Annotated in this window: 55 protein-coding genes (2 of these 55 running past the window's edge); 41 read left to right on the top strand and 14 right to left on the bottom strand. The window is 62.4% G+C overall.

Annotated elements, in window-relative coordinates; genetic code table 11:
- Positions 1-936, top strand: partial view of an alpha/beta hydrolase family protein gene (locus BUA36_RS19040; protein ID WP_072786900.1) — the 3' portion only. 342 nt of this gene lie to the left of the window's left edge; the window shows 936 of its 1,278 coding nt (coding positions 343-1,278); its start codon lies off the left edge, out of view; it ends in the stop codon at positions 934-936.
- On the opposite strand, the gene BUA36_RS19045 is transcribed toward BUA36_RS19040, so the two are convergent.
- Positions 937-1,311: a lysozyme inhibitor LprI family protein gene (locus BUA36_RS19045; protein ID WP_072786901.1), complete on the bottom strand. Its 375-nt coding sequence runs from the start codon at positions 1,309-1,311 to the stop codon at positions 937-939.
- Positions 1,312-1,417: 106 nt separating this feature from the next.
- Here BUA36_RS19045 and ubiE point away from each other — a divergent pair, with 106 nt between their 5' ends.
- From ubiE to BUA36_RS19070, 5 genes are all read left to right on the top strand, one after another.
- A complete protein-coding gene (gene ubiE, locus BUA36_RS19050; protein WP_072786902.1) occupies positions 1,418-2,152 on the top strand; it encodes a bifunctional demethylmenaquinone methyltransferase/2-methoxy-6-polyprenyl-1,4-benzoquinol methylase UbiE in 735 nt (244 codons plus the stop codon).
- 17 nt (positions 2,153-2,169) lie between these two features.
- Positions 2,170-3,075, top strand: a complete 906-nt coding sequence (locus BUA36_RS19055) for a Tim44 domain-containing protein (RefSeq protein ID WP_072786903.1) — start codon at positions 2,170-2,172, stop codon at positions 3,073-3,075.
- Positions 3,076-3,153: 78 nt separating this feature from the next.
- Positions 3,154-3,762 (top strand): ubiquinone biosynthesis accessory factor UbiJ, encoded by a 609-nt coding sequence (locus BUA36_RS19060; protein WP_072786904.1) that lies wholly within the window; start codon positions 3,154-3,156, stop codon positions 3,760-3,762.
- Positions 3,759-5,327: a ubiquinone biosynthesis regulatory protein kinase UbiB gene (gene ubiB, locus BUA36_RS19065; protein ID WP_072786905.1), complete on the top strand. Its 1,569-nt coding sequence runs from the start codon at positions 3,759-3,761 to the stop codon at positions 5,325-5,327. Before BUA36_RS19060 ends, ubiB begins: the two co-directional genes overlap by 4 nt.
- A 5-nt stretch (positions 5,328-5,332) precedes the next feature.
- Positions 5,333-5,929 carry a methyltransferase domain-containing protein gene (locus BUA36_RS19070; protein ID WP_072786906.1) on the top strand — a complete coding sequence of 199 codons (597 nt, stop codon included), beginning with the start codon at positions 5,333-5,335 and terminating at the stop codon, positions 5,927-5,929.
- On the opposite strand, the gene BUA36_RS19075 is transcribed toward BUA36_RS19070, so the two are convergent.
- Positions 5,922-6,287, bottom strand: coding sequence for a hypothetical protein (locus BUA36_RS19075; protein ID WP_139260639.1), 366 nt, complete (start codon positions 6,285-6,287; stop codon positions 5,922-5,924). The genes BUA36_RS19070 and BUA36_RS19075 overlap by 8 nt on opposite strands.
- Positions 6,288-6,306: 19 nt before the next feature.
- Positions 6,307-6,513 carry a hypothetical protein gene (locus tag BUA36_RS19080; protein ID WP_072786908.1) on the bottom strand — a complete coding sequence of 69 codons (207 nt, stop codon included), beginning with the start codon at positions 6,511-6,513 and terminating at the stop codon, positions 6,307-6,309.
- A 252-nt stretch (positions 6,514-6,765) separates the two neighbouring features.
- On the opposite strand from BUA36_RS19080, the gene BUA36_RS19085 reads away from it, so the two are divergent.
- The 13 genes from BUA36_RS19085 (at position 6,766) to BUA36_RS19145 (ending at position 20,296) form a co-directional block, all read left to right on the top strand.
- A complete protein-coding gene (locus BUA36_RS19085) occupies positions 6,766-7,050 on the top strand; it encodes an FmdB family zinc ribbon protein (RefSeq protein WP_072786909.1) in 285 nt (94 codons plus the stop codon).
- 27 nt (positions 7,051-7,077) lie between these two features.
- Positions 7,078-7,704 carry a DUF502 domain-containing protein gene (locus tag BUA36_RS19090; RefSeq protein WP_072786910.1) on the top strand — a complete coding sequence of 209 codons (627 nt, stop codon included), beginning with the start codon at positions 7,078-7,080 and terminating at the stop codon, positions 7,702-7,704.
- Between the two features lie 37 nt (positions 7,705-7,741).
- Complete coding sequence (aspS, locus tag BUA36_RS19095; RefSeq protein ID WP_202413686.1) at positions 7,742-9,541, top strand: aspartate--tRNA ligase; 1,800 nt, start codon at positions 7,742-7,744, stop codon at positions 9,539-9,541.
- Between the two features lie 49 nt (positions 9,542-9,590).
- Positions 9,591-10,040 (top strand): dihydroneopterin triphosphate diphosphatase, encoded by a 450-nt coding sequence (gene nudB, locus BUA36_RS19100; protein ID WP_072786912.1) that lies wholly within the window; start codon positions 9,591-9,593, stop codon positions 10,038-10,040.
- Positions 10,041-10,208: 168 nt separating this feature from the next.
- Positions 10,209-11,024, top strand: a complete 816-nt coding sequence (locus BUA36_RS19105) for an endonuclease/exonuclease/phosphatase family protein (protein ID WP_072786913.1) — start codon at positions 10,209-10,211, stop codon at positions 11,022-11,024.
- Between the two features lie 9 nt (positions 11,025-11,033).
- Positions 11,034-12,197, top strand: a complete 1,164-nt coding sequence (clsB, locus tag BUA36_RS19110; RefSeq protein ID WP_072786914.1) for a cardiolipin synthase ClsB — start codon at positions 11,034-11,036, stop codon at positions 12,195-12,197.
- Positions 12,194-12,565 carry an RNA-binding S4 domain-containing protein gene (locus tag BUA36_RS19115; protein ID WP_072786915.1) on the top strand — a complete coding sequence of 124 codons (372 nt, stop codon included), beginning with the start codon at positions 12,194-12,196 and terminating at the stop codon, positions 12,563-12,565. Before clsB ends, BUA36_RS19115 begins: the two co-directional genes overlap by 4 nt.
- A 206-nt stretch (positions 12,566-12,771) precedes the next feature.
- Complete coding sequence (locus BUA36_RS19120) at positions 12,772-13,395, top strand: TetR/AcrR family transcriptional regulator (RefSeq protein ID WP_072786916.1); 624 nt, start codon at positions 12,772-12,774, stop codon at positions 13,393-13,395.
- Between the two features lie 33 nt (positions 13,396-13,428).
- The gene (locus tag BUA36_RS19125; RefSeq protein ID WP_072786917.1) at positions 13,429-15,219 is read left to right on the top strand and encodes an acyl-CoA dehydrogenase C-terminal domain-containing protein; all 1,791 of its coding nucleotides are present in this window, start codon (positions 13,429-13,431) and stop codon (positions 15,217-15,219) included.
- A 30-nt stretch (positions 15,220-15,249) separates the two neighbouring features.
- Positions 15,250-17,652, top strand: coding sequence for a 3-hydroxyacyl-CoA dehydrogenase/enoyl-CoA hydratase family protein (locus tag BUA36_RS19130; protein WP_072786918.1), 2,403 nt, complete (start codon positions 15,250-15,252; stop codon positions 17,650-17,652).
- A 77-nt stretch (positions 17,653-17,729) separates the two neighbouring features.
- Positions 17,730-18,176: a PaaI family thioesterase gene (locus BUA36_RS19135; protein ID WP_229255753.1), complete on the top strand. Its 447-nt coding sequence runs from the start codon at positions 17,730-17,732 to the stop codon at positions 18,174-18,176.
- Between the two features lie 30 nt (positions 18,177-18,206).
- Positions 18,207-19,403 (top strand): acetyl-CoA C-acyltransferase, encoded by a 1,197-nt coding sequence (locus BUA36_RS19140; protein ID WP_072786920.1) that lies wholly within the window; start codon positions 18,207-18,209, stop codon positions 19,401-19,403.
- A gap of 119 nt (positions 19,404-19,522) precedes the next feature.
- On the top strand, positions 19,523-20,296 hold the full coding sequence (locus tag BUA36_RS19145; RefSeq protein ID WP_072786921.1) for an enoyl-CoA hydratase: 774 nt from the start codon (positions 19,523-19,525) through the stop codon (positions 20,294-20,296).
- A 9-nt stretch (positions 20,297-20,305) separates the two neighbouring features.
- Here BUA36_RS19145 and BUA36_RS19150 read toward each other — a convergent pair whose 3' ends face one another.
- Positions 20,306-20,728: a hypothetical protein gene (locus BUA36_RS19150; RefSeq protein WP_072786922.1), complete on the bottom strand. Its 423-nt coding sequence runs from the start codon at positions 20,726-20,728 to the stop codon at positions 20,306-20,308.
- 195 nt (positions 20,729-20,923) lie between these two features.
- Between BUA36_RS19150 and BUA36_RS19155 the strand changes: the two genes are divergently transcribed.
- From BUA36_RS19155 to BUA36_RS19165, 3 genes are all read left to right on the top strand, one after another.
- A complete protein-coding gene (locus tag BUA36_RS19155; protein WP_072786923.1) occupies positions 20,924-21,742 on the top strand; it encodes a helix-turn-helix transcriptional regulator in 819 nt (272 codons plus the stop codon).
- A gap of 69 nt (positions 21,743-21,811) precedes the next feature.
- Complete coding sequence (locus BUA36_RS19160; RefSeq protein WP_072786924.1) at positions 21,812-23,005, top strand: DUF4331 family protein; 1,194 nt, start codon at positions 21,812-21,814, stop codon at positions 23,003-23,005.
- On the top strand, positions 23,002-23,781 hold the full coding sequence (locus tag BUA36_RS19165; RefSeq protein WP_072786925.1) for a DUF4198 domain-containing protein: 780 nt from the start codon (positions 23,002-23,004) through the stop codon (positions 23,779-23,781). The genes BUA36_RS19160 and BUA36_RS19165 overlap by 4 nt, the downstream gene beginning before the upstream one ends.
- Here BUA36_RS19165 and BUA36_RS19170 read toward each other — a convergent pair.
- Positions 23,762-24,706: an alpha/beta fold hydrolase gene (locus BUA36_RS19170; protein WP_208861910.1), complete on the bottom strand. Its 945-nt coding sequence runs from the start codon at positions 24,704-24,706 to the stop codon at positions 23,762-23,764. The genes BUA36_RS19165 and BUA36_RS19170 overlap by 20 nt on opposite strands.
- A 160-nt stretch (positions 24,707-24,866) precedes the next feature.
- Here BUA36_RS19170 and BUA36_RS19175 point away from each other — a divergent pair, with 160 nt between their 5' ends.
- The gene (locus tag BUA36_RS19175; protein ID WP_072786927.1) at positions 24,867-25,655 is read left to right on the top strand and encodes a helix-turn-helix domain-containing protein; all 789 of its coding nucleotides are present in this window, start codon (positions 24,867-24,869) and stop codon (positions 25,653-25,655) included.
- A 10-nt stretch (positions 25,656-25,665) separates the two neighbouring features.
- Here BUA36_RS19175 and BUA36_RS19180 read toward each other — a convergent pair whose 3' ends face one another.
- Both BUA36_RS19180 and BUA36_RS19185 read right to left on the bottom strand, forming a co-directional pair.
- Complete coding sequence (locus tag BUA36_RS19180; RefSeq protein WP_229255754.1) at positions 25,666-26,763, bottom strand: MFS transporter; 1,098 nt, start codon at positions 26,761-26,763, stop codon at positions 25,666-25,668.
- Positions 26,764-26,983: 220 nt separating this feature from the next.
- A complete protein-coding gene (locus tag BUA36_RS19185; RefSeq protein ID WP_072786928.1) occupies positions 26,984-27,745 on the bottom strand; it encodes a substrate-binding periplasmic protein in 762 nt (253 codons plus the stop codon).
- Between the two features lie 147 nt (positions 27,746-27,892).
- Between BUA36_RS19185 and BUA36_RS19190 the strand changes: the two genes are divergently transcribed.
- The 3 genes from BUA36_RS19190 (at position 27,893) to pnuC (ending at position 31,692) form a co-directional block, all read left to right on the top strand.
- On the top strand, positions 27,893-29,833 hold the full coding sequence (locus BUA36_RS19190; protein ID WP_072786929.1) for a hybrid sensor histidine kinase/response regulator: 1,941 nt from the start codon (positions 27,893-27,895) through the stop codon (positions 29,831-29,833).
- 69 nt (positions 29,834-29,902) lie between these two features.
- Positions 29,903-31,111, top strand: coding sequence for a M48 family metalloprotease (locus BUA36_RS19195; RefSeq protein ID WP_072786930.1), 1,209 nt, complete (start codon positions 29,903-29,905; stop codon positions 31,109-31,111).
- A 14-nt stretch (positions 31,112-31,125) separates the two neighbouring features.
- A complete protein-coding gene (gene pnuC, locus BUA36_RS19200; RefSeq protein WP_072786931.1) occupies positions 31,126-31,692 on the top strand; it encodes a nicotinamide riboside transporter PnuC in 567 nt (188 codons plus the stop codon).
- A 1-nt stretch (position 31,693) separates the two neighbouring features.
- Here the strand turns inward: pnuC and BUA36_RS19205 are convergent, their stop codons facing one another.
- Positions 31,694-32,479, bottom strand: a complete 786-nt coding sequence (locus BUA36_RS19205) for a response regulator transcription factor (RefSeq protein ID WP_072786932.1) — start codon at positions 32,477-32,479, stop codon at positions 31,694-31,696.
- A 184-nt stretch (positions 32,480-32,663) separates the two neighbouring features.
- On the opposite strand from BUA36_RS19205, the gene BUA36_RS19210 reads away from it, so the two are divergent.
- The 3 genes from BUA36_RS19210 (at position 32,664) to BUA36_RS19220 (ending at position 36,715) form a co-directional block, all read left to right on the top strand.
- The gene (locus BUA36_RS19210) at positions 32,664-33,401 is read left to right on the top strand and encodes a fimbrial biogenesis chaperone (protein ID WP_084560241.1); all 738 of its coding nucleotides are present in this window, start codon (positions 32,664-32,666) and stop codon (positions 33,399-33,401) included.
- Positions 33,402-33,518: 117 nt separating this feature from the next.
- On the top strand, positions 33,519-35,711 hold the full coding sequence (locus BUA36_RS19215) for a fimbria/pilus outer membrane usher protein (RefSeq protein ID WP_371851468.1): 2,193 nt from the start codon (positions 33,519-33,521) through the stop codon (positions 35,709-35,711).
- Positions 35,708-36,715 (top strand): Csu type fimbrial protein, encoded by a 1,008-nt coding sequence (locus tag BUA36_RS19220; protein WP_072786933.1) that lies wholly within the window; start codon positions 35,708-35,710, stop codon positions 36,713-36,715. The genes BUA36_RS19215 and BUA36_RS19220 overlap by 4 nt, the downstream gene beginning before the upstream one ends.
- A 7-nt stretch (positions 36,716-36,722) precedes the next feature.
- On the opposite strand, the gene BUA36_RS19225 is transcribed toward BUA36_RS19220, so the two are convergent.
- Positions 36,723-37,037, bottom strand: coding sequence for a hypothetical protein (locus BUA36_RS19225; RefSeq protein ID WP_072786934.1), 315 nt, complete (start codon positions 37,035-37,037; stop codon positions 36,723-36,725).
- Positions 37,038-37,499: 462 nt separating this feature from the next.
- Here BUA36_RS19225 and BUA36_RS19230 point away from each other — a divergent pair, with 462 nt between their 5' ends.
- Positions 37,500-37,997, top strand: coding sequence for a winged helix-turn-helix transcriptional regulator (locus BUA36_RS19230; RefSeq protein WP_072786935.1), 498 nt, complete (start codon positions 37,500-37,502; stop codon positions 37,995-37,997).
- Between the two features lie 14 nt (positions 37,998-38,011).
- On the opposite strand, the gene BUA36_RS19235 is transcribed toward BUA36_RS19230, so the two are convergent.
- Genes BUA36_RS19235 through BUA36_RS19245 form a run of 3 tightly spaced genes read right to left on the bottom strand, consistent with a single transcriptional unit; the run spans position 38,012 to position 39,635 of the window.
- Entirely contained in the window at positions 38,012-38,782 is a 771-nt protein-coding gene (locus tag BUA36_RS19235; RefSeq protein ID WP_072786936.1) for an anti-sigma factor family protein, read from the bottom strand.
- Positions 38,779-39,279 (bottom strand): RNA polymerase sigma factor, encoded by a 501-nt coding sequence (locus tag BUA36_RS19240; protein WP_072786937.1) that lies wholly within the window; start codon positions 39,277-39,279, stop codon positions 38,779-38,781. The genes BUA36_RS19235 and BUA36_RS19240 overlap by 4 nt, the downstream gene beginning before the upstream one ends.
- Positions 39,280-39,281: 2 nt before the next feature.
- A complete protein-coding gene (locus tag BUA36_RS19245; protein ID WP_072786938.1) occupies positions 39,282-39,635 on the bottom strand; it encodes a COG4315 family predicted lipoprotein in 354 nt (117 codons plus the stop codon).
- A 324-nt stretch (positions 39,636-39,959) separates the two neighbouring features.
- On the opposite strand from BUA36_RS19245, the gene BUA36_RS19250 reads away from it, so the two are divergent.
- The 6 genes from BUA36_RS19250 to BUA36_RS19275 all read left to right on the top strand — a co-directional run bounded on the left by BUA36_RS19250 (position 39,960) and on the right by BUA36_RS19275 (position 47,933).
- Positions 39,960-42,797 (top strand): diguanylate cyclase, encoded by a 2,838-nt coding sequence (locus tag BUA36_RS19250; protein WP_072787078.1) that lies wholly within the window; start codon positions 39,960-39,962, stop codon positions 42,795-42,797.
- Positions 42,798-42,801: 4 nt separating this feature from the next.
- Complete coding sequence (locus BUA36_RS19255; protein ID WP_072786939.1) at positions 42,802-43,359, top strand: DNA-3-methyladenine glycosylase I; 558 nt, start codon at positions 42,802-42,804, stop codon at positions 43,357-43,359.
- On the top strand, positions 43,332-45,032 hold the full coding sequence (gene mnmC1, locus BUA36_RS19260) for an FAD-dependent 5-carboxymethylaminomethyl-2-thiouridine(34) oxidoreductase MnmC1 (protein WP_307188240.1): 1,701 nt from the start codon (positions 43,332-43,334) through the stop codon (positions 45,030-45,032). Before BUA36_RS19255 ends, mnmC1 begins: the two co-directional genes overlap by 28 nt.
- 102 nt (positions 45,033-45,134) lie before the next feature.
- Positions 45,135-45,857 (top strand): sensor histidine kinase, encoded by a 723-nt coding sequence (locus BUA36_RS19265; RefSeq protein ID WP_072786941.1) that lies wholly within the window; start codon positions 45,135-45,137, stop codon positions 45,855-45,857.
- A 17-nt stretch (positions 45,858-45,874) separates the two neighbouring features.
- Positions 45,875-47,593: a tetratricopeptide repeat-containing response regulator gene (locus BUA36_RS19270; protein WP_229255756.1), complete on the top strand. Its 1,719-nt coding sequence runs from the start codon at positions 45,875-45,877 to the stop codon at positions 47,591-47,593.
- A gap of 124 nt (positions 47,594-47,717) precedes the next feature.
- Entirely contained in the window at positions 47,718-47,933 is a 216-nt protein-coding gene (locus BUA36_RS19275) for a hypothetical protein (protein WP_072786943.1), read from the top strand.
- A gap of 6 nt (positions 47,934-47,939) precedes the next feature.
- Here BUA36_RS19275 and BUA36_RS19280 read toward each other — a convergent pair whose 3' ends face one another.
- Positions 47,940-48,701 carry a PhaM family polyhydroxyalkanoate granule multifunctional regulatory protein gene (locus BUA36_RS19280; protein WP_072786944.1) on the bottom strand — a complete coding sequence of 254 codons (762 nt, stop codon included), beginning with the start codon at positions 48,699-48,701 and terminating at the stop codon, positions 47,940-47,942.
- Between the two features lie 131 nt (positions 48,702-48,832).
- Between BUA36_RS19280 and BUA36_RS19285 the strand changes: the two genes are divergently transcribed.
- From BUA36_RS19285 to BUA36_RS19305, 5 genes are all read left to right on the top strand, one after another.
- A complete protein-coding gene (locus tag BUA36_RS19285; RefSeq protein ID WP_072786945.1) occupies positions 48,833-50,005 on the top strand; it encodes a DUF3108 domain-containing protein in 1,173 nt (390 codons plus the stop codon).
- Positions 50,002-50,760 (top strand): DUF3108 domain-containing protein, encoded by a 759-nt coding sequence (locus tag BUA36_RS19290; RefSeq protein WP_072786946.1) that lies wholly within the window; start codon positions 50,002-50,004, stop codon positions 50,758-50,760. Before BUA36_RS19285 ends, BUA36_RS19290 begins: the two co-directional genes overlap by 4 nt.
- 82 nt (positions 50,761-50,842) lie before the next feature.
- Positions 50,843-52,189 carry a hypothetical protein gene (locus BUA36_RS19295; RefSeq protein ID WP_072786947.1) on the top strand — a complete coding sequence of 449 codons (1,347 nt, stop codon included), beginning with the start codon at positions 50,843-50,845 and terminating at the stop codon, positions 52,187-52,189.
- Positions 52,182-52,949: a hypothetical protein gene (locus tag BUA36_RS19300; protein ID WP_072786948.1), complete on the top strand. Its 768-nt coding sequence runs from the start codon at positions 52,182-52,184 to the stop codon at positions 52,947-52,949. Before BUA36_RS19295 ends, BUA36_RS19300 begins: the two co-directional genes overlap by 8 nt.
- Before the next feature lie 3 nt (positions 52,950-52,952).
- Complete coding sequence (locus BUA36_RS19305) at positions 52,953-55,790, top strand: ATP-binding protein (RefSeq protein WP_072786949.1); 2,838 nt, start codon at positions 52,953-52,955, stop codon at positions 55,788-55,790.
- On the opposite strand, the gene BUA36_RS19310 is transcribed toward BUA36_RS19305, so the two are convergent.
- On the bottom strand, positions 55,787-56,225 hold the 3' portion of the coding sequence (locus BUA36_RS19310) for a hypothetical protein (RefSeq protein ID WP_072786950.1). The gene runs 71 nt beyond the window's last position; the window shows 439 of its 510 coding nt (coding positions 72-510); its start codon lies beyond the right edge, outside the window — the gene reads right to left on this strand; it ends in the stop codon at positions 55,787-55,789. The two genes, BUA36_RS19305 and BUA36_RS19310, sit on opposite strands and share 4 nt — an antisense overlap.

Consider the following 56,225-nt stretch of genomic DNA (forward strand, 5'->3'; position numbering starts at 1 on the left):
GGCCGCGCAGTGCGGGATGCGGCGCCGGCTGCACAAGGCGGCTATCCACTGGTTATCGTCTCGCACGGCTATCCCGGTTCGCGGCTGCAAATGTCCTACCTGACCGAAAACCTCGCATCCAAGGGCTATGTGGTGGTGGCCATCGATCATCTTGAATCTACGCGCGCGGACAAGGCAGGCTTTGCCAGTACGCTGTTGAACCGGCGTCTCGATGACTTGTTCGTGCTGGATACCGTGGCAGCATGGGCCAAACCTGGCAGCGGCAATGTCCTGGCAGGCCTGGTGGACGCTAACAACACCGCGTTGATTGGCTATTCAATGGGCGGTTATGGCGCATTGAACACGGTGGGCGCGGGCGTCAGTGCTGCGGCGGCAGCCTATGTCCCCGGCGGCAAGCTGGCGATCAACCAGCAGGGAAATCAGCAATACGAAGCGGCGCGCGATGCGCGTATCAAGGCGGTGGTGGCGTTTGCGCCGTGGGGCGGCGCACACAAGGTGTGGGATGATGCGGGTCTGGCTGGCGTGCGCACTCCGCTGCTGTTCATCAGTGGCGATCAGGATGACGTGGCGGGCTATCAGGACGGCGTGAAGCAGCTGTTCCAGAAAACCGTGCATGCGGAGCGCTATCTGCTGACTTATGCCGGCGGCCGCCACAACTCGGCGCCCAATCCGCCATCGCCAGCCCACTGGAGCAATGCCGACGATTTTTCCTCCTACTCCGAGCCGGTATGGGATAGCCGCCGCATCAACAACATCAACCAGCATTTCGTGACGGCCTTCCTGGGCATCCAGCTCAAGCAGCAGCGCTTGCAGGCCTATCTGGACCTGCCGCCACTGCAAGCCGATGGCACCATCAAGGAAGACACCGGCCTGTGGCTGGGCTTCCCCAAGCGCGCCGCGCTAGGACTGGAGTGGCGTCACCTGCCGGCGCAGTAATTATTGCAGCTTGCTGTTCTGGCAGCCAGCGCTATTGCATTCGCGTACGCGGTCCTGCAGGAACTGCGAACGCTTGATGGTGGTGCTGGTGGCGCAATCCAGATTGACATAAAAGCCGGTGGGTTCGCGCTTGGAGCAGGTGTCGTTGCGCTGCTTGATCCAGGCCAGCTGGCCGGCTTTCAGCGCTTTCTTGCCATCGGCATCCAGCTTGCTGCTGAGCACCTGATAGTTGGTGTTCAATTCCTTGTCGGCTTCCTGGTAGACCTTGTTCAGGCAGTACAGGCCGTCGAAGTCGTTTTTCGGGACGTCGCAAGCGGAGTTGGCGAAGGCTGCGCCCGAGGCGCAAAACAGCATAGCGGCAATGATTTTCTTCATATCGAACCTTTAGGGAGCATTAAACTTGCCAAGTTTGCCATGTTTCTAAACAGCCCTCAAGAGCGTCAGCTTGTATAATGCTGGCAAACTAACAGGCCTGCATACCATGACCAATACCACTCACTTCGGTTACAAAACCGTCGCGGAAGAAGATAAAGTCCGCGAAGTTGCGAAGGTTTTCCATTCTGTCGCCGCCAAGTACGACATCATGAACGACGTGATGTCGGCAGGCCTGCACCGCGTGTGGAAGGCCTTCACCATCGCCAACGCAGCGGTGCGCCCAGGCTTCAAGTGCCTGGATATCGCTGGCGGCACGGGCGATCTGGCCAAGGTGTTTGCCAAGCAGGCCGGTCCGACCGGCGAAGTCTGGCTCACCGATATCAACGAGTCCATGCTGCGCGTGGGCCGTGACCGCCTCTTGAATCGCGGCCTGTTGACCCCCACATTGTTGTGTGACGCAGAAAAGCTGCCATTCCCGGACAATTACTTCGACCGCGTCAGCGTCGCTTTTGGCCTGCGCAATATGACGCACAAGGACCAGGCGCTGAAAGAAATGCGCCGCGTGCTGAAGCCGGGCGGCAAGCTGCTGGTGCTGGAGTTCTCGAAAGTGGCCGCGCCATTGCAAAAACCATACGATCTGTATTCGTTCAAGATTCTGCCTTGGATGGGTGACAAGATCGCCAACGACGCCGAGAGCTATCGCTATCTGGCCGAATCGATCCGCATGCACCCGGACCAGGACACCCTGAAGTCGATGATGGAAGAAGCGGGCCTGGAACGTGTTACGTATTACAACCTGACGGCAGGTGTGGCCGCTTTGCACACCGGTATCAAAATGTAATGCCTGGAGAGGAAACTATGAACTTGAAAAAAATTCTGGTCGGCGCCCTGATCGCCGCCATGGCGGTATCGATGATCGCGGAAGCGCGCCCGATGGGCGGCGGCAAGTCGATCGGCCGTCAATCGCAAAACGTCAACCGTATGCCGCCGTCACAGCAAGCGCCGCAACAGGCGCCACGCCAGGCCCAGCCTGCGCCGGCGCCCGCCGCGCCACCGGTGGCCGCACCGAAGCCGAGCCCATGGAAGGGCATTCTGGGCGGCGCGCTGCTGGGCCTCGGCCTGGGCGCGCTGTTCTCGCACTTCGGCCTGGGTGGCGCGATGGCGAGCGCACTGGGTTCCATCCTGATGCTGGTGCTGCTGGCTGGCGTGGTATTCTTCATCATCCGCCTGATCCGTGGCAAGTCGCAGTCTGCGGCGCAGCCGGCTGCATTTGGCGGCAATAATGTGTACCCGATGCAGCCGCCGGCCGCTGGCAATGCGACGCCGGAAATTGGTTCGCGCCTGCAGCCAGCCGCCGCGCCAGTGCAGCCGGCGCACACCCCGTGGGGCGTGCCTGCCGACTTCGACAGCGCCAGCTTCCTGCGTGTGGCCAAGAGCAACTTCATCCGCCTGCAAGCCGCCTGGGACAAGGGCGATTCGGCCGATATCCGCGAATTCACCACGCCAGAAGTGTTTGCCGAGCTGAAAATGCAGATCACCGAGCGTGGCGCGCAAACCGACTATACGGATGTGGTCAGCATCGACGCCCAACTGCTGGGCATCGAAACCGGCGCCACCGAATACCTGGCCAGCGTGCAGTTCAGCGGCACCATCAAACCGGCGCCGGATGCGCTGGCGGAACCGTTCAACGAAGTCTGGAACCTGAGCAAGCCGATCAACGGCAATGGCGGTTGGCTGCTGGCGGGTATTCAGCAGCTGGCGTGAGAGACCGGAAGAATCCGGTAAAACTGGTAAGATCAAGGCCGCCCGTCATCGGGCGGTTTTGTTTTGAACGGCTAGAACATGATTTCACTGAAACCAGGTAGTTTTTCCGCAGCGCCCGCGAGCGCTGCCATCAACCATTTGCTGGCGCAGGAGCCGTGGGCGCGCCAGGAGCTGCAACGCCATGCCGGCAAGGTGGCGGTCATCGACGCCAGTTCGGTCGCGCTGCGTTTGCGCGTGACCGCGGACGGTTATCTGGAACCGGCGCCGGCGGACGAGGCCGCGCGCGTCACCATTCGCGTCAAACTGTCGGACCTGCCGCTGATCGCGCAAAACCGCGAGCGCGCCTTTTCGTACGTGCAGATCGAGGGCGATGCCGAATTTGCCAACGCCATTTCCAGCCTGAGCAAGTCGCTGCGCTGGGAAGCCGAGCACGATCTGGAAAAAGTCATCGGCCCGGTGGCGGCCGTGCGCGCGATGTCCGGCGCCAGGGCGGTGTTTGAGGCGGTCAAAAATGGTCATCAAAAGCTGGCGGAAAATGTCGCAGAATTCCTGCTCGAAGAAAAGCAGGTGCTGGTGCGGCCGCCCACGGTGGACGCCTTCTCGGCCGACGTCTCGCGCCTGCGTGACGACGTCGAACGCGCCGCCAAGCGCCTGGCCAAACTGGAACAGAAACTGGGATCGACATAATGCTGAAATTTTTACGCCTGCTGAAAATCCTGCGGGTATCGGTGCGTTACGGCCTCGACGAAATTGCCATCTCCGGTTTGAAGAAACCGCGCATTACCAAGCTGATCGATACGATATTTTTCTGGCGCGACCTGTCGGCGCCGCGTGGCGTGCGCCTGCGCATGGCGCTGGAAGAGCTGGGGCCGATCTTCGTCAAATTCGGCCAGGTGCTGTCGACCCGCAGCGACCTGATTCCAGCCGACCTGGTGGTCGAGCTGTCGCGCCTGCAGGACCGCGTGCCGCCGTTCGATTCCGATCTGGCCATCGCGCAGATCCGCAAATCGCTGGGCGCCCATCCGGACCAGCTGTTTGCCACGTTTGAACGCACGCCGGTGGCCTCCGCTTCGATCGCGCAGGTGCACTTTGCCACGCTCAAGGATGGCCGTCAGGTGGCAGTCAAGGTGCTACGTCCGGGCATGAAGAAAACCATCGATGACGACGTCGCGCTGATGCATGTGGCGGCCGAATGGATCGGCAATGTCTGGGCCGACAGCAAGCGCCTGAAGCCGAGAGAGGTGGTGGCCGAGTTCGACAAATACCTGCACGATGAGCTGGACCTGATGCGCGAAGCCGCCAACGCCAGCCAGCTGCGCCGCAATTTCGCCGACTCGCATCTGCTGCTGGTGCCGGAAATGCACTGGGATTACTGCTCCTCCAACGTGATCGTGATGGAGCGCATGCATGGCATTCCCGTGTCGCAGATCGACCGCCTGGAAGCGGCCGGCGTGGACCTGAAAAGGCTGTCGAGCGATGGTGTGGAAATCTTCTTCACGCAGGTGTTCCGCGACGGTTTCTTCCACGCGGATATGCACCCGGGGAACATCCTGGTGTCGGTGGAGCCAGAGACGTTTGGCCGCTACATTGCGCTGGACTTCGGCATCATGGGCACGCTGAACGATTTCGACAAGGACTACCTGTCGCAGAATTTCCTGGCCTTCTTCCGGCGCGACTACAAGCGCGTGGCCGAGGCGCATATCGAGTCGGGCTGGGCGCCGAAAGAAACCCGTGTCGATGAGCTGGAGTCGGCCGTGCGCGCCTGCTGCGAACCGATCTTCGACCGTCCGCTGAAAGATATCTCGTTTGGCCAGATTCTGCTGCGCCTGTTCCAGACCTCGCGCCGCTTCAATGTGGAAGTGCAGCCGCAACTGGTGCTGCTGCAAAAAACGCTGCTGAATATCGAAGGCCTGGGGCGCCAGCTCGACCCCGACCTTGACCTGTGGAAGACCGCCAAGCCCTATCTGGAAAACTGGATGGCCGAGCAGGTGGGCTGGAAAGGCCTGCTGCAGCGCATGAAAGCGGAAGCGCCACGCTACGCGCACATCTTCCCGCAACTGCCGCGCCTGATGCATCAGGCGCTGGAACGCCATGCGGAAAAGCCTAACGACAACACCGAGCTCATCAAGGTGCTGATCGGCGAGCAGCAGCGCACCAATCGTTTGCTGAGTCTGGTGATTTACGCGGGCGGCGCGTTTGCGCTGGGCGTGGCCGGGTTCCAGCTATACCTGCGCTGGCATCATCTGGGCTAAGCGCCATGGCCGATTTCCAGCAGCGTGATCCCTTGTCGCCAGCGTTCTGGGATGAGCGTTTCGAGCGCCGCTTTACGCCGTGGGACAAGGGCGGGGTGCCGCAGGCGCTGCGCGATTTTGCCGCCGCCAGCGGTCCGCTGGTCACGCTGATCCCCGGTTGCGGCGCGGCGTACGAGCTGACGTATCTGGCGCAGCTGGGCTGGGACGCGACGGCCATCGATTTTTCCCCGGCCGCCGTAGCGCAAGGCAAGGCGGCGGCGGGCAGCTATGCCGCGCGCGTGGTAGAGGCCGACTTCTTCCAATGGCAGCCGGCCCGGCCGCTGCAACTGATGTATGAACGCGCCTTCCTGTGCGCGATGCCGCGCGCCATGTGGCCGCAAGTGGCGGCGCGCTGGGCGCAGCTGCTGGCGCCGGGCGCGCTACTGGCAGGCTATTTCTTTTTTGACGAGGCGCCCAAGGGGCCGCCGTTCGGCATCGGCCACGCGCAGCTGGAGGCCTTGCTGCAACCGTATTTCGTGTGCATGGCCGACGAGGCCGTCAGCGATTCCATCCCGGTATTCGTCGGCAAGGAGCGCTGGATGATCTGGCGGCGGACTACTTGACGTCGACCAGCCGTATGGCGTCACTGTCGCGGCGGTAGGGCACCAGCAGCAGTAATAGTGCGCCACAGAACAGCATAGCCCAGCCGGAAGGCTCGGGCACGGCACTGGTGACCGTTACCGGCACCGGTGCAGATTGCGCGTGATCCGGCTGTCGCGCAGGAAGCAACGTGGCGTCGCCAGCCGTGACCGCAGTTGTCGCGGCGACGTTTGTGACGGCAATCGCCACGGTTGGATGGTCGTCGCGCAAGGTCACGGTGGCGCGCTGGTCGGCGTCTATGAAATCCGGCGCCCGCATTGCCGAGGCCGAGCCAACGGCCAGCAATGCAGGCAAGAGCAAGAGGGCTGTGTACCGTTTCATGGTAACCCCGCGTGGTAGGTTAATCGTCGTGTCGTGACATATGGCGCCGCTGGATACGTGGACGGTGCTTGTAGGCGTTCAGACCAACCACTACCGCAATGCACAGGATAATGGCGCGGCGATGCAAAGGTTCATCGGGCGACTGAGGCGTCAATTTGGTGGTGGCGGCAAGGACTGGCGTTGCCAAGGTGGCGGCCAAAAGGCCGGCGTACAGATATTTTTTCATGAGATTTCCCTAAGAATCAAAGAGTTGGAGCGTCGTCGGTCGGGGACAGCTAACGAGGCGGCGATTCAGGGATTGGGAAATCTACGCAGGTTGGAGCCTATTTAATCATGCTTTGAGACAATCTGCGAATAGATTTTCTCAATGAAATCGATTATGGCACACCCTGGTACAGGCGATAACCGCAGGAAACAGTCAGGTAGCCCACAAAAAGCTTTATAATTCAGGGTTTTGATGATTTTTGCGGAGTAATAGATGCCGATCTACGCTTACCGCTGCGAAGCATGCGGTTTTGCCAAGGATGTCTTGCAGAAGATTTCCGACCCGCAACTGACGGTATGCCCGTCGTGCGGCAAGGAATCGTTTAAGAAGCAATTGACTGCAGCTGGTTTCCAGCTCAAAGGGTCTGGCTGGTATGTGACCGACTTCCGTGGCGGCACGCCGCCGGCAACGGGGACGTCCACTGGCCCGAAAGCGGACAGCGCCGCACCGGCGCCTGCGCCGGCACCGGCTTCAAGCGGCGGCAAGAGCGAGACCTGACGATCCCATCCACCACGAAGGTATTCGATGCGTAAATATTTCATCACCGGCCTGCTGATCCTTGTGCCCCTGGCGATTACCGCCTGGGTGCTGAATCTGGTCATCAGCACCATGGACCAGTCCTTGTTGTTTGTGCCCAAGGCTTGGCAGCCGAGCACGCTTATCGGCTTCGATATTCCTGGCCTGGGGACGCTGCTGACGATTATCATTGTGTTCCTGACCGGGCTGCTGACCAATAACCTGGTCGGCAATTATGTGGTCAAGCTGTGGGAAAAGCTGCTGAACCGCATTCCGGTGGTGAGCTCGCTGTATTCCAGCGTCAAGCAAGTGTCGGATACGCTGTTTTCGTCGTCCGGCAATGCCTTCCGCAAGGCGGTGCTGATCCCGTATCCGCACCAGAATTCGTGGACCATTGCCTTCCTGACCGGCACCCCGGGCGGTGACGTGAGGAACCATCTGGTGGGCGACTTTGTCAGCGTGTATATCCCGACCACGCCGAACCCGACCTCGGGCTTTTTCCTGATGATGGCCAGGAAGGATGTGGTCGAACTCGACATGACTGTCGATGCGGCCTTGAAGTACATTGTTTCGATGGGTGTGGTGGCGCCGGAAGACGCGCCGAAAGTCATCCTCGAAGAAACCAAGATTAACTGAGTAACTTAACCTGAACCGAGAAATAAACATGTCCTCAATGCGTACTCACTACTGCGGCCTCACCACTGAAGCGCTGCTTGGCCAAACCGTCAGCCTGTGCGGCTGGGTACATCGTCGCCGCGACCACGGTGGCGTGATCTTCATCGACCTGCGCGACCGCGAAGGCCTGGTGCAGATCGTGTGCAATCCGGAACAGGCTGAAGTGTTCAAGGCCGCCGAAGCCGTGCGTAATGAGTTCTGCCTGCGCGTGACCGGCGTGGTCAAGGATCGTCTGGCCGGCACCGTCAACACCAACCTGAAATCGGGCAAGATCGAAGTGATCTGCTCGGAACTGGAAGTGCTGAACGCCTCCGTGGCCGTACCGTTCCAGCTGGACGACGACAACCTGTCGGAAACCACCCGCCTGACCCACCGCGTGCTGGACCTGCGTCGTCCACAGATGCAGAACAACCTGCGCCTGCGCTACAAGGTCACGATGGAAGTGCGCAAGTACCTGGACGAACTGGGCTTCATCGACATCGAAACCCCGATGCTGACCAAGTCGACCCCGGAAGGCGCGCGCGACTACCTGGTGCCATCGCGTGTGAACGCCGGTAACTTCTTCGCGCTGCCGCAATCGCCACAGCTGTTCAAGCAGCTGCTGATGGTGGCCAACTTCGACCGTTACTACCAGATCACCAAGTGCTTCCGCGACGAAGACCTGCGCGCTGACCGCCAGCCGGAATTCACCCAGATCGACTGCGAAACCTCGTTCCTGAACGAACAGGAAATCCGCGATCTGTTCGAAGACATGATCCGCAAAACGTTCAAGAACACCATGGACGTTGACCTGCCTAACCCGTTCCCGGTGATGGACTTTGCCGAAGCCATGGGCAGCTACGGTTCGGACAAGCCGGACATGCGCGTCAAGCTGCAGTTCACCGAACTGACCGAGGTCATGAAAGACGTGGACTTCAAAGTCTTCTCGGGCGCCGCCAACATGCCAAACGGCCGCGTGGTCGGTCTGCGCGTACCGAAAGGCGCCGACATGCCGCGTTCGGAAATCGACGCTTACACCCAGTTCGTCGCCATCTACGGCGCCAAGGGCCTGGCGTACATCAAGGTCAACGAGAAGGCCAAGGGCCGTGACGGTCTGCAGTCGCCGATCGTCAAAAACCTGCACGACGCCGCGCTGGCCAAGGTGCTGGAACTGACCGGCGCCGAAGACGGCGACCTGATCTTCTTCGGCGCAGACAAGGCCAAAGTCGTCAACGACGCCATCGGCGCGCTGCGCGTGAAGATCGGCCACTCGGAATTCGGCAAGGCCGCCGGCCTGTTCGACGACGTCTGGGCGCCGCTGTGGGTGATCGACTTCCCGATGTTCGAATACGACGAAGAAGCCGACCGCTGGACCGCGACCCACCACCCGTTCACTGCGCCAAAAGACGGCCACGAAGACTGGCTGGAAACCAATCCGGGCGCCTGCATCGCCAAGGCCTACGACATGGTGCTGAACGGCTGGGAGCTGGGCGGCGGTTCGATCCGTATCCACCGCGAAGAAGTGCAGTCGAAAGTGTTCCGCGCGCTCAAGATCGATGCCGACGAAGCCCGCCTGAAGTTCGGCTTCCTGCTGGACGCGCTGCAATACGGCGCGCCGCCGCACGGTGGCCTGGCGTTCGGCCTGGACCGCATCGTCACCCTGATGACCAAGTCCGATTCGATCCGCGACGTGATCGCCTTCCCGAAAACCCAGCGTGCACAGGATCTGCTGACCCATGCACCGTCGGAAGTCGACGAGAAGCAGCTGAAAGAACTGCACATCCGTCTGCGTGCAGCCGAGCCGAAAGTCGCTGGCTAATCTGTTTTGCTCAGAAAAGGCGCTGCGGCGCCTTTTCTTTTGTCCGTCTATGAAGCCTTACAAAATTCCAGAGTCGGTGCTGGTGGTGATCCACACGGCCGATTTGCAGGTGCTGCTGATTGAACGCGCCGACAAGGCGGGCTTCTGGCAGTCCGTGACCGGATCGCTGGACGCGGTTGACGAGCCCTTGCTGGAAACCGCCCGGCGCGAACTGTTCGAAGAAACCGGCATCGTCGCTGACGGCCAGCGCATCGTGCTGCGCGACTGGCAGCTGTCCAACATCTACACGATTTACGAAGTCTGGCGACACCGCTATGCGCCGGGCGTCACTGAAAACACCGAGCACGTCTTCAGCGTCGAAGTGCCGCGCGATATCGCCATCACACTGAGTCCACGCGAGCATGTCAACCACGTCTGGCTGCCGTACCTCGAAGCGGCCGACCGCTGCTTCTCGCCCTCCAACGCCGAAGCCATCCTCCAGCTCCCGCGCCAACTCTAAGCCCCTAATCCGGGGTCAGTTCTTGCAATCCAACACGGGCTCTGGCGTAGCGGCCGCTACGCCAGAGCCCGTGTTGGATTGCAAGAACTGACCCCGGATTGTTTGGGACTTTGGCTATGTGCGCCGACGCACACCGCAGGATGCGATCTCGGGAGTAGAATATTCTGCATGAAGATCCGTGTCGCTACCTACAATATCCACAAGGGCGTTTCCAGCATCCGTGCGGAACCGCGTGTGCTGGCGCTGAAACAGGCGATCGGTATGTTTGATGCCGATGTCGTTTTTTTGCAAGAAGTGCAGGGCAAACATGACCTCAAAGCCGCCAAGTACGGGGCTGAGCACCTCGGCCACAAGCATTGGCCCGCTGCGGCGCAGCATGAATTTTTTGCCGGCGAGTCGCGCCATCTGCATGCGGCCTACGGCATGAATGCGATTTACGATCATGGCCACCATGGCAACGCGCTCCTCAGCGCTTTCCCGATCGCCAGCCAGGCCAACCGCGACGTTTCCGATCACGCCTATGAGCAGCGCGGCATCCTGCATTGCGTATTGCATACGCCGCATGGGCCGGTGCATTGCTATGTGGTGCATCTGGGCCTGTTTGAAAGCGGCCGCCGGCGCCAGACGCAGGCGCTGATTTCGGCGGTGCAGGAAACTGCGCCCAATGGCGAACCGGTGGTGATTGCGGGCGACTTCAATGACTGGCGCAATACCCTCAGCGCCGAGCTGCGCAACGCGCTGGGCGTGCGCGAGGCGTTTGATGAAATCGGCGGCAATTCGGCGCTGGACGACATCTTGCGCAAGCTGCGCCGCAAGGCCAGCGTGACGCCGGCGCGCACTTTCCCGGCCGGCCTGCCATTCTTCCGCCTGGACCGCATCTACGTGCGCGGCTTCAAGGTAGAGACGGCTGAGGTGATGCATGGTAGTCTATGGGCCAAGCTCTCAGACCACGCTCCCATCGTCGCCTCGCTGACGCTGGCTTGAGCGCCAACTATGCGCCCAGTAAATTTTATCGCCGATAACGAAGTCACACTGCTCCACACCGGCACCGACTATTTCCCTGCGCTGGTCGCCGCCATCGACGCCGCGCAGTACGAGGTCTATTTCGAGACCTACATCTTTGCCGGTGACGAGACCGGCCAGCGCGTGCTGGCCGCCCTGGTGAACGCCGCCCAGCGCGGCGTGCAGGTGCGCATGATTACCGACTGGTGGGGCACCGGCCGCCGCCAGGTCAATTCCATGCATGACCACCTGGTCGCCCAGGGCGTCGAGCACCGCATGTTCAATCCCTGGTTCAAGCGCGGCGTCACCCGCACCCACCGCAAGATCTGCGTGGTGGACCGCGAGGTGGCCTATGTCGGCGGCATCAACATCAACGATGATATGTTCTGCGACTACGATCACAGCAAGGCACTGTCGGCGCCGCGCTGGGACTTTGCGGTGCAGGTGCGCGGGCCGCTGGTGGTGGATATCCAGGCGGAAGCCGTGACGCAGTGGCGTCGCCTGGGCAAGCTCGGCATCATCAAGCGTATCGGCCTGTACCGCGACATGCGCAAGGTGCAGAAGATTGCCGCGGCCCACTCGGTGCAGGCCGGCTTTGTGGTGCGCGACAACTGGCGTAACCGCCGCACCATCCAGCGCGCTTATCTGCAGGCGCTGGGCAAGGCGCGCAAGAGTGTGCTGCTGGCCAATCCTTATTTTGCGCCGGGCCGCAAGTTTCGCCAGGCGCTGGCCTCGGCCGCCCAGCGTGGCGTGGACGTGACCCTGCTGATCGGCGTTGGCGAGATCTGGCTGCAGGATGCAGTCGCGCATTCCTTCTATCCCAAGCTGCTGGCGGCCGGCGTCAAGGTGGTGGAGTATCACAAGACTCAGCTGCATGCGAAGGTGGCGGTCATTGATGATGACTGGGCCACGGTCGGCTCCAGCAATGTCGATGGCCTGAGCCTGTTCCTGAACCAGGAAGCCAACGTCGTCATCAAGGATGCGGCGTTTGCGCAAAGCCTGCGCCAGCATATTGAAGACGCGATTGTCGACGGCAAAGTGATCAGCTATGACGATTTCAAGCACGTCGGCCATGTGCGCCGCATCGGCTACGAGATTGCGTTTGTGTTTTATAAGTTATTGATGCGAGTGTTCGCAGTGGGGAAATACGCGTGAGCGAAAGTGTACGACTGGACAAATGGCTGTGGGCAGCGCGCTTCTTTAAAACCCGTTCGCTGGCCACCGACGCCATCTCGCTGGGCCGGGTGATCGTCAACGGCGACCGCGCCAAGCCGGCGCGCAACGTCAAGCTTGGCGACGTGCTGGAGATCGACAACGGCGCCGACCAGTGGGAAATCGATGTGATGGGCTTGTCCGATGTGCGTGGCCCGGCCACGGTCGCCCGCAACCTCTATGAAGAAACCGATGTGAGCGTGGCGCGCCGCGTCGCCGTGGCGGAAAACCGTCGCCTGTACCGCGAACCCGGCACCACCATCAAAGGCCGTCCAACCAAGCGCGACCGCCGGGAACTGGACAAGCTGTAACTTAATTTCCCTCCTGCATTGCTGCGTCGCAGCAATAGAACGCCACCTCTAACACAACTGTTTGACATTCACCTGCAAGTGGATAATAGTACGAGCGTTCGCAATTCTTTTCACACAGAGTAAATTTAAGTGGAGCAGAATGTTTCTTCTCCATGCTTTTAAAATTTACTTCGGGATGCAATCTTATTAATACGTCAACTAAATTTATGCGCAAAGGCGAGTTAACCCGCGCTGCAATCCTGGATGTGGCCCTCGATCTGGCCAGCCGTGATGGCCTGGAAGGTCTGACCATCGGATTGCTCGCAGATAAGATGAACATGAGCAAATCCGGCGTGTTCGCGCATTTCGGCTCGCGGGAAGACTTGCAGTTGGAAGTGCTGAAGCTGTATCACCACCGTTTCGAGCAGGAAGTGTTTTTCCCTAGCGTCAAAGAGCCGCGCGGCATTCAGCGCCTCAAGGCCATGTTTGCGCGCTGGGTCAAGCGGGTCAGCGTCGAGGTCGCCTCGGGCTGCATCTATATCAGCGGCGCGGTGGAATATGACGACCGTCCCGGTCCGATCCGCGAAGAGCTGATGGCGATGGTTGGCGCGTGGCAGGGCGCACTGCTGCGCTGCGCGAAGCAGTCCATCGAGTGCGGCGATCTGAAAGCCGACACCGATCCGCAGCAGCTGGTGTACGAGATGTACGGCCTGATCCTGGCGCTGCATCACGATGCGCGTTTCCTGCGCATCCCAGGCAGCCTGGAGCGTGCCGGCAAGGGCTTTGAACGCCTGGTCGAAACGTATCGCAATCCGCAGTCACCGGCAGCGGTGGTTGCGCAAGTTAATTAATTCAAACACTAAAGTAGTCATCAGGAGAAAACCATGGGTCAATACGTCGCGCCAATCCGGGATATGCAATTCGTTCTGCACGAACTGCTGAAAGTGGAAGATGAACTGAAGGCGCTGCCGAAACACGCGGAAATCGATGCCGACATCATCAACCAGGTACTGGAAGAGGGTGGCAAGTTCACCGCGGAAGTACTGTTCCCGCTGAACCACTCGGGCGACCGCGAAGGTTGCAAACACGACGCTGCGACCAGCACCGTGACCACTCCTAAAGGCTTCAAGGAAGCGTACAAACAATACGTCGATGGCGGCTGGGCAGCGCTGGCCTGCGATCCGGAATACGGCGGCCAGGGCCTGCCGGTGGTGATGAACAACTCGTTCTATGAGATGCTGAACTCGGCCAACCAGGCCTGGACCATGTATCCAGGCCTGTCGCACGGCGCCTACGAGTGCCTGAAAGAACACGGCACCGAGCACCAGAAAAAAGTCTACCTGCCGAAACTGGTGTCGGGCGAATGGACCGGCACCATGTGCCTGACCGAACCACATTGCGGTACCGACCTGGGCATGCTGCGCTCGAAAGCGCTGCCACAGGACGACGGCTCGTGGCTGATCACCGGTAACAAGATCTTCATCTCGGCCGGCGAACACGACATGGCAGAAAACATTCTGCACCTGGTGCTGGCCCGCGTGCCGGATGCACCGGAGGGCTCGAAAGGCATTTCGCTGTTCCTGGTACCGAAGTACCTGCCGAAAGAAGACGGTTCGGTCGGCGAACGCAATCCAATCACCTGCGGCGCCATCGAAGAAAAAATGGGCATCCACGGCAACTCGACCTGCCAGATGAATCTGGATGGCGCCCGTGGGTGGATCATCGGCCAGCCGAACAAAGGCCTGCAAGCCATGTTCGTGTTCATGAACGCGGCCCGTCTGGGCGTGGGCATGCAGTCGCTGGGCCTGACCGAAGTGGCTTACCAGAACGCGCTGATCTACGCCAAAGACCGCATCCAGATGCGTTCGCTGACCGGCCCTAAAAATCCGGACATGCCAGCGGACCCGATCATCGTGCACCCGGACGTACGTCGCATGCTGCTGACCGGTAAAGCCTACGCGGAAGGCGCACGCGCCTTCACCTCGTACGTGGCGCTGCAGATCGACCGCGAACTGAACCACCCGGACGAAGAGGTGCGAAAAGAAGCGGCTGACGAAGTTGCACTGCTGACCCCGATCATCAAGGCCTTCATCACCGACAACGCCTGGATCGCTACCTCGGAAGCGATGCAAGTGTTCGGCGGCCACGGCTACATCGCGGAGTGGGGCATGGAGCAGTACGTGCGTGACGCGCGTATCAACCTGATCTACGAAGGCACCAACACCGTGCAGTCGCTGGACCTGCTGGGCCGTAAGATCCTGGGCGACAACGGCGCCAAGCTGCGTAAATTCGGCGAGAAGATCAAGTCCTACGTGGAAGAGAACGGCCTGGACGAGAAGATGAGCGAATTCATCACTCCACTGGGCGAGCTGGGCGACAAAGTCACCAAGCTGACCATGGAAATCGGCATGAAAGCCTTCCAGAACGCCGACGAAGTGGGCGCCGCTGCCGTGCCTTACCTGCGCGTGGTGGGCCACCTGGTGTACAGCTACTTCTTCGCCCGCATGGCACAGATCGCACTGGAAAAAGAAGACAGCAGCGACACCTTCTACAAAGCCAAACTGGCAACCGCGCGCTTCTACTTCGCCCGCCTGCAGCCAGAAACCGCAACCCTGATCCGCCAGGCACGCTCGGGCTCCGCCAACCTGATGGCACTCGACGCTGACCTGTTCTAAGCGCTTTTTATTAGGATATAGAGGAAACCCATGACCAACTTCATCGTAAAAAAAGTCGCCGTGCTGGGCGCCGGCGTGATGGGCGCGCAGATTGCCGCCCATTGCATCAACGCCAAAGTGCCTGTGGTGCTGTTCGACCTGCCGGGCAAGGAAGGTACGCCGAAAAACGGCATCGTACTGAAAGCCATCGAAGGCCTGAAAAAACTGTCGCCTGCACCGCTGGGCAACAAGGAACACGCGGCGCTGATTGAAGTCGCCAACTACGAAGACGACCTGGCCAAGCTGGCCGAGTGCGACCTGATCATCGAAGCCATCGCCGAGCGCATGGACTGGAAACACGACCTGTACAAAAAGGTCGCACCGCACATTGCGCCAAACGCGATCTTCGCCTCGAACACCTCGGGCCTGTCGATCACCAAGCTGTCGGAAGGCTTTGACGCGGACCTGAAATCGCGCTACTGCGGCGTGCACTTCTTCAACCCACCGCGCTATATGCACCTGGTTGAAATCATCCCGACCGAGTTCACCAAGCCAGAAATCAGCGACCAGCTGGAAGGCTTCCTGACTTCGACCCTGGGCAAGGGCGTGGTCCGCGCCAAGGACACCCCGAACTTCATCGCCAACCGCGTTGGCGTGTTCGGCATCCTGGCCATCGTTCACGAAGCTGAAAAATTCGGCCTGTCGGTGGACGTGGTCGATGACCTGACCGGCGCCAAGCTGGGCCGCGCCAAGTCGGGTACCTTCCGTACCGCCGACGTGGTCGGTCTGGACACCATGGGTCACGTGATCAAGACCATGCAGGACTACCTGCCGAACGATCCGTTCGCAGCGGTCTACAAAACCCCGGCCGTGCTGGCCAAGCTGGTTGAAAAAGGCGCACTGGGTCAGAAGACCGGCGCTGGCTTCTACAAAAAAGTAGGCAAGGAAATTCAACGCCTGGACTTCGCTACCGGTGAATACGTAGCGGGCGGCGCCAAGGCGGCCGACATCGTGGCCCGCATCCTGAAAGAAAAGGATCCGGTCAAGAAGATGAAGGCGATGCGCGAATCGACCAACCCGCAAGCGCAATTCCTGTGGGCGATCTTCCGCGACGCATTCCACTACATCGCCGTGCATCTGGACACCGTGGCTGACAACGCGCGTGACATCGACTTCGCCATGCGCTGGGGCTTCGGCTGGAACGTCGGTCCGTTCGAAACCTGGCAAGCTTCCGGCTGGACCCAGGTGGCCCAGTGGGTCAAGGAAGACATCGACGCTGGCCACGCACTGTGTAACGCACCGCTGCCAGCCTGGGTGTTCGAAGGTCCGGTCGCTGAAAAAGGCGGCGTCCACACCCCTGAAGGTTCGTGGTCGGCAGTCTCGAAATCGTTCGTGCCACGTTCGGAACTGGCCGTGTACAAACGCCAGGAATTCCGCGCCCCGGTACTGGGTTCGGGCGAACTGGATGGCCGCAAAGCCGGCACCACCGTGCATGAAGACGACGACGTCCGCCTGTGGCACTCGGGCGACGACGTGCTGGTGATCTCGCTGAAAACCAAGATGCACGTGATCAGCCCAGGCGTCATCGCCGGCTTCAAGAAAGCCCTGGCTGAAGCCGAGAAGAACTTCAAAGGCCTGGTGATCTGGAGCGCGGATGCCGCCGATGGCGGCGCATTCTCGGCCGGCGCCGACCTGCAATCGGCACTGCCAGCCTTCATGAGCGGTGGCGCCAAAGCGGTTGATCCGATCATTCGTGAACTGCAAGACACCTTCATGGCGATGAAATATTCGAACGTGCCGGTCGTGGCTGCAGTCGCTGGCCTGGCACTGGGCGGTGGTTGCGAGATGGCACTGCACGCATCCAAGCGCGTGGCATCGATCGAGTCCTACATCGGTCTGGTGGAAGTGGGCGTGGGCCTGATTCCAGCCGGCGGCGGCCTGAAAGAAGCGGCAGTGCGTGCTTACAAGGAAGCCAAGGGCACCGACATCCTGCAATTCCTGAAAACCGGCTTCACCAACGCGGCCACCGCGAACGTGTCGAAATCGGCTTTGGAAGCGCAAGCGATGGGCTACCTGAAAGAAGACGACGTGATCGTGTTCAACCCGTACGAACTGCTGCACGTGGCGAAAACCGAAGCACGCGCCATGTTCGACAAGGGCTACCGCGCACCGCTGAAAGCACCGGTGCAAGTGACCGGCCGTTACGGCTGGGCCACCATCAAGGCGCAGCTGGTCAACATGCGTGACGGCGGCTTCATCTCGGCACACGACTTCAAGCTGGGCGACATGATCGCCGAGATCGTGAGCGGTGGTGACATCGATCAGGGCTCCTTCGTGAGCGAACAGTGGATCCTGGACGCGGAACGCCGCGCCTTCCTGGAACTGCTGAACCATCCGAAGACTCAGGAACGCATCATGGGCATGCTGCAAACCGGCAAGCCAGTGCGTAACTAATCCCGGTCATGTCGATCCTGAATCGGTGTGCCGCATCACTAGCGTTTAAAGTTTTACTTTTTGTGAGGCCGAGCATCGTGTACGAACGTATCAAGCAGCAAATGATGGACACCCTGCCGCTGGTGCGTACGCTCGGCATCAGGATCGACGAGATCGGCAGCGGCACCGCCAAGGTGTCGATGCCGGATGACCCCAAGCTGCACAATCACCTGGGCACGCCGCACGCCGGCGCCTTGTTCACGCTGGCCGAAACGGCCTCCGGCGCGGCCATGGCAGGCGGTTTCGCGGAATTGATCCTGGGCCTGCGCCCGGTCGCCAAGGAATCGCGCATCCAGTACCAGAAAGTAGCCAAGGGTGCGACGCGCGCCGAAGGCCGCGTCCCTGGCGATCTGGATGCGTTGAAGGCAGAGCTGAAACAGCAAGGCAAGGTCGCGTTCCCGGTGGAAGTCGACATTTTCGACGCCGCCGGCACGCTGGCCGCACAGGTTCAAGTGGATTGGTATTTATCTGAGAAGCGTAGCTAGTCTTCGATCAAAAATTTTTGGAAGAACAAAATGAGCAAACAAATTCAAGAAGCGTACATCGTCGCCGCGACCCGTACCCCAATCGGCAAAGCGCCGCGCGGCATGTTCAACAAAACCCGTCCGGACGACCTGCTGGTCAAGGTAATCCAGTCGGCACTGGCCCAGGCGCCAGGCCTGGACCCGGCGCTGATCACCGACGCCATCATCGGCTGCTCGTTCCCTGAAGCGGAACAGGGCTTCAATATCGCCCGTCAATCGGTGCTGCTGGCAGGCCTGCCACGCACCGTCGGCGGCGTGACCATCAACCGCTACTGCGCGTCGGGCATCACCGCCCTGGCCATGGCGGCGGACCGCATCCGCGTGGGCGAAGCCGACGTGATGCTGGCGGGTGGCGTTGAATCGATGTCGATGGTGCCGATGATGGGCCACCACCCATCGATGAACATGAATATGTTCACCGACGAAAACGTCGGCATGGCTTACGGCATGGGCCTGACCGCTGAAAAAGTGGCCGAGCAGTGGAAAGTGTCGCGCGAAGACCAGGACGCGTTCTCGGTTGAATCGCACCGCCGCGCCATCGCTGCACAGCAGGCTGGCTTCTTCAAGGATGAAACCACGCCAGTGGAAATCATCACCCGCACGCCAGACCTTGCCACCGGCGAAATCAAGGTAAAAACCCGCACCGTCGATACCGACGAAGGCGCGCGTCCGGAAACCAGCCTGGAAACCCTGGGCAAGCTGAAGCCAGTGTTTGCGGCCAAAGGCTCGGTCACCGCCGGTAACAGCTCGCAGATGTCCGACGGCGCCGGCGCGCTGCTGGTGGTTTCCGAGAAGATCCTGAAACAACACAACCTGACCCCGCTGGCCAAGTTCTCGTCGTTCGCGGTCAAAGGCGTACCACCGGAAATCATGGGCATCGGTCCCAAGTTCGCGATTCCAGAAGCGTGCAAGGCCGCTGGCATCACCCAGGACCAGCTGGACTGGATCGAACTGAACGAAGCGTTTGCTGCACAGGCGCTGGCTGTGATCCGCGACCTGGGCCTGGATACCTCGAAGGTCAACCCGATGGGCGGCGCGATTGCTCTGGGCCACCCGCTGGGCGCAACCGGCGCGATCCGCGCTGCGACCGTGGTGCACGCCCTGCGCCGCAACAGCCTGAAATACGGCATGGTCACCATGTGCGTCGGCGCAGGTATGGGCGCTGCTGGTATCATCGAACGCGTATAACAACACCCCGCACCCCGCGCAGCCGGGGTCTGACCCCGTACGGGGTCAGACCCCTTCGGCCTTGGGGGTAAAAAGGGCGCTGGGGTTGATCCCGGCGCCTTTTTCATTTGGAGACAGATATGGAAATTTTGAGCAGCAAGAACAACGGCATCCTGACGCTGGAATTCAACCGTCCGGAACGCAAGAACGCTATCACCGCCGCCATGTACCAGAGCATGGCCGTGGCCCTGACCGAAGCCGAAGGCGACACCGAGGTGCGCGCCATTCTGATCGCCGGTAAGGCCGACATCTTCACCGCCGGTAACGACCTGGAAGACTTCATGAAAAACGCTCCGACCAGCGGCGCGATTGAAGACCGTTCGGTGTACAAATTCATGATGGCACTGAGCGGCAGCACCAAGCCGATCGTCGCCGCTGTCGCCGGCAACGCGGTCGGCATCGGCACCACGCTGCTGATGCACTGCGACCTGGTGTACGCTGCCGACAACGCCAAGTTCTCGATGCCGTTCGTGCAGCTGGGCCTGTGCCCGGAATTCGGCTCCAGCCTGCTGCTGACGCAAATCGCCGGCTACCCGCGCGCTGCTGAAAAACTCATGCTGGGCGAAGCCTTCCTGGCGCAGGAAGCGCTGGAGATGGGCCTGGTATCGAAAGTGCTGCCGGTCGATGAACTGCGCGCGTTTGCCGAAGGCCAGGCCGCCAAGCTGGTAGCACTGCCAGCCAGCTCGATCCGCGTCACCAAAGAACTCATGAAAGCCGCCCGCAAAGCCCCGACGGCCGAAGCGATCGCCGCCGAAAACGTCCACTTCGGCAAAATGCTGTCCGCACCGGAAGCCAAGGAAGCCTTCATGGCCTTCTTCCAGAAGCGTAAGCCGGACTTCACGCAGTTCGTCTGATACGCATTCTTAGAGTGTCATTTTACTGGCCGAAGTAACCGCTGTGACAAAAGCTCCGGCCAGTCCAAACTCGATGGCAAACACCATCAGGAGTGCTTCGAATAACACCAGCCATCGGCGCTTGAAATAAACCAGTTGCATCTTCCACCGTAAGTGGCCTTTGCGCGTCTTGACGATTCGACTGACTACTTTGCGCATATCGGTTATCGGTGAGAATTTTTCCATGAATAGAGTGGCGTTTGCGTAAGCGGCAAAAACGGCAATTATCATGAAAGCATAAAATATAAAAGTGGGCGTCGCGTAAGACCAGTCGAATTTCGTAAAGTCAATTTTGCGCCCTAAGAAAAACGCAAGGGAGAGCATTAAAATTTGCGGCGTGAGATTACGCAAAAACTCCAAATAAGCTGCACGACCTTCCTTCATTATGTACATACCAGTTCCTTAAAAAGGCTGTTTGAAGTCACGCCTAAACGGCATGGGCTTTGTGTAAAATTTCCTTTTGGAAATATTATAACGAATCGGTCTGATTTCAGTTTGGGCGCTAGCTACGTCAGCATAACCTCTGAGGTAATGGATCGCGTAACGCCACCGCCATAGAATGGGACATCTTTCTATGCGGGGATTCCCATGTCGTCTATCCATGTTGCGCGTTCGTTGAGGACGGCGTCTGTCGCGGTCAGCGATGTCCACTGCGCGGGCGGTTGCAGGCATGACAGTGATGTGGAGTGCGCGCAGGCGACGCATATCGTGTTTCCCTATCGCGGTGTGTATGTGCGGCGGGTGGGGCAGGATGTTGCGGTGGCCGATGGCAACCAGGTGCTGTTCTTTAATGCGCAGCAGGAGTATCGGATCAGCCATCCTGTCAAGGGTGGTGATGCGTGTGTGTCACTTGCGGTCGCCCCCGCTGTGCTGGAGGAGCTGGCGCCCGCAGGGACGCTGCAGGCTGGCGTATTCCTCGCGCAGCATCAGCGCATCGATGCGCAGTCGCAGATGCTGGTGGCGCAGTTGCGGCTGGCGATGCATGATGATGCGACGGAGCCGTTGAAGGCTGAGACTTTGATGCTGTCGCTTTTGCAGCACTCGTTAGGTGGAAGAAGCAAGCCATCCAGTCAGGCCAGGCACGGACAACGCCGGCTTGTGGACCGCATCAAGCTGACATTGGCCAGCGACACGGCACGCCGCTGGACGCTCGATGACATCGCTGCGGAGACGGGCGGCTCGCCAGTCTATCTGACGCAGGTGTTCCAGCAGGTTGAGGGCATTCCGCTCTATCGCTATCAATTGCAGCTGCGCTTGCAGCGGGCGCTGGCCGTCATGGCGCAGTGCGGTGATTTGTCGGCGGTGAGTTTTGATCTGGGCTTTTCCAGCCACAGTCATTTCAGCGCAAGCTTCCGCCAGACGTACGGCTGCTCGCCATCGGCTTTCCGCAAGCTGGCAAATCACTAAAGATTTCGACAGCGGCGGCGCGCGCCATCCGCGATAGTGAACCTTCTGTTCACTTGCCGGAGAATCCCGATGTCCCGTCTCCTAAAAGCTGCCAGCGCTGCGCTGGCCTTGCTCGTACCGCTGGCCTGCGCGGCCTCCGACCATCTCGATACACCAACCGTGATTGCCGACCCGCGTCTGGATATCGGCGATCTGTATGCATGGACCTCAATCGACGGCCATCGCCTCAATCTGGTGATGACGATAGTTGGCCACAGCTTTTCCGATAAGGCCGAGTATGTGTTCCATGTCGATAGCGGCAAGGCATTCGGCAAGACTATCCGCACTGCGACGATACGCTGCCAGTTCCCATCAGCGGGCCAGACGCATTGCGAGGCCGGCGGCGATAGCGTTGACGGCGATGCCAGCCAGCCGCAGGGCCTTGAGAGCAGCAAGCGCCGTTTGCGCGTGTTTGCCAGCATGCGTGATGATCCGTTTTTCAACAACGTCAAAGGAACCCGCGCAGCGTATTCGGTAGTGATGGATGCGCTTAACCGCGGCACCCAACGCGATGCCGCCGGCTGTCCGTTGCTGAGCCGTGAGCAGTCGGAGATTCTGCTAGAGGAATGGAAGCATACCGCTGGCGGCCCGCCCACCAATTTCCTCAAGGGCTGGACGCCCGCGTCCATTGTGGTGTCGATTGACTTGCCGCTCGTGACGCAGGGCGGCAAGCTGGTCGCCGTATGGGCAAGCACGCACCAGGGCGGCCGCCAGATTGACCGTGCCGGCAGGCCACTGACCGGTAACGCCTTGCTGGGCACGATCGCCTCGGACGAGGAAAGCGATGCACTGAAGGAGCAGTACAACGCGGCGACGCCTGCGACTGGATCGCAATTTGTCGAGGAAATCAGCAAAGGACTGGCGCTGTATGACAGCTTCGATGGCACGTGTGGCAATCAGTGGCTGATACACAAGCACGCGTCGTCAACCTCCCGCTATCATGCGCTGGCAGCGCTGCTCGCTGATGATCGTTTGTGGGTCAATACCGCCGCCACGCGATGCACGCAACTGTTCGCCGTGGAACTGCTTGCGCTGAGCCGCGAGCAACGCTGGCGCAACGATTGCGGTGGACGCACGCCCAACTATAACGCGGTCAACATCTATCGCTCTCTGCTGGCGAACGGCACAACGCAAGGCGTCGACGATGGTGTGACGCGCGATGAACTGACGCATTCGGCCGATATCTTCCCCTTCCTGGCAGCACCGGACGGCGAATACAAATGAGCCCGCGCTACTTTATCGCAGCGTTGGCGATGCTATGCCAGACCACGCACGCGCACGATTTCTGGCTGCAGCCGGAGAGCTTCCACGCGGCGCCCGGCGAGCCGATGCCGTTGACGCTGCAAGTCGGCCATGGTGATGCACGGCAGCTTTCGCCGATGCCCATGCGCCGCATCACACGCTTTGTCGCGATAGCGGCTGATGGTCCGGCGACTGATCTGCGGCCATCATTGCGGCTTGAAGGCACAGCGGCGGGCACCTACATGCTGGCGCTGGAGAGTGACAACCAGGCGCACAGCTATTTGCCTGCTGCACGTTTCAACGCCCATCTGCGTAAGGAAGGGCTGACACAGGCGCTGATGGCGCGCGTCAAAAGCAACACGACTGGCAAGGATGGATCGGAACGCTATAGCCGTTGCGCCAAAGCCATTATCCAGGTGGGCCAGCAGGCGGTCGGTCGGGTGAGCGAGCCGCTCGGGCTGTCGCTGGAAATTGTGCCTGCGCTGAATCCTTACGCATCGCCCCGCGCCCTCAGCTTGCCAGTGGACGTGCTATACGCGGGCGCGCCACTCGGCGGTGCCCTCGTCAAGCTGACCAGCCTTGACGCGGACGCCGAGCCGTTTGAAGTGCGCGTCACGGACAGCAAGGGCCGCGCCGCTTTCACCATGCCGCAGTCGGGACGCTGGATGCTGGGCGTGGTCTGGACCCAGGCCCGGCCGCCTGGCAGCGACACCGACTATGAAACGGTATTCTCCAGCCTCAGCTTTGGCTTTCAGTAGACCACAACTTGCGCGCCTCGCTGGCGATGAGATCGGGGCGTTCCTCAGGCCAAAACAGCTTGCTGCTGGCGACCATCTGCAAACCTTGCGAATTGCCCAGCAGGCCCGCCAGGTAGCGTCCGCCGGCGGGCGCAAAGATGGTGTCGTCGCTACCCCACAGGATGCGGGTTGGAATGCGCGAGGCACGCAGCTTGTCGGCCACGCCCTCCAGCACATTGCGCTCCAGTGCCAGCGCGTAGGCGTGGACCAGATCCTTGCGGCGCTGCGTCGCCACCAGCGGTTGCAGGTAGCAGTCGATGGCTTCGTCGTTGGGATTGTTCGGATTCGCAAAGCACTGGCCGCCCAATCCGGTTGCCGACCGGGCCAGGGTTTTGTCGGCAACCCAGGCGGCCAGCCAGCGGTCGGCGAATACGCCCTCGTGCGCCATGTCGATCACGGTTTTGAGCGCGGCGGGCGGGCAGTCGATTTCCGAATCGCAGTTGGTCAGCAGCAGCGTGCGTACGCGCTGTGGATGGCGCGTGATCAATAGCTGCGCCACGGCGCCACCGCTGTCGTTGGCGACCAGATCGACCTGATCGATTTTCAGCATATCCAGGAAGGTTATCAGCATGGCGACCTGTGCATCGGGGCTCACGTCTTCACCGACGGCCACTTCGGTATAGCCCAGGCCAAGGAAGTCGGGGGCGATGCAACGGCGCCATGGGCTCAGCCTTTCCAGCGCGCCACGCCACTGGAAGCTGTTGAGCGGGAAGCCATGCAGGAATAGCGCTACCGGTCCCTTGCCTTGTTCAACATAGGCGATGCGGCCGAAGCGCGTGACGAGAAAGCGGCGCATGGCGTGGAAGCGGGCGGCGTCGATGGTGTCGGCCGTGCCAACCGTGCTGGCCAGTACGTGGGTGGTCAGGGCGGCCAGCGGAAGTGCCATAAAATCTCTGCGATGCATGGTGAAATCCCGTGTGAAGTGGAAAGCCACACGATTGCACCGCAGCCGTCAGACATCAATGACGCGCGCTTTCCGGAAACCATAACCTCGGAGGTTATGGTTGCGTGTTGGTAACCGCATTACAATTGCTTTCATGGACACTATGACCCCAGCAAACATCGGCGGGCTGTTGCGCGAGTGGCGACTGAGCCGTCGTCTGAGCCAACTGGATCTGGCGCTGCAGACGGACATCTCGTCGCGGCACCTGAGCTATCTGGAAAACGGCAAATCCAGGCCCAGTCGCGAGATGATCGTGCGCCTGACGGAAACGCTGGCGGTGCCGCTACGCGAGCGCAACAAGCTGTTCATTGCCGGTGGCTATGCGCCCGTGTATCCGGAGACGCCGATCGATACGCCCAAACTGGCGCAGATGCGCTTTGCCATTGAAGCCATGCTGGCACAGCAGGAACCGTATCCGGCCTTCCTGCTGAATCGGCACTGGGATATCCTGATGGCCAACCAGGCCGCGCTCAAGCTCAACCGCTACATGATGGATGGCCGGGACAGCAAGCATCGCAATATGCTGCATCTGATTTTCGATCCGGACGATTTACGCCCGGCCATCGACAACTGGGAAGATGTGGCCGGCAACCTGCTGCGGCATCTGCATAACGAAGTGGCGGCCGTGCCATCGGACTTGAAGGCGCGCCAGCTGCTGGACGCGGTGCTGGCGTATCCCGGCGTGCCCCGGCACTGGCGCCAGCGCGACCTCGGCGCTGCACCAGCGCCGATCCTGACCACGGCGTTCCGCAAGGGCGAGGTGCGTATCAGCTTCTTCTCCACCATCACCACCTTTGGCACACCGCGGGACGTGACGCTGGATGAATTGCATGTCGAATCCTGTTTCCCCACGGATGACACCACCGCCGCATTCTGCAGCAGCCTGACGTGAGTACAAGAATTCAAACCGTTGCGCCGACTGGTGCAGGCTGGCGCTGTTCCAGCAGCACCGAGACGCCGAGCACGACGATGCCGCCCACCGCCAGCAGCGCGCCCACGGGGCCGGTCGATTGCAGGCTCATGCCGTGGGCAATCGCCAGCCCGCCGCACCAGGCGCCTGCGGCGTTGGCACAGTTGAAGGCGGAGTGGTTCAGTGCGGCGGCCACAGTCTGGGCATCGCCGGCCACATCCATCAATCGTGTTTGCACTGCCGGGCAGACCGCAATGCCGCAGCCGATGGCAAACAGGTTGAGGGCCACGGCCCAGACGTTGGCGCTCGAGTAGTAAAACGCCGACAGTGCCGCTGCATTCCACACCAGCGCGCCAAAAATGGTCCACAGGCGCGAGCGGTCGGCAAACCAGCCGCCCACCAGGTTGCCGATGGTCATGCCGACCCCCATCATGGCCAGCAGCACCGGCAGCGCGGCCGGCGCTACCTTGGTCACTTCCAGCAAGGTGGGCGTGAAGTAGGTGTAGACCGCAAACAGGCCGCCGAAGCCGACCGATACCATCAGCAACGTCAGCCACACCTGCAAGCGCCGGAACACGCCCAGCTCACGGCGCGGGCTGGCGTTGCCCGTGGCAATCCACGGCACGTAGCGGCGCACCATGAGGGCCGTAGTCACGCCCAGCAGGCCCACCACGAGGAAGGTCGAACGCCAGCCAAAGCCCTGGCTCAGCCAGGTTGCCAGCGGCACGCCAAAGACGTTGGCGATGGTCAGCCCCAGCAGCACGCGCGACACCGCCTGCGCGCGTTTCTCCGGCACCGCCATGGCGGCGGCGACCAGCGCCGCTACCCCAAAGTAAGCGCCATGCGGAATGCCGGCAATAAAGCGGGCCAGGATCAGCGTGCCATAGCCCGGCGCTGCGGCGCTGAACAGGTTGCCGGCCGCATACAGCGCCATCAGCATCACCAGCATGGCACGGCGCGGCATGCGCGCGAGGAAGATGGTAATGAGCGGGGCGCCAAATACCACGCCCAGCGCATAGGCGCTAATCATGTGGCCCATCTCGGGCAGCGTGGTGTGCAGGTCGTTGGCCACCACCGGCAGGATGCTCATGGAGGCAAATTAGCCAGTGCCGATGGCCAGTCCGCCGATGGCCAGGGCCAGATTGGCCAGTCCGGCGCCGTGCGGCGCGGTAATGATGGGGGTGTCAGAAATCTGTGCGTGATGCATGGTCAAGCGGCAAAAATGCGAGGCAAAAAGGGGCAACGATAGCACGTTTGGCCCGTTGTTGCTGGCGGCCCGCCGCCATCTGCACCGCAGGCGCCGACCCGGATTACGGCTCGCCGTAGCGGGTGCGGATCGCGCCCAGCACACCCTGATGCTCGAGCCGTGTGATGGCGCTGTTGATGCGCTCCAGGTCCGCCGGCGTGGTGCTGGCCTTGTTGAGCATCAGGTGGACGGGCGCGCGCAAGACCACCAGCGGTAACGGGCTGATGGCGATGCCTTGCGTCTTGGCCTCATGGCGCAGCGCGCCGCTGTCGCCCAGGATCAGATCGGCCCGGCCCGCTTCCAGCATGCGCAGTCCCTGCTGGAAAGTGAGGAAGGTGCTGAGCTTGCCGGTGGCGGCCAGGGTCGGCTGCAGCCTGGCGTAGTCGGCGCCGTACCAGCCCACCTTGGGCGCCAGCAGCGACAGCTTGTGGTCCAGCACCGCCTCGACGCTGCTGATGTTCTGGAACTGGCCACGCGTGGCGGTGCGCGAGAAGACGCCCACCGATTCGTGGCGGTATGCCACGCTGAAGCGCGCATAGCGGCGGCGCTCCGGCGTGTTGGAGGCGGACAACATCAGGTTAAGCTGGCCTTGTTCAAACAGGCGCTGGCGGCGTGCGGTCGGCAGTTCGGCCTGCACCTGAAGCTTGCAGCCGGCCTCCTTGAGTATCGCTTGCGCCAGTTCCCAGTCCAGCCCGCCAGGCGTGGCGTCTGGCTGCGTGTAGAGATAGGGAGGCCATTGTTCCAGCGCCATGCTGAGTTCGCACGCTTGTGGCTGCGCGGCCATGCCCAGCAGGGCGATGGCGGATAACAGATGACGCCCTTGCATGCCGCAACCCTTTTTTGATCTATGGCTACAATTTGCCAGATATGACGTGAATGTCAAGCGGATGTACTTTTCGCATTCAGCACCCCCTATTGTGCGCCGCCGTACGCTACAGTTGATACTATTTCGCTTTCTTGGCTCGAAACTATTATGCTGGCTTCCTCCCTGTCGTCTATTCCCGATCCGCAGCAGCACGTGCCGCGCTTTATTGGCACGGGCACGCCCATGCGTGACCTGGTGCAGAGCTACCGCTGGCAGGATACCCCGCTGGGACCGGTGGCCGGCTGGCCCGGCTCGCTGCGCACGGCGGTCAGCATCGTGCTGCGGTCGGTGCACCCGATGTTCCTGTGGTGGGGCGAGGAGCTCACGCAGATTTATAACGATGCCTATGTGCCGTGCTTCGGCGTCGGCAAACATCCGCTGGCGCTGGGGCAGGGCGGGCGCGAATGCTGGCCGGAGATCTGGTCCATCATCGGCCCGCAGATCGATGAGGTGCGTAACGGCCGCGAGGCGCGCTGGTATGCAGACAACCTGGTGCCGATCTGGCGCAACGGCCGGATCGAGGATGTGTACTGGAGCTATACCTACACGCCGGTGTTCAACGAGCTGGATGAAGTGGGCGGGGTGCTGGTGGTGTGCAGCGAGACCACCGCCAAGGTGCTGGCCGAACGCCGCCAGCACACGCTGGATCTGCTAAACCGCCGCCTGCAGGGCTGCCGCAACGAGGCCGACGTGCGCGCCGCAATCACCCAGTCCACCATCGACAATCCGGGCGACCTGCTGGATGCCACCTTGCTGAACGGCGCTGAAGCGATGGATTGTCCGGGCGCGGATGTGCTGGTCATCCGTGGCGCCGAGCTGCAACTGTGCGCCGAACTGGCGCTGGCCTTCAAGCTGTCCACGCGCCTGCCGCTGGATGGCGCTTACCGCCAGTTCCTCGAACAGTTCACGGCCGCCGTGTGCGCCACGCTGACCCGCTTGCAGAGCGACCGCGCGCTGGCCGAGTCCTCCCGCATCAAGGACGAATTCCTGGCGATGCTGGGCCATGAGCTGCGCAATCCGCTGGCGCCCATCGTGACGGCGCTCAAGCTCATGAAGCTGCGCGATACCGACACCGTGCATGAGCAGGCGGTGATCCAGCGCCAGGTCGACCATCTGGTGCGGCTGGTGGATGACTTGCTGGACGTATCGCGCATCGCCAGCGGCAAGGTCGAACTGCGCAAGGAGACGGTGCCGCTGGCGGACGTGCTGAACAAGGCCATCGAGATGGCCAGTCCGCTGCTGGAGCAGAAGCAGCACCGTCTGCTGGTGGATGTGCCGACCGTGCGCTGGCATGGCGATCCCGCGCGGCTGGCGCAAGTGGTGTCCAACCTGCTGAGCAACGCGGCGCGCTACACGCCCGCGGGCGGCCACATCACGCTGGCCACGCGCATCAAGGGCAAGACCGTGCAGATCCAGGTGACCGATGACGGCAACGGCATTGCCTCGACGCTGTTGCCGCACATTTTTGACCTGTTCGTGCAAGGCAACCGCCAGCTCGACCGCGCCAAGGGCGGGCTCGGTATTGGCCTGGCGCTGGTGCGCAACCTGGTGCAGATGCATGGCGGCGACGCCAGCGCCTACAGCGCCGGCGAAGGACGCGGCAGCACCTTTACCATCACCTTGCCCGATTCGGTGATGCTGGAAGAGGAGCTGCCGGTGGTGAACAGCAACGCCGCGCCGGCGCTGGAGCAGGGCGCCGGCTTGCGCGTGCTGGTGGTGGACGACAACCAGGATGCGGCCGATTCGCTGGGCGAACTGCTGAGTGCGCTGGGCTACCGGCCGTCAGTGGCCTACGATCCGGCGCATGCGATCGCGCTGGCGTCGGCCGCGATGCCGGACGTGGCCATCCTCGACATCGGCCTGCCCGGCATGGATGGCTTTGAGCTGGCCGGCCACCTGCGCCAGTTGCCGCTCGGCGCTGACCTGAAGCTGCTGGCGCTGTCCGGCTATGGCCAGGAAAATGACAAGACACGCAGCCGCGAAGCGGGCTTTGCCGCGCATCTGGTCAAGCCGATCAATATCGCAGAGTTACAAAATTCGTTGTCATAAATAGTTGCTATTTTCGTAAATCAAAGCTTAAAATAGCTCCCGGGAAACTTTTAGCGCGCCGGGAGCGGGATGAATCTGATTTACAAGAATGAAAAGACGCTGTTCGGCATCATGCTGGCTGTGTCGCTGCTGATCTGGGCCGCGCTGATTATCAGTACGGTCGGCATGGCGCTGGTTTATGGGCTGATCTTTTTCATCAGCTACTGCTTTGCGCAATCGGCGCTGGTGTCCTACCTCAAGGGCACGGCGGTGCAGATCACGCCGGCGCAATTTCCTGACCTGTACCAGCGCATCGAGACGTGCTGCCAGCGCCTCGATCTGGCGCCGGTACCGGACGCGTACCTGCTGCAAATGGGCGGCGTGTTCAACGCGTTTGCCACGCGCTTCCTCGGCCGTCATTTCATCGTGCTGTATTCGGAAGTGGTGGACGCGCTGGAAGAGCGCCCGGATGCGATCAACTTTTACATCGGCCACGAGATCGGCCACATCAAACGCAACCATCTGCGCTGGTCGGCACTGCTGGCGCCGGCGACGTTTCTGCCGCTGCTGGGCGCGGCCTATGCGCGCGCCCGGGAATACACGTGCGACCGCTATGGCTTCCATGCCTGCGACGATTTGAAAAGCGCACAGGTCGGCCTGGCCGCGCTGGCGGCCGGCGGCAAGCGCTGGCGCCAGATGAGTGCAGGCCAGTACGCCGCGCAAGCGCAGCAGAGCACGGGCTTCTGGATGTCGTTCCACGAGCTGGTCGGTGATTACCCGTGGCTGGTCAAGCGCATGGCGGTGGTGCGCGGACTGGCGCACGGCAACGAAGTGAGCCAGCCCGGCCGTCACGGCCTGGCCTATCTGCTGGCCTTGCTGGTGCCGCGACTGGGTGTGGGCGGCGCCGGTTCCGTGCTGGCGGTGATTGCGCTGATCGGCGTGCTGGGGGCCGTCGCGGTGCCCGCCTATGAAGAGTACATGACCAAGGCGCGCATGACGCAGGCAATTGCGGTCGGCCATGACGCGACTGCCGCCGTGGAGCGCTATTTCTACGCCAACGGCCGCGGTCCGGCCACACTGGAGCAGGCCGGCTATGCAATGGCGGACCCCAGCCATGCGGTGCAGGACATCGCGGTCGATCCCGGCAATGGCGTGGTGCGCGTGTTCCCGTCGGACCTGAACTACCGCGGCAAGGCTATTGCGTTCACGCCCAGTGTGGACGAGAATAAGCGCGTCGTCTGGCAATGTGCCGGCGAGGAGATTCCGGCCAGCGTGCTGCCGCCGGAGTGCCGCAACTAAACCAAGGACCGCTGTTGATCTCACCGCTGGAAATCGCTGCCAATGCCGTCATGTCGGTTTCCATCGTGCTTGCGGGGCGCAACAATGTGCACTCGTGGTGGCTGGGCATCGTCGGCTGCGGGATGTTTGCGGCGCTGTTCTACAGCGTCAACCTGTATGCCGACGTGGCGCTGCAACTGTTCTTCATCGTCACCTGCGCCATCGGCTGGCTGCAATGGCTGCGCGTTGCCGGCGGCGTGGCGCTGCCGATCTCCCGCGCCCAGGTGCGCGCGCTGGGCTGGATGACCGGCATCGGCCTGCTGGCCACCACGGCCTACGGCCTGATGCTGCAGGCCTACACCAACGCTTACGCGCCGTTCATTGATTCCGCCGTGCTCATGTTCAGCATCGTGGCTCAGCTGCTGCTGATGGGGCGGCGCGTCGAGACCTGGCCGTTCTGGCTGCTGGTGAATACGGTGTCGGTGCCACTGTACGCCAGCCGCGGCCTGTACCTGACGGCCGTGCTGTATGCGGCGTACTGGATCAATGCGCTGGCGTCGTGGTTCTTCTGGCGCCGCCAGATGCAGACCCAGGCAGCCTGAGTTACTTTTTCTGGATCGCCTGGCGGTAGGCGGTGGGCGTGACGCCCATGCGCTCGCGGAAGGCGGTGGCAAAATTGCCGGCGTTGTTGAAACCGATCAGCAGCGCGATGTCCTGCACGTCGATGTCGGTGTCCTTCAATAATTCCTCGCCGCGGCGGATGCGTTCCTCGCGGATAAAGCCGAACACCGTCATGCCGGTCTGCTCGCGGAACACCTGCGACAGCTTTTCCCGGTAGGTGCCGACGCTGCGCGCAATTTCCGCCAGGCCCGGCAGGGCCGCCAGGTTGTCGCTGATGAGACGTTTGACGGCGTTGACCAGCACCGCATCGGGATCGCTTTCCGCTTCCAGCTGTTCTTCCTCTTCCGCATTGGTGGGCGGGCCCTGGTGCTGGCGCCTGGCCAGGTTCAGATGCACCTGGATGCGCGCGGCCAGTTCGCCGGGGGAGAACGGTTTGGAGACATAGTCCACGCCGCCGATCGACAGGCCCAGGATGCGGTCATCGTCGGCATCGGCGCCGCTCAGGAAGATCACCGGGATGTCCTGCGTGACCGGATTCGCTTTGAGCAGGCGACAGGCGGTATAGCCGTCCATATTCGGCATGCGCACATCCAGCAAAATCAGATCAGGTCGATTGGCAAGCGCGAGCTGGTAGCCCTGCAAGCCATTAAAAGCGACAGAGACCTTGTACGGCATTTCGCTCAGTAAATCCACCAGCATACGCTGTTCAAACGCGGAGTCATCCACGATCAGAATTTTGGAACGAATGCTTTCAAGGGTAGTCGGCATGGCGTCCCCAGAAATATGGTTGATAAAGTTTTATCACTCCCTGTTGCGTATTATGCCTATCTTTTAAATATTTTTGATAGTTTTCTACGCTTGCAAAACAGTTGTCGCTTCCTTCAAAAGCAGGATTTTCTTAGATCCTTAATAATGAATTCGACTGTTGAGCAAGAGCAATGTTGGAGGCTGGATGACTGGCGTACGCGCACGGATCGTAGGGCTGATGACCGCACAGCTGCTGGCGTGGCTGGGATTGCCTGTGGCGGCCGCCAATTTGCAGATCTCCCCGGTGATGATCAATTTGCGCGCCGGCCAGGGCGCCACCGGCGTCACGCTGCAAAACCTTGGCGAACAGGCCGTGTACGGCCAGGTGCGTGTCTACTTATGGGAACAAAAGGATGGTGACGATGTGTTGACGCCCACCCAGGACGTGGTGGCCAGTCCGCCCATCATCCAGATCAATCCCAAAAGCAGCCAGATGATACGGCTGGTACGGCGCAGCGAGCAGCTGCCCGCCAGCGAACTGTATTACCGCGTCCTCATCGACGAGATCCCCAAGGACGACAGCGGCCCCGCCAGCGGCGTCGACATCCGGCTACGGTACTCCGTGCCCATGTTTGTGCTGCCAGCCGACGAACGCGCCGCCCCGGCACTGGCCTGGGCGGTCTACAAAAAAGAAGGCAATTGGATGTTGCGGGTCCGCAACAGCGGCACCCAGCGCGCACAGATCGGCGCGCTGGAGCTGAGCAACGCCGCCGGCCAGCAGTTTGTGATTGCGCCGGGGCTGTTTGGCTATGTGCTGGCAGGCAAGCTGCGCGAGTGGCGCCTGCCCACGTCTGGCGACGCCGATCTGAACGGGACGTTGACGGTGAAAGCCAACGTGAACACCCGCCCCATGAGCGCCAGTACCGTGGCCAGGGTGGATTAGCCCGGCATGGGGTGCCGCCAGTTCTGGGTGCTGTTATTGACATGGCTGGTCATGTGTGGGGCGCTTGCGCAGACCCCGCCATCCCCGCCGCCGCAGGAAGAAGAGCTTTTTCTGGAGGTGATTTTGAACGGCGAAGCAACCGGCCTGATATTGCGTTTTACCCGAGGCAAGCCCTCGGGGCTGCGCAGCAGCGTGCAAAATCTGCGCGATCTGGAGCTGGACCCCAAGCTGTTCGCTGTGGATGGCCAGCAGGAGTTCGACCTCGATAGCGTCAAGGGCCTGAGCTACACCTATGATCCGGCCCGTCAGAGCATTGCGCTGCGCATCGATGATGCCTTGCGCGCACCGGTGGCGCTCTCCGGCCGTACCCAGCGCCGCGCCGGCGTGGCCACCGTGACCCCGGGCGCACTGCTGAATTACGATGCCTTCACCGTGTTCGGCAAGGACCGCAGCACTTCGGTGGCCAATGAGCTGCGCTACTTCAATAGCAGCGGCGTGCTGACCAGCACCGGCATCCTCAACTACAGCAGCCAGCTGCGCCAGTACATCCGGTTTGACACGGCCTGGGTGCATTCCGATCCGGAGACGCTGGAAACCTGGCAGGTGGGCGACCTGATTTCGTCCTCGCTCACGTGGACGCGTTCGCTGCGCATGGGCGGAGTGCAATGGAAGCGCAGCTTTGACCTGCGTCCTGACCTGCTGACCTTCCCGTCTGCTGCGCTCAGCGGTTCGGCGGTGGTGCCCAGCGCTGTCAGCCTGTATATCAATGGCGTGCGCCAGGTCGAGTCGTCGGTGCCGTCCGGCCCGTTCATCATCAACCAGGTAGCCGGCATCAATGGCGCCGGCCAGGCCACGCTGGTGACGCGCGATGCCAGCGGCCGCGCCATCAGCACCACCTTGCCGCTGTATGTCGATACCCGCATGCTGGCGGCAGGCCTGACCGACTACTCGGTGGAGCTGGGCGCGCTGCGCCGCCGCTACACCACGGCGTCGTTTGACTATGCGCAGACGCCCGCCGTGAGCGCATCGCTGCGCCGCGGCCTCAGCGACAGCTTCACGCTGGAAGCGCATGGCGAAGGCGGCAAGGGCGTGCTGAATGGCGGCGCCGGCATGCTGTGGCGGCTGGGGCAGGCGGGCGTGGTGAGCGCGTCGCTGGCGGGCAGCGGCGGTACCGGCCGCGGCGCACAGGCATCGCTGGGCTACCAATATCTGAGTCCGCGTTTTGGCGTGGACCTGCAAACGCAGCGGGCCAGTGTCAACTATAGCGATCTCGGCACAGCGGAAGGCTCGCCCGTGGTGCGCGCCAGCGACCGCATCAATGTCAACCTGTCGCTGTTTGGCGGCCAGGGGCTGGGCCTGAGCCTCATCAGCGTGCGGACGCCGCTGCAACCGCCGGCGCGGGTTGCGGCGCTGTCGTATTCGGCCACGCTGGGCATGGGCCTGTATTTCAGTGCCAGCGCCTTCCGTGACTTCCGCGACGAGAAATCGCGCGGCGTGTTCTTCAGCCTGAGCGGCACGTTTGGCGAACGCGTGTCGGCCACCGTGAGCCGCAGCCGCCAGCAGGATGTGCAGACCACCACCATGACACTGTCGCGCTCGGTCAGTTATGGCGGCGGTTTTGGCTGGGCGCTGCAATCGGTCAACAACAATGGCACGTCGCTGCGCCAGGCGCAGGGCACGTATCTGGGCAATTACGGCCAGGTCACGGCCTACACCCAGCAGACCGGCGGCCAGCGCACCACCTCCACCGATGTGGCCGGCGCACTGGTGTTCATGGATGGCGGCGTGCACGCGGCCCGCCAGGTCGGCGCCGGCTTTGCACTGGTGTCGACCGATGGCGTGGGCGGGGTGCCGGTGCTGCAGGAGAACCAGGTCATCGGCAAGACCAGCGGCAGCGGCTATCTGCTGGTGCCCAACCTGAACCCTTACCTGCAAAATCAGGTGAATATCGACACCTCCAGCCTGCCGCTGGATGCGCGCATCATTAGCAGCGGCCAGAGCGTGGTGCCGGCGCGCGCGTCCGGCGTGCTGGTGCGCTTCCCGGTCGAGAAGTATGCGGCGGCCAGCGTCATCCTGCAGGGCGCCGATGGCAAGCCGCTGGCGGCCGGCACCACGGTGCTGCACGTGGAAAGCGGCGAAAGCACGGTGGTGGGTTATGACGGCGTGGCGTTTATCGACCACCTGCAAGCGCTGAACCATGTGCGCCTGAATGTGGAAGGCAAGCCGTGCGTGATCGAGTTCCGCTACGACGCCGCCAACGCCGGCGCCTTGCCGACGCTGGGACCGTTCAGCTGCCAGGGAGTGCAATGATGCTGCGCCGCTGCCTGATCCTGCTGGGCCTGATGTTGACGCTGCTGGGCGGCCAGGCGCGCGCCGACAGCTGCGCGGTCACGCCAAGCGATTTCGTGTTCCCCAGCGTGAGTTCGATTTCCAGTACCGATGTGTTTGCGTCGGCCACCTTCAAGGTCACCTGCACCTGGACCGATTTCCTGGGCAGCCTGCTGACGCCGAATGTCACCGTGTGCCTGGTGCTGGGCGCGGGCAGCAACTCGTCCACCACGGTGACGGCGCCACGCCAGCTGGGCAATGGCGCAGTCAGGGTCAACTACAACATTTACACCGATGCCACCTATGCCGCCGGCAAAATCTGGGGCGGCTGGGCAGGCACCAGCACGGCGTCGACGCCGATTGTGTTCCAGATGGTCAAGAGCGGCGGCGTCGGCGCGCTATCGCAGAACATCCCGCTGTACGCCAAGCTCACGGCCGACTCCACCTTGTCCAGTACGGCGGTGGGGCCGACCGACTTGCAGGTGACCTCGGACTTCGGCACGGGCAGCGCGGTGCTGCAGTACCAGTTTTCACTGACCGGCGTGCTGGGCTGCCTGGTGCCGCAGACGGTGGTGATGCCGTTCCAGGTGCGCTCCACCGTCATCAACGATTGCAACATCAATATCGGCAATCTGGTGTTCCCGGATAGCAAGTTGCTGACGGGCGCCGTGACCTCCACCGCCAGCCTGAGCATCCGCTGCAGCCAGAACACGGCATACCGCATCGTGCTGTCGGCCGGCACCAATGGCGCCAGCGCGACCGCAAGGCTGATGAAGAACATCGGCGGGCCCGAGACGATTTCCTATCAGCTGTCCGACACGCTCAACGGCAGCAACTGGGGGGATGGCACGGGAGGCACAACGGTGGTGACGGGAACCGGGGACGGGACGACGGTGACGAAGACGCTGTACGGCAGGGTGCCGGTACAAAGTACGCCGTCGCCGGGAGACTACAAGGACACGATTACGGCGACCGTGCAGTTTTAAGCAGGCGTCAGAAGTAGATGGTCCATTCGCCGGCGGTTTCCTGGCGGACGGTGTTGGCTGCTTTGTCGCTGCTGGTAGCGGCCTGATTGGTGCTACGGGCCGTCAGGTACGGGCTTTTCAGCTGGCAGGCGACGGTAGGTGCGGTTTTGGTGTTGCTGTTGGTATTGGCGGCGGCGGTGGCGTTGTCCGGGGTCTGGACGGTGCAGGATTCCTTGACCTCAAACGTGACCTGCATGGAAGCGGACGCGCTTTTACCGGCAGCGTTGGCCAGCAGCGGCAAGGAGAACAGTACGACAGCGAGAGCTTTAGTAAAAGTTTTCATTTTCACACACGTTTTTGAGGTGCGCAGCAATCCGGTGATGGCTACGGAATCCGGTGCAGATCATCTGATTCCGGGGTTCCTGTTGGGTAGCCAGCAAGTCCGCGAAAGTTAATCTACAGGAAGAATTTTATCCTGCAGGAACATTCTCGCGAATATTCACATTTTACATAGAAATTTACGTGTGGAAACAACGTGATTTTTGGAGAGTTTTTGGTGTCGTTTTTTGACCTATGTTGGGAGCAAAAAAAGCGGCCCCGAAAGCAGGTTTTTCATAGGAGAAATGTCGAAAAATGCAGGCAAAAAAAGGAGACGGAATTGGAAGAGGAATATACACACATTGTCACAGTAGTTGCATCACCTAAAAAAGTCACACTTTCTTGCATCAAACATGCAAGTTACTTGGTCTGAAGGCGTCGCGACCTGACGCATTTTGTTGATAACCCTGCAACGAGGAGTAGCAAAATGAAACATACCGACTTCGGCAGCATGCCCTGCCCGATTGCCCGCAGCCTAGGTAAAGTTGGCGAGTGGTGGAGCATCCTGATCCTGCGCGATGCGTTTTACGGTCTGACCCGCTTTGACGAGTTTGAAAAAAGCCTCAAGATCGCCCCGAACATGCTGACCCGCCGCCTGGCGGGCCTGGTGGAGGGCGGCCTGATGGAACGGCGCCAGTACAGCGCCCGTCCGCCACGCTATGAATACGTGCTGACCAAGGCGGGGCGCGATTTCAAACCGGTGCTGCTGGCCTTTGTGGCCTGGGGCAACGATCACCTGGCGCCGGAAGGGGCCAGCCTGCTGGTGGTGAGCCGCGAAACCGGCAAGCCGGCCGATCAGGTGCTGGTGGATGCCAATAGCGGCCTGGCCATCAATGACGAGGACTATATGTTCGCGCCCGGCCCGGCGGCCACGGAGGGAATGCGCTCGCGCCTGATCCAGATCAAGCAGCCAGCGCGCGCCTGAGTCGTGTTAGCGCGTCATTCGCCCGACGGTTCCAGCTGGGCGTAGACGGCGTTGGCCAGCGTGGCCAGCGCCGCCTTGTCCAGGTTGCCGGACAGGGCATAGCCAAATTGGCCATCCAGCCAGTAAAACACGCTGACCTCGCCTTCCTGCGCAAAGCGGAAGGCGGTGTCGCGGTGCTGTTTCTGCTCGGTCGAGACGTACAGGGTGAGGCGCACACCGCCGCCATCCCGGTACATGAATTGCGCCACCGGGCCGCTCTGGCCAGGCAGCAGCCGACCACCTTCCAGCGTATAGCCTTGCGCCGTCAGTAGTGGCGGTTTCAGCTGCGCACCCAGACGTTTCGACAGCCATGCCACCAGATGCGCTTGCTGGTCGGCGCCAACCTCGACCGGATGGCGCACTTCCGGCGTGTACACCGCATGGGCCAGCGCCGCACGCGCCGGCAGCGCCAGCGCGGCTTGCTGCACGCGCTCGCCAGTTTGCGCCGCGCCATGCAGCCACCAGCCGGCGCCGCCGCCTGCCAGCGTCAGCGCCAGCATGGCGGCCATGCGCAGCGGCCAGTGCGGCAACTGTAGCGGGCGCCGTTGCAAGGCGCGCGGCACCGGCTCATCCAGTACCGGATTGAACAGTGCGCGCAGGCCGGCATTGTGCGCGCGGTAGGCTTGCAGGCGCGCGGCCTCGGCCGGATGCTGGCTCAGGTAGGCGTCCACTGCGGCGCGCCGTGCGGGCGGCAGCTGGCCATCGACCCAGGCGTGCAGTTCGGCTTCGGTTACGGGGGCATTCATTTGATCACCTTCAGCGGCGAGGGCAGCGGCTGGCCCTCCATCAGCAAGCGCAGCCGCTCACGGCCGCGCGACAGGCGCGACATCACCGTCCCGGCCGGGATCTGCAGCAGCGCCGCCACTTCGTCGTAGCTCAGCTCCTCCAGCGCGACCAGCAGCACGACTTCGCGCTGCTCGGGCGGCAGCAGGCGCAGCGCGCTGTCGAGGTCGCGCAGGGCGAGGCGGCCGGCGGCCGCGTCCGCCATGGGGATGTGCAATGTGTCGTCCAGCGGTTCGCAGGCAGGCGGCTGGCTGCGCAGGCGATCGATGTGCAGGTTGTGCATGATGCCGAACAGCCACGCGCGCATATCGCTGCCCTGGCGCCACGAGGAAAGCTTGTCCCAGCCGCGGGCCATGGTGTCCTGCACCAGGTCATCCGCATCGGCGGATGAGCCCAGCAGCGCCCGCGCGTAGCGGCGCAGGCGCGGGAGGCAGTCGAGCAGGCGCTGGCTGTCGTGCATGTCTAGTCTTTGACGACGTGCCAGATGTCCTTGAAATTGTCGCCGTTGCGGTCGCCCGGTTTGGCGTCTTTCTTGAACAGGTACAGCGGCTTGCCCTGGTAGGCCAGCTGTTTGCTGCCGTCGTCGCGCGTGATGACCGAGTACGGCGCCGTCACACTGGCGGATGGCGTGACTGCGGGCCAGTTGTCAATGCAGGGGCCGTTGCAGGCGCTCTTGCCGCTGCCGGCGGTGTCCTTGTCGAAGGTGTAGACGGTCAGGCCGGCGGCATTGACCAGGATGCCGTCCTTCTTCATGACGTCGTCGGCAAGTACACTGCCGGACAGCAGCACAGCGGTGAGGGCGATGGCAAGTTTCATGGTGTGTCTCCTTGTGTGGGTGAATGTGATTGCGTAAACGTCGGCTGCGGCTGCTTTATTCCATCCTCCCTGAAATTATTTTCATCTTACGCCTGGACGCCAGCCGGTGGCGCGCCGGCCACTTGTAAACCGTGCAAGGTTTAGTATCTGGCAAGCAATGAAAGTGTTGCCTTCATCAAAGTAATTTCCACGTGGAATTAAAAACGCTTTGATATCAGGCACTTAAAGTGGGCATGTAATACCGCCCGTAAACTGTGGAATAATGCTATAGCGGCGCAACGGCGCGCTGCAGCGACACAGCAGAGGAAACACAATTTGGTGGACATGTTTGCGCTCGACGAAGAGCTGGCGCAGTGGGATTCGGCATTGCCGGAAGTGCAAGGCTCGGAGCGGCTGGCATTAGGGATGGCGCTCGCCTGGCATTTACGCCAGCGTGATCCTGCTCGTGCCCAGCGCTTGTCGGCTGAGATCACGCCCCTGCTGGACACGCTTCCTTTCGCCGAAGCCGCCTTACATCGCGCGCGTCTGCTGCTGACCGCCGCCGAACCGGAATGGCTGCGCGGCGAACTCGATACCGCCCAATACCACGCCGAACAGGCGCTGGCGCTGTGCGACCAGGCCACGGCCGCCGCGCCCGCCGCAGTGGCCGCCTGCCGCGCCGATGCATGCTGGATACTGGCCTGGGTGTCGAATGACCGTGGCGCCAGCGCCGAGGGTGACCGCTGGCTGCGCCAGGCCGCCGCCGCCGCACGCGCAGCGGCCGATCCGGTGCGGATCGACGTGGTGGACGCCGCCTCCGGCATCTGCGATGCGTTTGGCGACTGGCAAACGGCGCAGCAGCGCTGGAATGGCCGCTTCGGCACCGATCTGATTGGCGCGCATCCGATCGCGGCCGGCTGGATCAGCGATTTCTTTGGCACCTGCGCCTTCCAGCGCAGCGAATACGGGCGCGCCATCGGCCATCTGATGCTGAGTTTTGAAACGGCGCTGGCGACGGGCCAGATCCGCCGCGCCATCATCGTCGCCACCAACATCGGCAATGGCTTCACCAGCCTGAATGCCCATGAAGCGGCGCTGGACTGGATGCAGCGCGGGCTGGATCTCGCGCGGCCCACCGGCTGGCCGCTCAGCATCGGCATGTGCCTGATGCAGACGGCGGAGACCTTGCGCCAGCTGGGCCAGCGCGACGCCGCGCAAAGCCTGCTGCGCGAGGCACTCAACACGCTGTCGCCGCTGTCCGGTTCGCGCGCGTACGCGGTGGCGCTGGAGTATCAGGGCGACCTGGCGCTGGACCTGGGCAACCACGCGGCGGCGCTCGACAGTTTTACCCGCCTGGCGGCGCGCGGCGATGCACTATGCCAGAATGATTTCCAGAGCAGCGCGCGGCGCGGACAGGCGCATGCGCTGTCGCACCTGTCGCGCGCCGATGAGGCGCTGGCCGCCGCACAAGCCGCGCTGGCGCTGGCACGCGACCATGGCGACGCCTCGGGCCAGATCGCGGCGCTGAATGTGCTGGCCGATATCCACACGCGCCACCAGCTGCCCGGCCCGGAGCTGATGATGGCGCCCAACCCGGTGCTGCATTACCTGCAGCTGGCGCTGGAAATCGCCGCCACCATCGAAGGCTATACCGTGCCTGGCTCGCTGCTGGATGCGGCGGCGCGCGAGTATGCGGCGACGGGCGACTACCAGCGCGCCTACAACATTGCGCTGCGCGCCAATGCCGCGCGCGACCAGACGCACAGCAAGGAAGCCACCAACCGCGCCATCGCCATGCAGGTGCAGTACCAGACCGAACGCGCGCAGACGGAGGGCGAGCATCACCGCCAGCTGGCCGCAGCGGAAGCGCAGCGCGCCGAAGTGCTGCAGCAGACCAGCGCAACGCTGGAGCACCTGAGCGCGATCGGTCAGGAAATCACTGCGCATCTGGATGCGGAGGCGGTATTCCGCGCGCTGGACCGCCATGTGCATGGCCTGCTGGATGCGACGCACTTTTCGATCTTCCTGCTTGATCCAGGCGGCGAAACGCTGACCTGCACCTTCGGCATTGAAGCGGGCAATCCGCTGCCGCCATTCCAGGTGCCGCTGGACACCTCGAGCGCCAATTCTGCCCGCTGCGTGCTGGAGCGGCGCGAGATCCTGATCGAGCTGGATGAAGAGGGCATGACGCCCAACCTGATCCCCGGTACGCTGCCGACACTGACCTTGCTGTTTGCGCCGCTGCGCGTGGGCGAGCGCGTGCTGGGTGCGATGACGGTGCAGTCGCTGCTGGCCAATTCGTATGGCGAACGCGAACGCCTGATCTTCCGCACGCTGTGCGCGTATGGCGCCATCGCGCTGGATAACGCCAGCGCCTACCGCCAGGTCGCGGCAACGCAGGAGCAGCTGCTGGAAAAGAATCTGGAGCTGGAGCAGGCCTACAAGGCGCTGGAAGAAGTCAGCCTGACCGACCAGCTGACCGGCCTGCGCAACCGCCGCTTCTTCCTGCAGAACGTGGATGTCGACGTGGCCATGAGTTTGCGTGGCTATGACACCAGCCTGCATCGCGAGCTCACGGAATGCGACCTGCAAGCGCCGAATGACCTGGTGTTCTTCATGGTCGACCTGGATCACTTCAAGGAAGTCAACGACCGTTACGGCCACGCGGCCGGCGATTCGATCCTGGTGCAGATGCAGGAGCGCCTGCGCGAGGTGTTCCGCGAATCCGATTACGTGATTCGCTGGGGCGGCGAAGAATTCCTGGTGCTGGCGCGCGCCACGCATCGCGATGAGGCGGCCGGCGTGGCAGAGCGTATGCGCCGCGCGGTGGCGGAGCGCGACTTCGTTCTGCCGGATGGCATGTCGCTGTCGAAAACCTGCTCGATCGGCTTTGCCTGCTTCCCGTTCCTGCCGGACCAGCCACGCCTGCTGTCATGGTCGCAAGTGGTGGAACTGGCCGACCAGGGCCTGTACATCGCCAAACGCTCCGGCCGCAATGCCTGGGCGGCCTTGTACAGCACCGCAGCGACCAGGGCGGAAGGCGTGTTCCCGCGCCTGATGCAGCAGCTGGACCAGGCGGTGGCTGATGGCGAAGTGCGGCTGGTCAGCAATCTCACAGGCCCGCTGGCGCTGGGCGGCGAGCGGCGCCGCATCGGTTTGTCCAGCGATCTCGAACTGGGTTGAACCGATGGAAAAAACACGCTGCCGCTGGGCCAATCCGGCCAATCCGCTGTATCTGGAATATCACGACACCGAATGGGGCGTGCCTTGCCACGATGAGCGCCGGTTGTTCGAGATGCTCAATCTCGAAGGCGCGCAGGCTGGCCTGAGCTGGGAGACCATCCTCAACAAACGCGAGAACTACCGTGCGGCGTTTGACCAGTGGGACGCAAAGAAGATCGCCGCCTATGGCCCGGAGAAGGTGGCTGAACTGCTGGCCAATCCCGGCATCGTGCGCAACCGGCTGAAGGTGGCGGCGGCGATCACCAATGCGCAGGCCTATCTGCGTCTGGTCGAAAGCGGCAGCAGCCTGGATAAGCTGATGTGGTCCTATGTGGGCGGCAAGCCGCTCGTGAACAAGGGACCGGTGCCGGCCAAGACCGAGCTGTCGGACCGGATTTCCAAGGATCTGGGCAAGCTGGGGTTCAAATTTGTCGGTTCGACGATCATCTACGCCTACATGCAGGGCACCGGCATGGTGAATGACCATGCGCCGGATTGCTTCTGCCGGAAAGCGCGCAAGTGATGATGCGGGTGGTGCTCGACACGGAACTCAGTGGCGAGCGTTTTGCGAAAGCGTGCGCGCAAGGCGGGCGTTTGCATTACATCGCGGTGGCGCCATCGCTGGCACCTGCTGCGGATATCGATGATCCCCGTTTGCGTGCAGCCTGGCCGCTGAATCTGCCGGGCTTCCATCGCGTGATCCTGGGTGACGACGTCACGCTGGATTTGCTGGTTGGCGCACTGGATGCCGTGCTGCCGCAAGTGACCGCGCGCGTCAACGAATTCCATCTCGGTGCAGCCGTGGCGCCAGCAATGGCGCGCACCCTGGCGAAGCTTGCCGTGCAAGGCGCGGTGCTGCACACGCGCGCCGCCAGCGAGGCGCAGGTATGGGCGCTGACAGCAGCGGGCTTCGTGTGCCGGCTGGCCGCCGGCGACGACCGTGCAGAACCCGATGTCGTGGCGGAGTACCGCAGCTATAAGCCGCAGCCTGCCGCTTTGCTGGCGCCGGTGCGGCGTGCGATCGTGATTGGCGCTGGCGTGGCCGGCTCCTCGGCCGCCCACCGCCTGTGTGCGCGCGGCTGGCAGGTCACGCTGATCGAGCGCCACGCGCAGCCGGCGCAGGAAGCATCCGGCAACCTGGCGGGCATCTTCATGCCGCTGCTGTCCAAGGACGACAACATCCCGACACGCCTGAGCCGCGCCGCCTACCTGTTCGCGTTGCGCGAGTGGCGCCGCATGGGCGGCGCCGGCAAGGTGTTTGATGGCGCCGACTGCGGCGTGCTGCAACTGGCGCGCGATGCGAAACACGCGGTGGTGCAGCAGGAAGTGCTGGCGCAGTGGGACTATCCGCAGGAATATGCACGCTGGGCCGACGCACAGGAAGCCAGCGCATTGATCGGCGCGGAAACGCCGCACGGCGGCTGGCTATTCGGGCAGGGCGGTTGGGCGCGGCCAGCATCGCTGTGCGAGGCCATGCTGGCGGCATGCGGCGACCGTCTGCAACGCGTGTTCTGCACCGAAGCGCTGCAGCTGGAGCGCGTGAGCGATGAATGGCATGTGCGCGGCGAAGACGGCCAGCTGATAGCGCAGGCGCCGACCGTCATCCTGGCCTGCGGCGCCAGCGCGGGCAAGCTCGAACAGGCCTCCGAACTGCCGCTGTCCAAACTGCGCGGCCAGGTGACGCATCTGCCGGTGGATGCCAGTGCCACGCCACCCATGCTGCCGCTGGTGGTCTGCCGCGAGGCCTATGTAACGCCGCCGTCGAACGGCATCGTCTGCGCCGGCGCCACCTACGACAACGACGACGATCCCCAGCTGCGTGCCAGCAGCCAGCTGGAAAACCTCACCCGGCTGGCGGAAATCATCCCCGGCGATGATGTCGCTGCGCTGGCGCACAGCGCACCGCTGGCGGGCCGCGTCGGCTTCCGCTGCGCCGCGCCGGACCGCCTGCCATTGGCGGGTGCGCTGCCGGATTACCCCAACGCCGGCCGCCTCGAATTCCTGGCCGACGTGCCGCGCCACAACGGCCTGCACTGCTTGCTGGGCTACGCCTCCCGCGGCCTGATCTGGGCGCCGCTGATGGCGGAACTGCTGGTCTGCCAGCTGGAACACGCGCCGCTGCCGCTGGAGGCCGCGCTGGTCGATGCGCTGGACCCTGGCCGTTTCCTGCTCAAACAACGCCGCCGCGCGCAATAACGCTGTTGCGCGGCCCGCACAGCTGATAGCTGGCGGTGTCATAGTCAGCAGGCTATAATCGGTCACTGAACAACTATCCCGCGCTGTCCATGGAGAATCGCAATGGATGACCAAGAAGCGCAGCAGCACGAAGGCTCACCGGAGCTGTTCATGTTCCTGGCGTCGACTGTGCATGACATGAAAAACTCGATCAGCGTGCTGAGTGGCACGCTGGAGAACCTGCTCGCCGCCCATCAGAGCACCAGCGCCCCTGAATACAGCCAGATGGCGCACATGCTGTACCAGACCAAGCGCCTCAACGATAACCTGATCCAGCTGCTGGCGCTGTACAAGGACGTCGGCAAGCCTGGTTACCCCTTCGATCCGGCGCCGCGCAGCGTGCGCGAGCTGGTGGAACAGGTAGAAGGGCAGGCACGCATGCTGCTGCAATCGCGCGGCGTGACGCTGGATATCGACTATCCGCTACACGCCATCTGGTCCCTCGACGAAGACCTCGTGATCGGTGTGCTGGTCCACGCCATCAACAACGCCATCCGCTACACGCGCGACCGCGTCCGCATGGCGATCACGATTGATGGCGACTACCTTGAGGTGCGCGTCGAGGACAATGGCCTGGGCTTCCCCAATTCGCTGCTGGAGGCGGGCGTCAATGCCATGGATCCGCAACGCTCGCGCATCAACTTCCTCAACAATAGCAGCGGCCTTGGCCTGTACTTCTCCAGTGAAGTCGCCAAGATGCACAAGCATCGCCAGCGCAGCGGCAGCATCGCGCTGGAAAACGGCGGCACGCTGGGAGGCGGCTGCTTTATCCTGCGGTTGCCGTAACGATGAGCGTGGACGTCATGAGCTCCTCACACTCGGCTGAAGGCGGTATCGACTGGGGCGAAAAGCGCTACCTGATCATTGACGATTTCGTCGGTATCCGCCAGCTGCTGCGCGAGTCGCTGCGCAATCTCGGCGCCAAGCATATCGACCAGGCGTCCAGTGGTGGCGAGGCCATGGTGCTGCTGTCGAAAACCCGTTACGACGTGGTGCTGTGCGATTACAACCTGGGTGATGGCAAGAACGGCCAGCAGGTACTGGAGGAGGCGCGCATGCGCAACCTCATATTGCCGTCCAGCGTGTGGCTCATGGTGTCGGCCGAAAAAAGCGTGGAGTCGGTGATGGGGGCGGCCGAGCATCAGCCGGATGCCTACATCATCAAGCCGATTACCGAAGGCGTGCTGTTGACGCGCCTGAACCGCGTATGGGTCAAGAAGCAGATTTTCAGTGAGATCGACCAGGCCTTTGCCGACAAGGACTACCTGCGCGCGGCCAAGCTGTGCGAAGCGCAGATCGCCCACAATCCGCTGCATGCGATCGACCTGCAGCGCATGAAAGCCACGCTGCTTCTGAAGAGCGGCGATCCCGAACAGGCCGGCCAGGTGTATGAGCAGGTGCTGCAGGACCGCGAATACAACTGGGCGCGCTGCGGCCTCGGTAAAATCCGCATGGCCAACGGCGACCTGGAAGCCGCGCGCATGATGTTCCAGGCGGTGATTACCGATAACCGTTTCTACATCGATGCGTTCGACCAGCTGGCGGAATCGTTCCAGCAGCAGGGCAAAACGGAAGAGGCCTTCGACGTGCTGCAAAAAGCGGCCAAGCTGTCGCCCAATTCCGTGCCGCGCCAGCGCGCGCTGGGCCAGACCGCGCTCAAGCTGGGCAATATCCCGGTGGCGGAAAAGGCCTTCCGCAAATGCATCGAGATCGGCGAGTTCTCGGTGCGCAAAACCGTTGACGCCTATCTTGGCCTGGCGCGCGTGTGCGGCCAGAAGAACGACACCAAGGAAGCCATCCGCCTGCTGAATGCCGCCGTCCACCAGTTCGGCGGCGACCAGGTCACGCTGCGCGCCAAGATCACCGAAGGCCTGGTGTATCACGAGAGCGGCGACTTCCGCCGTGCGCGCAAGTCCGGCGATGAGCTGGAGGCCATGCTGGCCGATGAAGGCCGCCAGCGTCCCGACACTGAAACCTGCCTGGACATGGCGACGCTGCTGTTTGCGGTCGGCGTCAAGGATGCGCCGGTGAACCTGCTGTGCTACGTCACCCGCAACAACCACGACAACGCGCCGCTGCTGGACGATGTGCAGAAGATCTTCGACCGGGCGCGCATGGGCGAGGAGGGCATAGAGCTCATCAAGAATGCGCGGCAGGAAGCCGCCGAAATGATGAACAAGGGCGTACTGCTGTGGAAGACGGGCAAACTCGCCCAGGCGGTGGAGTGGATGCGCGTGGCGCGCAAGGCGCTGCCGCACAATATGCGTATCCTGTTCAACTCCGCGCAAATCCTGATCTCGCATTTGCAGAACAACGGTTACGAGCGCGGTCTGGCCGATGAAGCCATCGGGGTGCTGATGCACGTTGACGCCATCGCACCGGGACAGCAGCGCTTTGCACAGCTCATGGAGCAACTGGCCTTGCTGGCGCCTGTTTCGGGTGTGGTGGCCGCTGCGGCCGCCAGCGAATACGAGGCGGAAAACGGCCCCGTCCCCGAGAGCACGCGCTGGACCGGCAACTAAACTGACGGCGCCACGCAACAGCGCGCTTGTTTCAGCTTCGCCAAATGATTACACTGATTTGTGGCGCAGCCCTGTCTGCGCTTGATTCGCTGTCAATATTGAGGGCAAATAAAGGGCACAAAATATGCGCGATATCGCCATGGAAGTGTATAAAAAAATGAAGGTCGGCGGCGTCGCCTGGATACGGCCAGTCTCCGCCAAAGGTGACACCCTGGACAGTTTTCAGGCCGCCCACGACAGCGCCAGGCTGCTCGAACAGGAGGGCCTGATCGATATCGAGAAAGTGCAGCGTCAGGCCGACGGCCTGATTGACGCCATCCGCATCCAGCGGCTGGCGTAATTCCCGTTACGGTTTATCGGACGCTGGCTTGGCCGGTTTGGCGGCAGGCTTTTTCGCCGCCGGTTTTTTCGCGGCCGGCCTGGTTGCTGCCGGTTTGACCGCCGCTGGCGTTGAAGCGGCTGGCGATGCTGCGGGCGCTGCGCCGGCAGCAGACTTGCTCGCAGCCTGCTGCGCGCTGGCGGCTGCTGCGGCGAATTTGACGGCTGCATCGGTCATCATCGATTCGGACGCCATGGCGGTCGACACGGCCTGCTTGAACTGCTCCTGCAGCAGGTTCCACCAGGCGTTGGGCTGGCTGCCAATGGTGCCAGTGCCAGTACCTGTGCCCGCAGCGGTTTTCGGCGCTTCCGGCTCAGGTGCGGCTTTGGCTGGCGGCTCCGGCGCTTTCGGCGCGGTGGCCTGCTCCTTGTCCGCTTCGCGTGCATGGTGGAAGAAGGCCGAAGCATATGGATTGGCGTCGAAAATCGACTTGTCGTTGACGCCCGTGTTGACCGCCGAGGCCAGGCTGGCGCCCACGGACTTCAGTGTGGCAATGGTGTCGCGCTGGACTTCCAGCGCCTGTATGCTCCCGCGCAGCATGCTCATATTCAGATTGAGCCAGCTCTCGACCGCTTTGAGGTCGTTGATTTTCTTGTCCAGTTCTTCGACCGACAGGGTCGGCGCCGTCAGGCCCGGTACGCCCATGCTGCCCCACAGGTTTTTTACGAAGTCCAGCGTGTCGTTCATTACTCCAGCGCCGGGGATATTCGGCATTTGCGGATGCGGCATGAGACTCTCCTGTCAGGTGGGCGTTTTTAGCGCGTTTAGCGTAGCAGATATTTGTACGCCCTTCAAAAGTTTTTGACAACATTTCTATGTCCGTAAAGCCGAGATGGGCGATCCCGTTTAAACTAGCGGCCATGACGATTGCTTCTTTCCTTGCCCGGCATCGGCGTGTGCTGGTTTTGTGTGCCGCCACGCTGGCGTTGCACTATGCCGCCATCGACTGGGTGGGCGGAAGCTTGCGTGCGCAAACGCACAGACCATCGGCGTTGGCGCCGTCTCTGATGACAGCGCAGTTGCGGCTGGCCTTGCCCAAGCGTGTGGCGATGCCACCGGCACCGGAAGTGCAGCCGCTGGCGGCAGCGCCCAAGCCCATCGCCAGGCCGAAGCCGACAGCGCGCGAACCGGTGGTGGCGCCGGTCAGCGCGGACACCGGCGCGGCAACCGCGCAAGCGGCGGCGGATGCGGCTTCGGTCGTTGCTGCGGCAGGCGACATCGCCCTCAGTGCGCCGGCAGCGGCAGGTGGCGAACAGGCCGGCGCGGCACAGGCACAGACCGGTACGCCGCCGCCTGCGGTAGCGCAGGGCGAAACGCCGGCCGCCGCAGTGCCGCAGGCCGCGCCGCGCCAGGGCATGCGCCGCTACAAGGTCAACCTGCCGCCATCGGCCGTGTTTGAGATGTCGGTCGACCGGGTCGATGCCGACGGCACCAAATGGACGGGGGCTGCCACCATGACATGGCATACTGACGGCAGCCGCTATCGCGCCTCGGTGGAGGCGGGTATCAGCCTGCTGATCACGCGCATCAACCTGCTGGTGCTGCGCAGCGAAGGCGAAATCGATGACTATGGCATCGCCCCGCTCACGGCCACGGAAAAGCGCGCGCGCCGCCCTGAAACCGCAACCCACTTTAACCGCGACACCGGCACCATCAGCTTTTCCGCGTCGGAGCGCAGTTTCCCGCTGCTGGTGGGGGCGCAGGACAAAGCCACGGTGCCGTTCCAGCTAGGCGGCATCGGCCGGGCCGATGTCAACCAGTTTGGCAGCGACATCGATATACAGGTGGGCGAGGAAAAGGAAGCCACCGTGTTCCGCTTCCAGCTGGTAGGCGAAGAGGAAATCGAGACGAAGATGGGCAAGCTGGTGACCTGGCATCTGAGCCGGCCGCCGAAGCCGGGCACGTATTCGTCCACATTGGATATCTGGCTGGCGCCGGGCATGAACTGGTACCCGGTGCAGATCCGTAACACCGAAGCGAGCGGCGCGCTGACCACGCAAACCGTCTCCACTATGAAGATGACAGACAAATGAAGAAAATGACCACCTTGTGCGCCGGCTTGCTGCTGGCGTTTTCCACCTGCACCGTGCACGCGGCCGAAGCGGCCAATGGCGAACACCCGAGCAGCAAGCGTCCGACCAGTGCACCGCCATCGGCTGACCTGAGCTACAGCCTGAAAATCAAGCAAAGCGGCCTGTCGCTGAACGGCACCGCCACCGTGCAGTGGCGCGCGGGCGATGGCAAATATTCCATCGCCACCGAAAGCCGCGCCGCCATTTTCGGCAAGGTGGTGGAAAACCGCAGCGAAGGTGCGATCGACGACTTCGGCCTGGCGCCAGCCAGCTTCTACGAGAAGCGCCTGCGCAAGGATCCGTACACCACCAGCTTCAAGCGCGCCGAGAAGACCATTGCATTTACTGAAAGCGACGTCACCTATCCGATACTGGGGGGCGAACAGGATCGCAGCAGCGCCCAGTGGCAGCTGGCCGCGATGGCGCGCGCCACGCCGGACAAGTTCAAGCCGGGCAGCGAATGGCATCTGTTCGTGGCGGGCCGCCGCGACGCCGAGCAGTGGAGCTTCAAGGTGCTCAAGAACGAGACCGTGCAAATCGGCTCGGGCGAGGTCAATACCGTCCACCTGGTCAAGGCGCCGCCGCCGGATGCGCAGGGCCAGCAGGTGGACCTGTGGCTGGCGCCATCGATGGACTGGTACCCGGTGCGCGTGCGCTTTAACGACAATGACGGCGACTTCGTCGACCAGACACTGGAAAAGGTCGTGAAGAAGTAGCCGCCTGCTATACTGACGCCCCCCGCGATAATCAGAATTGTTTGCAAAAAATGCAATGGCGGGGACCACAGAATGGCAAAGAATGATTGAACCTATAACAAGTGACGCAGTGCCAGACAGCCTGCAAGCCCACTTCCAGCCGCATATTTCCGCCGATGAGATCGAGCAGGTCTACCACCTGAAACGCGCGCAGCCGCTGCTGCAGGTGTTCACCGCCCTGTTCCACGGCGGCTTTGACGGTGTGCTGGTGCGCTTGCTGGTACTGCGTGAACTGGCTGGCGACACCAGTTCGACCAGTTTCTCGCGCGCGGACATCAATACCCGCCTGGGCTACCTGCTGCCGGAATCGCTGGAGACGGTGCTGATGCGCCTGCGCACCAACCAGCTGCTGGCCTGGGATGCGCAGCAGGCCGTGTACCGCATCACGCCGATGGCGCGCAATGTGCTGTCGGCCATCGACGCGCTGCTGGCCCTGGGCAAGGAAGAAGACGACAACGCCGAAATGGGCTTCCTGCTGTCGCAGGTGGCTGGCGCCCAGGTCATGGGCGGCGTCACGGTCGATCAGCTGCATCACCTGCTGGGCCGCCTGGTGGAACTGACCGAAGAATTCTCCGATGCGATTGCGTCCGGGTCGGAATTCCGCCTGCGCGCCTCGCAGGCCAAGTGGCATATGGCGTGCGACTGGGTGGAGAAGGGCTCGGAAATCCTGCGCGCCATCACCACCGACGAAAACGCCGACAGCGCCACCCACAAGGCTGCGCAGGCCATCGGCCGCGCCCAGTCGGCGCTGCTGAACATGCAGGGCATGTTCTCGCGCGCCCTGAACCAGATCGAGCGCCAGCGTGTGCACCTGGGCCAGTCCGGCCTGTCCACCACGGACATCAAGCGCTGGCTGCTGGAGCACGAAGACCTGGCCTCGCTGGCCATGGACGCCATCGACAAGCCGGTCGTGCCGCTGTTCATGACGCCGGCAGAAATGATAGACGTAGCAGAAACCGAATTAATGGCCGACCGCATAAACACCACTGTATCCAATGGCCTGCCGGCCGGCACCGATGCGCCGACCACCGTCAGCGACGGCCCTGCCATGCAGCAGGAACTGGACGACTGGCTGGCGCGCCTGTCCGACTTCGCCACGCTGGGCAACTTCCCGGCTGCCGCGGACGAAGCGCCGAAATCCATCCAGGCGCACGAGTCGCTGCTGCCGGCATCGTTTGCCGTGGCGTCGTACCGCGCCTCGCTGCTGCCGCTGCTGGGCGATGCCGATGAAGCGCGCCTGCAGGGCGCCACCGCCCAGCTGGCGCGCCTGCCGGTGACGTTCTCGCCGCAAGATGAAATGGTCAAGCTGCCCGACCTCGAAGTCGCAGCCATGTCCCTAGCCTCCCTTACACTGTCTTTGAATCCGGAAGGCGACAAGTCTGATGAATGATGATGCACAAATCCTGATCGCGCGCCTGCTGTCGCACCAGACGCTGCGCCGTGACGATAAACTGGTCAAGCGCGTGCTGTCGGACGAACAGTTCCGCACTGAAGTCGATGCACGCCTGCTGGCGGTTGGTCTCAAGCTGCTGGACAACGTCTATGCCGACCACGTTACGCTGGCCCTGCACCGCAATATCGAGCCGAAGATTTTCGGCGCCAAGGACGTCTGGCAAAACAATAACTTCGGCCTGTCGCGTGATGGCGTGGCGCTGCTGGTGGTGCTGTGGGCGCAGATCATCCTGCCCAAGCGCGAACGCCAGGAAACCCACCAGCACGCGGAAGACAACCAGAACGATATGTTCGGCGTCGAGAAGCCGCTGCCGCGCGCGGAAGACACGTCCATCGGCATCGCCTACAAGGCGCTGCTGGCCGACTTTGGCGACAAGCTGGGCAAGAAGACCCGTCTGGACATGAACCTCGGCATCCTGTCCAAGCTGGGCTTCATCGAGCGCCGCGGCGATGTCGTCGTCGAAGGCCCGCTGCTGGACCTGCTGATGGATACCGACTTGCTGAAAGAGCGCATCGTCAATGGCGCGCTGGCCGACGTCTTCAAACGTTCGCCGCCGACCATCGTCGCGGTGCCGCGCAGCGAGCCGCCGATTGCGGTCGATGTCGTCGCCATCGACGAAGAAGAAATCCTGCCTGCCTTCGACATACCACCGCCGCCACCGGCGCCGATCGAAGACGACACTCCAGCCAAGGACTAAGCCATGTTTCACATTAAATCGCTAGAACTGGTCCACTGGGATTACTGGCAACGCATCAAGAATATCCCGCTGGACGCCAAGATCATCACCATCGCGGGCCAGAACGGTTCCGGCAAGACCACCTTGCTGGACGCGCTGCGCACCCTGTTTGGTCTGGACTGCTCGATGGGCCGTACCTACAAACACTATGCGCGCCACAGCGGCCAGCAAACCGCCTGGCTGCGCGCCGTGGTGGACAACAAGCCGATGGGCCGCCAGCTGTCCAACCGCCCGTTCCGCAGCTCCGGCTTCTTCAGCGATGACGAAGTCACGCTGTTCTGCCAGATCCAGAAAAACGGCGGCGACTGGAAACGCCAGTACCTTATGCGTCCGGGTAATGTGCAGATCGAAGACATCGGCGAGGCTGGCAACGACTGGCTGGGCGTCGAGAACTACCGCAAGCGCCTGGCCAATGCCGGCCTGTCGCCGGCGATGGCCAAAGTGCTGGCGCTGGAGCAGGGCGAAACCGACAAGCTGTGCGAATACGCGCCGCGCCAGTTGCTGGACCTGGTGTTCCAGGTGTTCGGCGACAAGGAAGTGCTGGATGCGTACGACGAAGCCAAGCGCCACCAGCGCGACACCGAAACGGAACTGAAACGCTTTGAAGCGGAGCTGGAAGCCTCCAGGACCAATCTGGAAGGTCTGCGCCTGCGCGTGGCCAACTACCACCAGTGGGAAGACCTGAACAAGGAACGCCGCAACCTGCAGGAAGAAGTGCTGCCGTCGCTGGAGTACCACGAGGTACGCGAGAAGAACAGCAACTTGAGCCGCCAGCTGCGCGAAGCGCGCAAGCCGCTGATGCAGGCCGACGCGCAACTGGCCGACAAGCGTTCGATGCTGGCCAGCCAGGCCAAGGCGCTGTCGGACGCGCAAAGCCATGAGACGGTGCTGGAGCAGGAACTGACCTCGCTGCAAACCCGCCTCACGCACGTCAACACCAAACTCAAGCCGCTGGAAAGCCTGCTGGAACAGAAAGCCCGCCTGGAAAAACTGGCGGCCGATTCCGGCGCCGACCTGGCGGAAGTAGCGAAGACGCTGCAGGAAAAGGAAATCGAACTGGCGCGCCAGCGCACCGCGCGCGACGCCATCTCGGCCAAGATTGCCGGCGAGCTGTCGACCATCTCCGCGCTGCAGGGCAAGACCGCGATGCCGGAACCGGAAGCGCAGCGCAGCATGCGCAAGGTGCTGAACGATGCCGGCATCGGCCATGTCATGTTGTCGGATGTGGTTGAAGTGACCGATCCGAAATGGCAGGGCGCGGTGGAAGGCGTGCTGTCGGGTTACGCATCGGTAGTGCTGCTGGATAAATCGTCCGATGCCGCTGCTGCCTACCGCCTGGCGGAAAAGGAGCGCTATCGCCACTTCATCGTACCGGACCTGGTGCACGCACCGACCATCAAAGACAACTCGCTGATGTCGGTGGTGAACTTCTCGGCCAAAGTGCCTGCATGGCTGGTCGAACAGCTGTCGCGCATCACCCGCGTGGACAGCGTGGATGTGGGCGCAAAGCTGGGCAGCCACGAAGAGTGGATCACGCCGGAAGCCTATCACCGTGAACGCCGTGGTGGCCGCTCGCTGTTTGTGGAAGTTTCGCGCTACCGCTTCGGTTCCGCCGGCCGCACCCAGCGGATGGAAGCGATCCAGAAATCGCTGCCGGCGCTGGAAGCGCAGGAAGACCAGCTGACGCTGCAAGTGTCCAAGCTGGCGACGGAAATCAGCTCGCTGAAAACCCGTCTGGCCGGCGTCGATGCGGCCAAGGAGCTGGCAGCGCGCTCGGAGGAATTCGCCGATGCCGCCAGCAATGCCGTGCCGCTGCGCGCGGAGCGCACCGAAGTCGGTGCACGCCTGGGCGAGCTGCAAAACCTCATCAAGAATGCCGTGGTCACCCGCACCCGCGCCGACACCACCTGGCAGAACGCGCGCTTCGCGCTGTCGGAAGCGGAAGCCGGCATGCGTCTGAATCACAAGCGCGCGCTGGAACAGCGTAGCGAGCACGCCAAGACGCTGCTGGCGCTGCGCAAGAGCTGGCGCCATCTGCCGCAGGCCTGGCGCCGTGTGGCACGCCGTGCCGCGCTGGTGAAAGAGCATCAGAACGCGCACCAGGTCAATCTGCGTATCCACAGCCTGGAAACCAGCCTGGCGCGTAGCGACTGGGAGCTCGATGCGACCGTGATCGACCAGTACCAGCGCCTGAACGACCAGCTGCACTCGCGCCAGTCGGAAACCGAAGAGCGCCGCTACCAGAACAACCGCGCCATCGAAGCGACCGGCAATGCCCGTGGCGCCTACATGGAGCGTCTGCGCTACACCATCAAGACCTACGCGGCCAACATCAAGGAGCTGGGCCAGCTGGCCGGCATCGAGGTGAGCACCGATCCGGTCCGCCTGGAAAACGACGACGTGCAGCTGGCGCAAGCGGGCCTGCACGTGCGCTTCAAGTTCGACGGCAAGGGTGTGATCGGCATGAACGACGGTGAAGCGTCGGGCGGCCAGCAGGTGATGAAATCGCTGGTGCTGCTGATTGGTCTGCTGAAGTCGGAAGAAGGTTCCGGCGGCTTTGTGTTCATCGACGAACCGTTTGCCCACCTGGATATCCGTAACATCCAGCTGGTCGGCGAGTTCCTCAAGAACACCGACGCCCAGTACCTGATGACGACGCCGCTGACCCACAACACCGACGTCTACGATCCTTCGGAACTGACGCTCATCACGAGCAAAAAGAAGAAGGACACGCAGTGGGCGCAGCCGATCTTCGTGCTGCAGCGCCGCCAGCAGCAGGAAGCGGCAGCGAAGGCGGCCTAACCCGCCAGCAGCTGATCCAGTTGCTGCACCAGCAGGGCCGCGGTATCGCGGCCCTTTGCTTTGGTGACGCCTTCCAGATAGGGCGCGCGCAACAGGCGCAGTTCGTCCACCGAACCCGCTTTCTCGACCTTGAGTTGCAAGGTGAAACCGCGCAGGCCCATGGTGCTCTTGATGGTCTTGTTATAGAAGTTGTACACCGACTGGAATTGCTGCACCTGGTCGAGCGCGATCGTGGACGGTGGTGGCAGCGGCAGAGGTAACGGCAGCGGATCAGGTTCCGGCAGCGACGCGTAGCTGGTCGCCAGTACGATGTAGTCTTGCGCCAGCAGTTCCTGCAAGGCGCTGTGGTTCAGGCCCAGTCCCGCCACATTGCGCAGCAGTTCTTCCTCGGACCGGTGGCCATCGACGAGCACCAGCAGGGTACGCAAGCGCGAC

Origin of the sequence: Duganella sacchari, assembly GCF_900143065.1 — a bacterium.
GTDB classification, from domain to species: Bacteria; Pseudomonadota; Gammaproteobacteria; order Burkholderiales; family Burkholderiaceae_D; genus Rugamonas; species Rugamonas sacchari.

Coding starts and splice junctions, on each gene's coding strand:
- BUA36_RS19045 (WP_072786901.1), bottom strand. CDS start 1,311: ATGAAGAAAATCATTGCCGCTATGCTGTTTTGCGCCTCGGGCGCAGCC.
- ubiE (WP_072786902.1), top strand. CDS start 1,418: ATGACCAATACCACTCACTTCGGTTACAAAACCGTCGCGGAAGAAGAT.
- BUA36_RS19055 (WP_072786903.1), top strand. CDS start 2,170: ATGAACTTGAAAAAAATTCTGGTCGGCGCCCTGATCGCCGCCATGGCG.
- BUA36_RS19060 (WP_072786904.1), top strand. CDS start 3,154: ATGATTTCACTGAAACCAGGTAGTTTTTCCGCAGCGCCCGCGAGCGCT.
- BUA36_RS19070 (WP_072786906.1), top strand. CDS start 5,333: ATGGCCGATTTCCAGCAGCGTGATCCCTTGTCGCCAGCGTTCTGGGAT.
- BUA36_RS19075 (WP_139260639.1), bottom strand. CDS start 6,287: ATGAAACGGTACACAGCCCTCTTGCTCTTGCCTGCATTGCTGGCCGTT.
- BUA36_RS19080 (WP_072786908.1), bottom strand. CDS start 6,513: ATGAAAAAATATCTGTACGCCGGCCTTTTGGCCGCCACCTTGGCAACG.
- BUA36_RS19085 (WP_072786909.1), top strand. CDS start 6,766: ATGCCGATCTACGCTTACCGCTGCGAAGCATGCGGTTTTGCCAAGGAT.
- BUA36_RS19090 (WP_072786910.1), top strand. CDS start 7,078: ATGCGTAAATATTTCATCACCGGCCTGCTGATCCTTGTGCCCCTGGCG.
- aspS (WP_202413686.1), top strand. CDS start 7,742: ATGCGTACTCACTACTGCGGCCTCACCACTGAAGCGCTGCTTGGCCAA.
- nudB (WP_072786912.1), top strand. CDS start 9,591: ATGAAGCCTTACAAAATTCCAGAGTCGGTGCTGGTGGTGATCCACACG.
- BUA36_RS19105 (WP_072786913.1), top strand. CDS start 10,209: ATGAAGATCCGTGTCGCTACCTACAATATCCACAAGGGCGTTTCCAGC.
- clsB (WP_072786914.1), top strand. CDS start 11,034: ATGCGCCCAGTAAATTTTATCGCCGATAACGAAGTCACACTGCTCCAC.
- BUA36_RS19120 (WP_072786916.1), top strand. CDS start 12,772: ATGCGCAAAGGCGAGTTAACCCGCGCTGCAATCCTGGATGTGGCCCTC.
- BUA36_RS19125 (WP_072786917.1), top strand. CDS start 13,429: ATGGGTCAATACGTCGCGCCAATCCGGGATATGCAATTCGTTCTGCAC.
- BUA36_RS19130 (WP_072786918.1), top strand. CDS start 15,250: ATGACCAACTTCATCGTAAAAAAAGTCGCCGTGCTGGGCGCCGGCGTG.
- BUA36_RS19140 (WP_072786920.1), top strand. CDS start 18,207: ATGAGCAAACAAATTCAAGAAGCGTACATCGTCGCCGCGACCCGTACC.
- BUA36_RS19145 (WP_072786921.1), top strand. CDS start 19,523: ATGGAAATTTTGAGCAGCAAGAACAACGGCATCCTGACGCTGGAATTC.
- BUA36_RS19150 (WP_072786922.1), bottom strand. CDS start 20,728: ATGTACATAATGAAGGAAGGTCGTGCAGCTTATTTGGAGTTTTTGCGT.
- BUA36_RS19155 (WP_072786923.1), top strand. CDS start 20,924: ATGTCGTCTATCCATGTTGCGCGTTCGTTGAGGACGGCGTCTGTCGCG.
- BUA36_RS19160 (WP_072786924.1), top strand. CDS start 21,812: ATGTCCCGTCTCCTAAAAGCTGCCAGCGCTGCGCTGGCCTTGCTCGTA.
- BUA36_RS19165 (WP_072786925.1), top strand. CDS start 23,002: ATGAGCCCGCGCTACTTTATCGCAGCGTTGGCGATGCTATGCCAGACC.
- BUA36_RS19170 (WP_208861910.1), bottom strand. CDS start 24,706: ATGGCACTTCCGCTGGCCGCCCTGACCACCCACGTACTGGCCAGCACG.
- BUA36_RS19175 (WP_072786927.1), top strand. CDS start 24,867: ATGACCCCAGCAAACATCGGCGGGCTGTTGCGCGAGTGGCGACTGAGC.
- BUA36_RS19180 (WP_229255754.1), bottom strand. CDS start 26,763: ATGAGCATCCTGCCGGTGGTGGCCAACGACCTGCACACCACGCTGCCC.
- BUA36_RS19185 (WP_072786928.1), bottom strand. CDS start 27,745: ATGCAAGGGCGTCATCTGTTATCCGCCATCGCCCTGCTGGGCATGGCC.
- BUA36_RS19190 (WP_072786929.1), top strand. CDS start 27,893: ATGCTGGCTTCCTCCCTGTCGTCTATTCCCGATCCGCAGCAGCACGTG.
- BUA36_RS19195 (WP_072786930.1), top strand. CDS start 29,903: ATGAATCTGATTTACAAGAATGAAAAGACGCTGTTCGGCATCATGCTG.
- BUA36_RS19205 (WP_072786932.1), bottom strand. CDS start 32,479: ATGCCGACTACCCTTGAAAGCATTCGTTCCAAAATTCTGATCGTGGAT.
- BUA36_RS19210 (WP_084560241.1), top strand. CDS start 32,664: ATGACTGGCGTACGCGCACGGATCGTAGGGCTGATGACCGCACAGCTG.
- BUA36_RS19220 (WP_072786933.1), top strand. CDS start 35,708: ATGATGCTGCGCCGCTGCCTGATCCTGCTGGGCCTGATGTTGACGCTG.
- BUA36_RS19225 (WP_072786934.1), bottom strand. CDS start 37,037: ATGAAAACTTTTACTAAAGCTCTCGCTGTCGTACTGTTCTCCTTGCCG.
- BUA36_RS19230 (WP_072786935.1), top strand. CDS start 37,500: ATGAAACATACCGACTTCGGCAGCATGCCCTGCCCGATTGCCCGCAGC.
- BUA36_RS19235 (WP_072786936.1), bottom strand. CDS start 38,782: ATGAATGCCCCCGTAACCGAAGCCGAACTGCACGCCTGGGTCGATGGC.
- BUA36_RS19240 (WP_072786937.1), bottom strand. CDS start 39,279: ATGCACGACAGCCAGCGCCTGCTCGACTGCCTCCCGCGCCTGCGCCGC.
- BUA36_RS19245 (WP_072786938.1), bottom strand. CDS start 39,635: ATGAAACTTGCCATCGCCCTCACCGCTGTGCTGCTGTCCGGCAGTGTA.
- BUA36_RS19250 (WP_072787078.1), top strand. CDS start 39,960: ATGTTTGCGCTCGACGAAGAGCTGGCGCAGTGGGATTCGGCATTGCCG.
- BUA36_RS19255 (WP_072786939.1), top strand. CDS start 42,802: ATGGAAAAAACACGCTGCCGCTGGGCCAATCCGGCCAATCCGCTGTAT.
- BUA36_RS19265 (WP_072786941.1), top strand. CDS start 45,135: ATGGATGACCAAGAAGCGCAGCAGCACGAAGGCTCACCGGAGCTGTTC.
- BUA36_RS19270 (WP_229255756.1), top strand. CDS start 45,875: ATGAGCTCCTCACACTCGGCTGAAGGCGGTATCGACTGGGGCGAAAAG.
- BUA36_RS19275 (WP_072786943.1), top strand. CDS start 47,718: ATGCGCGATATCGCCATGGAAGTGTATAAAAAAATGAAGGTCGGCGGC.
- BUA36_RS19280 (WP_072786944.1), bottom strand. CDS start 48,701: ATGCCGCATCCGCAAATGCCGAATATCCCCGGCGCTGGAGTAATGAAC.
- BUA36_RS19285 (WP_072786945.1), top strand. CDS start 48,833: ATGACGATTGCTTCTTTCCTTGCCCGGCATCGGCGTGTGCTGGTTTTG.
- BUA36_RS19290 (WP_072786946.1), top strand. CDS start 50,002: ATGAAGAAAATGACCACCTTGTGCGCCGGCTTGCTGCTGGCGTTTTCC.
- BUA36_RS19295 (WP_072786947.1), top strand. CDS start 50,843: ATGATTGAACCTATAACAAGTGACGCAGTGCCAGACAGCCTGCAAGCC.
- BUA36_RS19300 (WP_072786948.1), top strand. CDS start 52,182: ATGAATGATGATGCACAAATCCTGATCGCGCGCCTGCTGTCGCACCAG.
- BUA36_RS19305 (WP_072786949.1), top strand. CDS start 52,953: ATGTTTCACATTAAATCGCTAGAACTGGTCCACTGGGATTACTGGCAA.